48 protein-coding genes and 2 pseudogenes (1 of these 50 running past the window's edge) are annotated in these 57,671 nt (G+C 61.3%); 21 read left to right on the top strand and 29 right to left on the bottom strand.

The features are described from left to right. The 3 genes in view from DXT96_RS25470 to traA are tightly spaced (each overlapping or abutting the next) and all read right to left on the bottom strand, a layout consistent with a single transcriptional unit that may run on beyond the window. A protein-coding gene (locus DXT96_RS25470) for a conjugal transfer protein TraB (protein WP_153517027.1) crosses the window boundary here: on the bottom strand, positions 1-1,000 show its 5' portion. The gene continues 269 nt to the left of window position 1, outside the view; the window shows 1,000 of its 1,269 coding nt (coding positions 1-1,000); the start codon lies at positions 998-1,000; its stop codon lies off the left edge, out of view. After that, positions 921-1,451 carry a conjugative transfer signal peptidase TraF gene (traF, locus tag DXT96_RS25465; protein WP_153517026.1) on the bottom strand — a complete coding sequence of 177 codons (531 nt, stop codon included), beginning with the start codon at positions 1,449-1,451 and terminating at the stop codon, positions 921-923. The genes DXT96_RS25470 and traF overlap by 80 nt, the downstream gene beginning before the upstream one ends. After that, complete coding sequence (gene traA, locus DXT96_RS25460; RefSeq protein WP_174113225.1) at positions 1,448-4,750, bottom strand: Ti-type conjugative transfer relaxase TraA; 3,303 nt, start codon at positions 4,748-4,750, stop codon at positions 1,448-1,450. The genes traF and traA overlap by 4 nt, the downstream gene beginning before the upstream one ends. A 248-nt stretch (positions 4,751-4,998) precedes the next feature. On the opposite strand from traA, the gene traC reads away from it, so the two are divergent. The 6 genes from traC (at position 4,999) to DXT96_RS25430 (ending at position 9,035) form a co-directional block, all read left to right on the top strand. Beyond that, positions 4,999-5,295, top strand: coding sequence for a conjugal transfer protein TraC (traC, locus tag DXT96_RS25455; RefSeq protein WP_153517024.1), 297 nt, complete (start codon positions 4,999-5,001; stop codon positions 5,293-5,295). Between the two features lie 4 nt (positions 5,296-5,299). Then, a complete protein-coding gene (gene traD / locus DXT96_RS25450) occupies positions 5,300-5,515 on the top strand; it encodes a type IV conjugative transfer system coupling protein TraD (protein ID WP_174113224.1) in 216 nt (71 codons plus the stop codon). Beyond that, entirely contained in the window at positions 5,502-7,427 is a 1,926-nt protein-coding gene (gene traG, locus DXT96_RS25445) for a Ti-type conjugative transfer system protein TraG (RefSeq protein ID WP_153517022.1), read from the top strand. The genes traD and traG overlap by 14 nt, the downstream gene beginning before the upstream one ends. Before the next feature lie 218 nt (positions 7,428-7,645). Then, the gene (locus tag DXT96_RS25440) at positions 7,646-8,110 is read left to right on the top strand and encodes a thermonuclease family protein (protein ID WP_153517021.1); all 465 of its coding nucleotides are present in this window, start codon (positions 7,646-7,648) and stop codon (positions 8,108-8,110) included. Between the two features lie 250 nt (positions 8,111-8,360). Next, positions 8,361-8,618: a WGR domain-containing protein gene (locus DXT96_RS25435; RefSeq protein ID WP_153517020.1), complete on the top strand. Its 258-nt coding sequence runs from the start codon at positions 8,361-8,363 to the stop codon at positions 8,616-8,618. A 138-nt stretch (positions 8,619-8,756) separates the two neighbouring features. Further along, entirely contained in the window at positions 8,757-9,035 is a 279-nt protein-coding gene (locus tag DXT96_RS25430) for an HU family DNA-binding protein (protein WP_080868283.1), read from the top strand. Positions 9,036-9,076: 41 nt separating this feature from the next. On the opposite strand, the gene DXT96_RS27015 is transcribed toward DXT96_RS25430, so the two are convergent. From DXT96_RS27015 to DXT96_RS25365, 14 genes are all read right to left on the bottom strand, one after another. Further along, entirely contained in the window at positions 9,077-9,247 is a 171-nt protein-coding gene (locus DXT96_RS27015) for a hypothetical protein (protein WP_162996216.1), read from the bottom strand. Positions 9,248-9,566: 319 nt separating this feature from the next. Continuing rightward, entirely contained in the window at positions 9,567-9,884 is a 318-nt protein-coding gene (locus DXT96_RS25425; protein WP_153517019.1) for a DUF736 domain-containing protein, read from the bottom strand. Positions 9,885-10,630: 746 nt separating this feature from the next. After that, on the bottom strand, positions 10,631-11,035 hold the full coding sequence (locus tag DXT96_RS25420; protein ID WP_080868282.1) for a type II toxin-antitoxin system VapC family toxin: 405 nt from the start codon (positions 11,033-11,035) through the stop codon (positions 10,631-10,633). Beyond that, positions 11,035-11,277, bottom strand: a complete 243-nt coding sequence (locus DXT96_RS25415; protein ID WP_080868281.1) for a type II toxin-antitoxin system VapB family antitoxin — start codon at positions 11,275-11,277, stop codon at positions 11,035-11,037. The genes DXT96_RS25420 and DXT96_RS25415 overlap by 1 nt, the downstream gene beginning before the upstream one ends. A 101-nt stretch (positions 11,278-11,378) precedes the next feature. Beyond that, positions 11,379-12,320: a hypothetical protein gene (locus DXT96_RS25410; protein ID WP_080868280.1), complete on the bottom strand. Its 942-nt coding sequence runs from the start codon at positions 12,318-12,320 to the stop codon at positions 11,379-11,381. Continuing rightward, a complete protein-coding gene (locus DXT96_RS25405; RefSeq protein WP_153517018.1) occupies positions 12,320-13,246 on the bottom strand; it encodes an ArdC family protein in 927 nt (308 codons plus the stop codon). Before DXT96_RS25405 ends, DXT96_RS25410 begins: the two co-directional genes overlap by 1 nt. A 346-nt stretch (positions 13,247-13,592) precedes the next feature. After that, a complete protein-coding gene (locus tag DXT96_RS25400) occupies positions 13,593-14,180 on the bottom strand; it encodes a hypothetical protein (RefSeq protein ID WP_153517017.1) in 588 nt (195 codons plus the stop codon). Between the two features lie 461 nt (positions 14,181-14,641). Continuing rightward, the gene (locus tag DXT96_RS25395; RefSeq protein ID WP_080868274.1) at positions 14,642-14,971 is read right to left on the bottom strand and encodes a hypothetical protein; all 330 of its coding nucleotides are present in this window, start codon (positions 14,969-14,971) and stop codon (positions 14,642-14,644) included. Further along, a complete protein-coding gene (locus DXT96_RS25390; protein WP_080868273.1) occupies positions 14,968-15,855 on the bottom strand; it encodes a hypothetical protein in 888 nt (295 codons plus the stop codon). Before DXT96_RS25390 ends, DXT96_RS25395 begins: the two co-directional genes overlap by 4 nt. Continuing rightward, on the bottom strand, positions 15,852-16,328 hold the full coding sequence (locus DXT96_RS25385; RefSeq protein ID WP_153517016.1) for a hypothetical protein: 477 nt from the start codon (positions 16,326-16,328) through the stop codon (positions 15,852-15,854). Before DXT96_RS25385 ends, DXT96_RS25390 begins: the two co-directional genes overlap by 4 nt. Positions 16,329-16,423: 95 nt before the next feature. Further along, entirely contained in the window at positions 16,424-18,163 is a 1,740-nt protein-coding gene (locus DXT96_RS25380; protein ID WP_153517015.1) for a ParB N-terminal domain-containing protein, read from the bottom strand. A 365-nt stretch (positions 18,164-18,528) separates the two neighbouring features. Then, positions 18,529-23,625 (bottom strand): lactate dehydrogenase, encoded by a 5,097-nt coding sequence (locus tag DXT96_RS25375; RefSeq protein WP_153517014.1) that lies wholly within the window; start codon positions 23,623-23,625, stop codon positions 18,529-18,531. Between the two features lie 129 nt (positions 23,626-23,754). Then, positions 23,755-24,156 carry a DUF3085 domain-containing protein gene (locus tag DXT96_RS25370; RefSeq protein ID WP_045024671.1) on the bottom strand — a complete coding sequence of 134 codons (402 nt, stop codon included), beginning with the start codon at positions 24,154-24,156 and terminating at the stop codon, positions 23,755-23,757. Positions 24,157-24,167: 11 nt separating this feature from the next. Continuing rightward, positions 24,168-24,770 carry a DUF1419 domain-containing protein gene (locus DXT96_RS25365; protein ID WP_153517013.1) on the bottom strand — a complete coding sequence of 201 codons (603 nt, stop codon included), beginning with the start codon at positions 24,768-24,770 and terminating at the stop codon, positions 24,168-24,170. Between the two features lie 377 nt (positions 24,771-25,147). On the opposite strand from DXT96_RS25365, the gene DXT96_RS25360 reads away from it, so the two are divergent. Further along, positions 25,148-25,609 carry a mobile mystery protein A gene (locus tag DXT96_RS25360; RefSeq protein WP_153517012.1) on the top strand — a complete coding sequence of 154 codons (462 nt, stop codon included), beginning with the start codon at positions 25,148-25,150 and terminating at the stop codon, positions 25,607-25,609. Beyond that, entirely contained in the window at positions 25,606-26,202 is a 597-nt protein-coding gene (locus DXT96_RS25355) for a mobile mystery protein B (RefSeq protein ID WP_153517011.1), read from the top strand. The genes DXT96_RS25360 and DXT96_RS25355 overlap by 4 nt, the downstream gene beginning before the upstream one ends. Here DXT96_RS25355 and DXT96_RS25350 read toward each other — a convergent pair. Further along, on the bottom strand, positions 26,163-27,086 hold the full coding sequence (locus tag DXT96_RS25350) for a DUF3991 and toprim domain-containing protein (protein WP_153517010.1): 924 nt from the start codon (positions 27,084-27,086) through the stop codon (positions 26,163-26,165). The genes DXT96_RS25355 and DXT96_RS25350 overlap by 40 nt on opposite strands. A 218-nt stretch (positions 27,087-27,304) precedes the next feature. Further along, on the bottom strand, positions 27,305-27,487 hold the full coding sequence (locus DXT96_RS25345; protein WP_080868266.1) for a hypothetical protein: 183 nt from the start codon (positions 27,485-27,487) through the stop codon (positions 27,305-27,307). 433 nt (positions 27,488-27,920) lie between these two features. On the opposite strand from DXT96_RS25345, the gene DXT96_RS25340 reads away from it, so the two are divergent. Further along, positions 27,921-28,595 (top strand): hypothetical protein, encoded by a 675-nt coding sequence (locus tag DXT96_RS25340; protein WP_153517009.1) that lies wholly within the window; start codon positions 27,921-27,923, stop codon positions 28,593-28,595. A 749-nt stretch (positions 28,596-29,344) separates the two neighbouring features. Here DXT96_RS25340 and DXT96_RS25335 read toward each other — a convergent pair. From DXT96_RS25335 to DXT96_RS25325, 3 genes are read right to left on the bottom strand one after another with little or no spacing between them, the layout of a single operon-like run. Next, positions 29,345-32,602 carry an error-prone DNA polymerase gene (locus DXT96_RS25335; RefSeq protein ID WP_153517008.1) on the bottom strand — a complete coding sequence of 1,086 codons (3,258 nt, stop codon included), beginning with the start codon at positions 32,600-32,602 and terminating at the stop codon, positions 29,345-29,347. Beyond that, complete coding sequence (locus DXT96_RS25330; protein ID WP_174113222.1) at positions 32,599-34,110, bottom strand: DNA polymerase Y family protein; 1,512 nt, start codon at positions 34,108-34,110, stop codon at positions 32,599-32,601. Before DXT96_RS25330 ends, DXT96_RS25335 begins: the two co-directional genes overlap by 4 nt. Next, positions 34,031-34,783 carry an ImuA family protein gene (locus tag DXT96_RS25325; RefSeq protein WP_153517007.1) on the bottom strand — a complete coding sequence of 251 codons (753 nt, stop codon included), beginning with the start codon at positions 34,781-34,783 and terminating at the stop codon, positions 34,031-34,033. The genes DXT96_RS25330 and DXT96_RS25325 overlap by 80 nt, the downstream gene beginning before the upstream one ends. A gap of 282 nt (positions 34,784-35,065) precedes the next feature. Between DXT96_RS25325 and ligD the strand changes: the two genes are divergently transcribed. The 9 genes from ligD (at position 35,066) to DXT96_RS25280 (ending at position 47,022) form a co-directional block, all read left to right on the top strand. Continuing rightward, positions 35,066-36,127 (top strand): non-homologous end-joining DNA ligase, encoded by a 1,062-nt coding sequence (ligD, locus tag DXT96_RS25320; RefSeq protein WP_153517006.1) that lies wholly within the window; start codon positions 35,066-35,068, stop codon positions 36,125-36,127. Between the two features lie 56 nt (positions 36,128-36,183). Further along, the gene (locus DXT96_RS25315; protein WP_153517005.1) at positions 36,184-36,945 is read left to right on the top strand and encodes an SOS response-associated peptidase; all 762 of its coding nucleotides are present in this window, start codon (positions 36,184-36,186) and stop codon (positions 36,943-36,945) included. Further along, entirely contained in the window at positions 36,942-37,298 is a 357-nt protein-coding gene (locus DXT96_RS25310) for a hypothetical protein (RefSeq protein ID WP_153517004.1), read from the top strand. The genes DXT96_RS25315 and DXT96_RS25310 overlap by 4 nt, the downstream gene beginning before the upstream one ends. 99 nt (positions 37,299-37,397) lie before the next feature. After that, positions 37,398-38,240 carry a MurR/RpiR family transcriptional regulator gene (locus DXT96_RS25305; RefSeq protein WP_153517003.1) on the top strand — a complete coding sequence of 281 codons (843 nt, stop codon included), beginning with the start codon at positions 37,398-37,400 and terminating at the stop codon, positions 38,238-38,240. Positions 38,241-38,505: 265 nt separating this feature from the next. Further along, entirely contained in the window at positions 38,506-40,065 is a 1,560-nt protein-coding gene (locus tag DXT96_RS25300; RefSeq protein ID WP_153517002.1) for an ABC transporter substrate-binding protein, read from the top strand. A gap of 3 nt (positions 40,066-40,068) precedes the next feature. After that, complete coding sequence (locus DXT96_RS25295; RefSeq protein WP_153517001.1) at positions 40,069-41,031, top strand: ABC transporter permease; 963 nt, start codon at positions 40,069-40,071, stop codon at positions 41,029-41,031. Between the two features lie 89 nt (positions 41,032-41,120). Then, positions 41,121-41,885: an ABC transporter permease gene (locus tag DXT96_RS25290; RefSeq protein ID WP_246670659.1), complete on the top strand. Its 765-nt coding sequence runs from the start codon at positions 41,121-41,123 to the stop codon at positions 41,883-41,885. After that, positions 41,885-43,333, top strand: a complete 1,449-nt coding sequence (locus DXT96_RS25285; RefSeq protein ID WP_174113218.1) for an ABC transporter ATP-binding protein — start codon at positions 41,885-41,887, stop codon at positions 43,331-43,333. Before DXT96_RS25290 ends, DXT96_RS25285 begins: the two co-directional genes overlap by 1 nt. Positions 43,334-43,416: 83 nt before the next feature. Continuing rightward, on the top strand, positions 43,417-47,022 hold the full coding sequence (locus DXT96_RS25280; RefSeq protein WP_153516998.1) for an ABC transporter ATP-binding protein: 3,606 nt from the start codon (positions 43,417-43,419) through the stop codon (positions 47,020-47,022). Here DXT96_RS25280 and DXT96_RS25275 read toward each other — a convergent pair. The 4 genes and pseudogenes from DXT96_RS25275 to DXT96_RS25260 form a co-directional block, all read right to left on the bottom strand. Further along, positions 47,022-47,231, bottom strand: a pseudogene (locus DXT96_RS25275) (HU family DNA-binding protein); the annotation flags it as partial. The gene DXT96_RS25280 and the pseudogene DXT96_RS25275 sit on opposite strands and share 1 nt — an antisense overlap. Before the next feature lie 286 nt (positions 47,232-47,517). Further along, on the bottom strand, positions 47,518-50,028 hold the full coding sequence (locus tag DXT96_RS25270; protein WP_153516997.1) for a S8 family peptidase: 2,511 nt from the start codon (positions 50,026-50,028) through the stop codon (positions 47,518-47,520). A gap of 3 nt (positions 50,029-50,031) precedes the next feature. After that, the gene (locus DXT96_RS25265) at positions 50,032-51,018 is read right to left on the bottom strand and encodes an AAA family ATPase (protein ID WP_153516996.1); all 987 of its coding nucleotides are present in this window, start codon (positions 51,016-51,018) and stop codon (positions 50,032-50,034) included. A gap of 248 nt (positions 51,019-51,266) precedes the next feature. After that, positions 51,267-51,863: a DUF6088 family protein gene (locus DXT96_RS25260; RefSeq protein ID WP_153516995.1), complete on the bottom strand. Its 597-nt coding sequence runs from the start codon at positions 51,861-51,863 to the stop codon at positions 51,267-51,269. Between the two features lie 304 nt (positions 51,864-52,167). Here DXT96_RS25260 and DXT96_RS25255 point away from each other — a divergent pair. Next, a pseudogene (locus tag DXT96_RS25255) lies at positions 52,168-52,752 on the top strand (BID domain-containing protein); the annotation flags it as partial. Positions 52,753-52,779: 27 nt separating this feature from the next. Here the strand turns inward: DXT96_RS25255 and DXT96_RS25250 are convergent. The 3 genes from DXT96_RS25250 to DXT96_RS25240 are packed head-to-tail and all read right to left on the bottom strand — an operon-like array spanning position 52,780 to position 55,202. After that, on the bottom strand, positions 52,780-53,709 hold the full coding sequence (locus tag DXT96_RS25250) for a toll/interleukin-1 receptor domain-containing protein (protein ID WP_174113216.1): 930 nt from the start codon (positions 53,707-53,709) through the stop codon (positions 52,780-52,782). A gap of 41 nt (positions 53,710-53,750) precedes the next feature. Next, complete coding sequence (locus DXT96_RS25245; RefSeq protein WP_153516993.1) at positions 53,751-54,224, bottom strand: hypothetical protein; 474 nt, start codon at positions 54,222-54,224, stop codon at positions 53,751-53,753. Positions 54,225-54,239: 15 nt separating this feature from the next. After that, positions 54,240-55,202, bottom strand: coding sequence for a GNAT family N-acetyltransferase (locus tag DXT96_RS25240; RefSeq protein WP_153516992.1), 963 nt, complete (start codon positions 55,200-55,202; stop codon positions 54,240-54,242). Positions 55,203-55,341: 139 nt separating this feature from the next. Between DXT96_RS25240 and DXT96_RS25235 the strand changes: the two genes are divergently transcribed. Together DXT96_RS25235 and DXT96_RS25230 are read left to right on the top strand one after the other, a co-directional pair. After that, complete coding sequence (locus DXT96_RS25235; RefSeq protein WP_153516991.1) at positions 55,342-55,812, top strand: GNAT family N-acetyltransferase; 471 nt, start codon at positions 55,342-55,344, stop codon at positions 55,810-55,812. Positions 55,813-55,931: 119 nt separating this feature from the next. Next, positions 55,932-57,533, top strand: a complete 1,602-nt coding sequence (locus DXT96_RS25230; RefSeq protein ID WP_153516990.1) for a hypothetical protein — start codon at positions 55,932-55,934, stop codon at positions 57,531-57,533. Positions 57,534-57,671 lie beyond the last annotated feature (138 nt).

Below are 57,671 nucleotides of genomic sequence, written 5' to 3'. Positions count from 1 at the left end.
ACGTCCGCCACGGCTGCCACATCGAAACCGGAACCGGCATGCGCTCGCGATAGAGGACGCGGTCTCCACCAGCCGAGATCGCCACCATGACATTGTCATAACCGCTGGCATCGAGGACCGCCGCGCCGGTGATCACAGTGAGCTCCGAGCCTCGCAGACCTTGCTGCCAGAGCCGCGCGACGGTCGGCGTCCAGAAGCCCAGTGCACTTTCGGGAAGAACGATGAACCGTGTTTTCACTGATGCCGCCGCGAGCACCGTTGCGATCAGCTCACGGTGATAGTCCAGCGTGCTGTCTCGTCCGAGGCTCTCGCCCTGTTCGAGGTCGACGCCCTTCCAACCCTCGGGTAGATTCGGGGATGTCCACGTGGCAGTGGACCAGAACCAGAATCCTCCCAGGACAATGGCGGCAGCCGGCCAATATCGCGATGTCATCATCGCGAGGCCGGCTGTCATCGCGCCAAGCCCCCACCATCCCCATCCTGGAAAGAGCACACCCATAGCGGTGAGCGGATGCGCCCAGCCGGTTATGCCGAGGGGCGGCAGTCCCAAGAGCATCGCCGCCGCCAGATAGCGCGCCGCCCTGGCCATTCCCGGTCGACCTTTTCCAGATGGCTGCCCTTCCGGTCGCGCCTTCCAGAGCACCGCATGCACGCCGGCGAAGGAGAGCGAAGCAGCTGTCCAAAGCAGGAGCCCAGGCCAGAGATCGGCGGCATAGAAGTTGGCGACGCCCTGCGGCAGCCCACGCGAGGCAGCCAGAAAATATCCGGCCGACACGAGTACCGCCGTCAGCCGCGACGGCGACATCGCCCATAGCGCCGGAAACAACGCAGCGACAGGAAGGGCCAGCACATTGCCGCTCCAGGCAATCCAGCCGCAGGCGACAGATACGGCGATGAGCAGGCAGGATCGCCGCCAGTTATTATGGATCGAAGGTGAGGACCGGCCGCGCCAGGCCGAGAAGGCCCGTATCGGGAACCGGCCCGAAGTACCGAGAGTCATAGGAGCTCGCAAAGGATGAGTGAAGAAACAGATTTCTCAGTGGCACGATGCCGCCCGTGTACGGCGTGAGCGCCCTGCCCTCGCCATCGCTTTGTCGGATGATCGATGAAGGAAGAGGCGTGCCGTCGACAGTGACATTCGCGCCGATTTCAATGTGCTGTCCCGGAAGTGCCGCCACTGTCTTGATCAGCGGCGCAAAGCCACTGGGGCAGAGGCCACGGCGAAGATAACCGCGGCGACGTGCGTCCTCGAATGGCGCGGTCGCCGGCGGGCAGATGAACACGAGATTGCCGGCCTCGACCGGACGCTGGAGAGCCACGATACGCCAGAGTCCAAGCGGCTCGCTCGGCGTCAGGTTCAACCGATAGCCGCCCATAGATGCGATAGCTGTCAGACCGGCGATCACTCCGCCCGCGCCGGCCAGGAACAGGAATATTCCGCGGCGCGTCATTGCTTCATCACCGGAGACTGGCGCTGCGTCAGGCGCAGCTCCTCTGCCTGCTTCAGCGTCTGTGTCGTGCGCTCGTGAGCAGCAATCTGCTGCGCTGTCCGCATCACCGGCCAGGCTTCCTTCAGCTGTTCCTTTTGCGCCGGCCGCATCCCGTTGGAGAGTTTGTCGAAGAGCGGGCCAGACGGTTGACGCGCGGCATTGGTGAGCAGCGTGCGTTCGCCAAAGCGTTCGGTGACGGCCTTGCTGAAGCCGTCGATCTCCAGCTTGGTCTCGCGATTGCTCAGCACATATCCTAGAGCTGCGGGCAGATCGTTCCGGTCGATCGCGTCGCGCACACGCTCAAGCACCACGCGCGCCGCCGGTGACAGTGCCGGAATGTCGATCGACACACGCTGGCGCAGAGCCTGTTCATCCGTCTGCAGCCGCTGAGCTGCATTCTCGCGCATCCTCAGATATTGCTCGAGGTCGCGCTTCAGAGCGGGGACATTCAGTTCGGCGATGCGGCGGTCCTCGCGATCGGTCTTGCTGGCGAGAATACCGGTCTTGCCCTTCAATGGTCCGATGGACGCCGGCTCTGCTTCAAGCTTTTGAAGCACCTGGAGTGCGCTATCTTTGTCGGCCAACACTGCATCAAAGTTCATGGCGCGGAAGGCGGTTTCGGGATCAGCGAAGACGTAAGCGAAGCGCGTCGAGACCTCCTCCCATTGCCGCTTCAGGGCGGGATCGGTACCGAGCCTGTCACCTACTGTATCAGCAACAGAACCGGGGAATGTCTTGATGCCTGCAACCATGGGCGCGGCCTCCTTCATCGTTTGGGTTTTCGGGGGATGGTGCAGACCGAGACGCTCTGCAAAGACTGCAAGGCGCTGGCCAAGCTCGTCCAATCTCGTCTTCTGGCGCAGCGTCCAGTCGAGTTGGTCGCGTAGCAGCGTACGCGCTACCTGGACAATGTTGAGGCCACGGTTTTCTGCGTACCGCAGCGCCTCGCGGTAGAGCGATCCGCGCTCGTAATCGAGCGTGGTCTCCTTGGCATTTTTTCGGGAGAGAACTTTACTGAGCCCGCCGTTGAAGGCGAATGACCGGCGGCCGTAGTAAAGCTGCAAATCTTCGCGATGGCGGGTCATCGCCACATAGGTCAGATGCCGGTCGAGGGAGAGGCTTGCCAACACCTTCACGCGGTCGACGGTAGCCCCTTGCGATTTATGGATCGTGGTGGCGTAACCATGATCGAGATTGCTGTAGAAGCGTTGCTCGACGATGACCCGCCGCCGCTGGTCACCTTCTCCGATGACAGCAACGATCCTGTTCGGTGCGGCCTCAATGATATGAGCGATCATGCCGTTCTTGACGCCGAGCGATCCTTCGTTCTTCAGGAAGACGATCTGGTCGCCCGCGTCGAACTGGCGAATGCCGTCAGCCGTTTTGAAGACATGGCCCTCACCGACAATGCCGCGTTCGACGAGTTTTTCCCGGGCCATTTGGTTCAGCATGCGCACGTCACGACGTAGATGCGCGAGGATCAATGTTGTCTTGGTGTGATCGTAATCGTGGTTCCAGTCACCGATCAGCCGCTCGACCGCCTCGGCCTTGAGGCGCGTTCCCGTGATCCTGACATTGGCATCATAGGCAGTCAGCGCCTTTTCCACGTTGCCTCGGGCCAGATCGAGTGACGCCTTGCGCATCCAGTCCTCGCGCTGGCGATATATCGTCTCCAGTTCGGCGTAACCGATCCGGTCGACGATAGCGCGGAAGGCAGCGCCCGCCTCGATCGGCTGGAGCTGTTCGGGATCGCCGACGAGAACGATCTTCGCACCGGCCCTGACGACAGTATCGACGAAGCCGGCCATCTGTTTCGAGGCAACCATGCCCGCCTCGTCCATGACGAAGATGGTCTTGCTGTCCAGAACATCACGTCCCCGATTCCATCGCAGCTCCCATGACGCAAGGGTGCGGCTCTGGATCCCGGCTTCCTTTTCCAACCCCTCCGCCGCCTTGCCGGCCAGCGCGCCACCGACGACCCGATATCCGGCCAGTTCCCAGGCTTCACGGACCGCCTTCATCATCGTGGTCTTGCCCGCACCAGCACGTCCAACCACGGCGGCGATCCGGGCTGGACCGGCGATGCGCTCAATCGCGGTTTTCTGCTCTTCCGAGAGACGCTCATGCCGCCGGAGCGTCGCATCCAGCACCGCCGCCGAAACGGCGTGTGTGTCCTTACCTGACAGCCAGGTCGCCTGCCGCACCATCGTCGCTTCAAGGCGGATCATCGCCCGTGTCGAATAGCGGGCCGGTACCTTCTCCCCAGTGGAAAAATCGATCGTGTCGCGCTGCAGCCGAAGAACCTCGGGGTTCAGGATGATGCGGAGCATCAGCTGCTGGAAGACAGCCGGGTCATCGATGTAGCGATGCAGAACCTTGGCGACATCGCGTTCGTCGAAGACGCTCTTCTCCCGCATGATCAGGTCGAGCACGATCTCTGGACGACGAAGAATACGACGGGCGTTTTCGCCCCGGCGCTCTTCGTTTAACTCTAACCGCTCAAGTTCTGGACGAAAGCCCTGCTCCTGCGCCTTGCGTTCGATGGCCTTGGCGCCGACACCAAGATGGATGGCCGGTTCGAGGTCGATGCCCTGCTTCTCGTAAGAGCGGCCATCAATCCGAAGATCGATCCCGCCGAGCGCCAGATGATGGTTCAGCCGTTCGAACCATCCGTCGCGCAGCACGTTGAAATCGTCCGTCGAACCGGCCCAGAGTTCGTAGAGGATTTTGCCGGATTTCGTGCGAACCGGCTGGCCGTCCTTGGCCGTGACCGCCACCTTCTTGGCCCCGAACCCATCCTCGGTCAGCGGCCGCAATGTGGTCATCAGGTGGATGTGCGGATTGCCTGGATTGTTGTGGTAGACCCAATCGGCAACCATGCCCTTGGCGTGGATGTGTTTTTCCACAAAGTCGCGAACTAACGCGATGTTCTGCTCCGGGGTGAGCTCCAGCGGAAGAGCGATTGTAAGGTCCCGGGCAAGCTGCGCATCGGAGCGTTTTTCAAAATCCTCGACTTTGTTCCAGAAGGCCTCGACCGCTCCAGAGACCGAACGGTCAGCAATCATTGCTCGTGCCCATTTCGGGGCATCAATGGGGAGGACAAACTCCTCGTGCAGCAGGCCCTGCTTGCGCGTGTAATCGATGGTACGGGCCTCGCGCTCGTATTCCATCTTCGCGCAGTGCCGGTAGGCCGCAGACAGCACCACGCTGCGGCCGCCGCCGCGGCTGACGATGCTGGCAGAGAAATGGGCGATGGCCACGGCGATAAAGCTCCCGGTTAGAACCTCGTTCGGCGGGAGCGGTCGGCCCATCTTTGGGCCTGTGAGCAAGGCGTCGTGTCAGCGACGTATAATTGCGCCCTTGGAAGCCGCTCCTTCGGAACGGCCGGGATCATCCACCAAAGCGTGCGATCTGCCGATGTGCAGATCTGCACATTCCCTTTCATGACATCCGGAGGAATTCTGGCGTCGCGAGTGCAACGCCAGAATCTCAAGGAGAACCAACCGGAATGAAAAAACCGTCATCGAAGATCAGGGAAGAAATCGCCAGACTGCAGGACCAACTGAAACAGGCCGAGACACGCGAGGCCGAGCGCATCGGGCGGATCGCGCTAAAAGCCGGGCTTGGGGAAATCGAGATCGAGGAGGCCGAGCTTCAGGCAGCATTCGAGGACGTCGCCAAGCGGTTTCGCGCAGGTAAAGGAGGTACGACCGGGAAGAGACAAGCCGGAGACAGCCGGACCGGTATCGAGCCGTCCACGACGCTCGCGTCTGGCGCGAATGCGGGCAGCACTGGCGAGGCTTGACCGGATGGCAAAGTCGATGACGTCAGACGCACGCAAGAAGGACACCCGCGAAAAAATCGAACTCGGCGGGCTGATCGTGAAAGCCGGGCTGCGCTACGAAAAGCGGGCACTGCTGCTCGGGCTGTTGATCGACGGCGGCCGCCGGCTCAAGGGCGACGAAGAAGAGCGGTCACGTTTGACCGCCATCGGCGTGGAGGCGTTCGGCCATGACGGTGAATAGACTTTTGCTGTTGATCCTGCCGGCAATCATAATGCTCGCGGCGATGTTCGCGACATCCGGGACGGAGCAGCGACTGGCGGCATTCGGGACGTCCCCGCAGGCGAAGCTGATGCTGGGACGCGCCGGGCTCGCGCTCCCCTACATCGCTGCGGTGGCGATCGGCCTAATTGGCCTCTTCGCCGCGAACGGTTCGGCCAATATCAAGGCCGCCGGTCTGAGCGTGCTTGCCGGAAACGGCGTGGTCATCACCATCGCAACACTGCGCGAGGTAATTCGCCTGAATAGCATCACAAGCAGGGTGCCTGCCGAACAATCGGTTTTGGCCTATGCCGATCCGGTGACGATGATCGGCGTAGGCATTGCCTTCATCAGCGGAATGTTCGCGCTGCGTGTCGCGATCAAGGGCAATGCCGCGTTCGCAACAACAGCGCCCAAACGGATCGGCGGCAAGCGGGCTGTGCATGGCGAGGCCGACTGGATGAAGATCCAGGAGGCGGCAAAACTGTTTCCCGAACCGGGCGGCATCGTCATCGGCGAGCGCTATCGGGTTGATCGGGACAGTGTTGCTACCATGCCGTTTCGCGCTGACGATCGACAAAGCTGGGGCGCTGGCGGCAAGTCGCCGCTGCTCTGCTTCGACGGTTCCTTCGGATCATCGCATGGCATCGTCTTCGCTGGCTCCGGCGGTTTCAAGACGACATCAGTGACGATCCCGACCGCGCTCAAATGGGGCGGCGGGCTTGTCGTTCTGGACCCGTCAAGCGAGGTCGCGCCGATGGTCTACGAGCACCGGCGTCAGGCCGGCCGAAAGGTGATCGTGCTCGATCCGACAGCCGGCGGTGTCGGCTTCAACGCCCTCGACTGGATCGGCCGCCATGGCAGCACGAAGGAAGAGGATATCGTCGCCGTCGCCACATGGATCATGACCGACAATCCGCGGACGGCATCCGCCCGCGACGACTTCTTCAGGGCGTCGGCCATGCAGCTCCTGACGGCGCTGATCGCAGACGTCTGCCTGTCAGGGCACACGGAAGCGGAAGACCAGACGCTGCGCCGTGTCCGCGCCAACCTTTCCGAACCAGAACCCAAGCTGCGCGCGCGTCTGACGAAGATCTACGAAGGGTCTGAATCCGACTTCGTGAAGGAGAATGTGTCGGTCTTCGTCAACATGACACCGGAGACGTTTTCCGGTGTTTATGCCAATGCGGTGAAGGAAACCCATTGGCTGTCCTATCCCAACTATGCCGGACTTGTATCGGGCGACAGCTTTTCGACCGACGATCTCGCCGACGGCGGAACGGACATTTTCATCGCGCTCGACCTGAAGGTGCTGGAAGCCCATCCCGGCCTCGCGCGTGTCGTCATCGGATCGCTACTCAATGCCATTTATAATCGAAATGGCGATGTGAAAGGACGCACCCTCTTCCTGCTCGACGAGGTCGCCAGGCTCGGCTATCTGCGCATCCTCGAAACCGCGCGCGACGCCGGGCGCAAATATGGCACTACGCTGACGATGATCTTCCAGTCCATCGGCCAGATGCGCGAGGCCTATGGCGGGCGGGACGCGACTAGCAAATGGTTCGAATCCGCCTCATGGATCTCGTTTGCCGCGATCAATGATCCTGATACCGCAGACTATATCTCGAAGCGCTGCGGCGATACGACGGTCGAGGTCGACCAGACAAACCGCTCGTCAGGAATGAAGGGATCGTCGCGTTCGCGCTCCCGGCAACTCAGCCGCCGGCCGCTGATCCTGCCGCATGAGGTGCTGCGCATGCGCGCTGACGAGCAGATCGTCTTCACCTCGGGCAATCCGCCGCTGCGGTGCGGCCGCGCCATCTGGTTCCGGCGCGATGACATGAAAGCCTGTGTGGGAACAAACCGCTTCCACCGGGAAGAAAAAGCGCCATGAGGCTGCCCGTGAATATCGCAAAGCTCGAATGCGAACGATCCGGTCAATCACGATGAAACTAAACCTGGCTATCGTTCAAAGACCACCGGAGGAGAAATTTGAATAGAAACGCACCGGGACCTTACCGCAAGCGCGGTCAGTTCAGCCGCCAACGAGATCATGGTCCTGCGGTGAAAAATCGTTCACACCCTCGTCCTTCACCACGAAGAGGTATTCCGATGTTGCTGATGTGGGTCGCAGTGCTCACCGTCGGCGGCGGAATATATCTCGCGCGCACCGGCGGGTTGGACCGGATGGTTGCGCTTGCGTCCGCCCCTGCCGAGGATAGCCTGTCCGGATCGTTTTCGATCTGTGGTGATAGCCGTCGCGTGAACTGCGTCGTGGACGGCGATACATTCTGGTTCCAGAGTGAAAAGATCCGGGTCGCCGACATCGACACGCCTGAACTCAGCCCGCCACGATGCGCAGCTGAACGCATCAAGGGCGAAGCGGCCAAGGCGCGTCTTCGTGTCCTTCTCAGCGCCGGTCGATTTTCGATGAGCGCCGGATTGCGCGACGAGGACCAGTATGGCCGCAAGCTTCGAATCGTCACCCGTGGAGGGCAGTCGCTTGGCGACGTTCTGGTGGCAGAAGGGTTGGCCCGGCGATGGGACGGTGCGCGTCGAAGCTGGTGCGACGACTGACCGACACAAACGTAGCACAACCACCACCATCAGTGAGCGATGATCCGCTATAACTACCCCCCGCGAGATGGATCGTGACCCGGATGGGACGAAACCGCGTCGCGGGTTCGGTGCGCTCGCGCATAGAGCCAGTGCGGCCAAGCCGCCTCGCCCATTCCCGATCGAACTCATCACACAGATGAATCGCTACTACCGGATTGATTCAGAATAGTCGTTGGACGCGCCTTCCAAAGGAAGCGAGAATCCGGCCATGGAGAAAGAGGAAACGGGCCCGGTTCACCTTCACCGCATCGATACGACGCAGAACATGCGGCGCTTCTATATGCTTGCGATCCAGCCAACCCTCTTCGGCGGCGCCTCCGTCATTCGTAACTGGGGCCGGATCGGATCGAGCGGCCAGACAATGGTGGATACCTTCGATCGCGAAGAAGATGCGGATACGGCACTTGCACGCATCGAGCGCTCAAAGAAGCGACGGGGCTATATCAGCGTTCAGCGCAGCAAATAGCCGGCGCCCGACCCGCGGCCGAATGTTTCCTGTGGTTTTCGCAATTCTTGCAGCAAATCCTGCTTTCGTGCCCCTATCCACGCCACATCTTCATCGTCATACGGGAAGGCATCTTTTAACAGAGGAGACTATCCTTCCATGACCACCACCAACGAAATCGCCGACAAGATCGCGGTCGAACAGAACCTGACCAAGACGCAGGCCAAGACGATCGTCGAAAGTGTCTTCAAGCAGATCACGGATGCGGCGCTCGCTGGCGCAGAAACATCGATCCCGTCCTTTGGAAAGTTCAAGCTGAAGGACACTCCGGAGCGTGAAGGCCGCAATCCGGCAACCGGAGCGACGATCAAGATCGCAGCCTCCAAGAAGCTGACCTTTGCGCCTGGCAAAGCGGTTAAGGACGCGTTGAACGGCTGAAGCAATCACGCTGCCGGAAGCGGCAGCATGATGGAAGCCTCCTAGAAAGGAGGCTCCGCGCTGACGCGGCCGTCCTGCTCGGCCTCGATGGCTGCAAGCTCGGCCTGCACCATCTCCAGCTCCGCCGCGATCTGGCGGCGTTCGGCCGGATCGCAGGCATTCCTGAGTTCGGCCTTAAGCTCTTCGCGCTGAATTTCGAGAGAAATCGTCATCGTCGTCTCCTTGACGTTTGTGAAAGACGACGCCGCACGTCATGGCGAAGCGGAGGGGTCCAGCATCGCGGGACGCGACCGCCGGAGGCGGCGAGTGGAGGAGCCGATTTGCGGAAGCCGCCATCGGCGGAAGGAGCAAATTGGAGGCGCCGCTCGTGCTGGACGCCTCCGCTTCGCCATGGCACCCTTGGACGAACTGAGCAGTTCCCCACCTCCCGTATGCCACCAGAAAAGCCGGATGCGGGCTCGATGCCCGCCTCCGGCTTCATCGTGCGAGAAGAAGAAGAGCCCCGCCTCTCGGCGGAGCTCTTCGGGGTGATCAGGTCTCGCGCTTCGGGCGGTTCCAGATGAGGGCGAATTCCCCCTCTTTCTCGCTCGGCCAAAGCGCTGCGGTGATCGGGGCGTTGAAGCTCGGATCGTCGAGCTTGACCGAGATGAAGGGCTCGCCGTCGTTGGAGACCTTGTTCCAGCCCGCCCCGACCTCGACGCCGTTGCCGGCGGTGATGCGGAAGTCCGGAGCGTCGCGGGAGACGCGGTCGATGGGGTTCAGGCGGGCCCGCATGCTGACCGTGAGGGTGCGGACGTTGCCGACGATGGAGTTGTTGCCGTTGGTTGCGAATTCGCCGATGACTGCCATGATCTGTTCCTTTCGGTTTGCTCGGGCCGCGCCCACCGCGGCCTCGATGGCGGTGTAAGGACCGGGGGCGATCGACACCGCACCTGAAGGGCCGCAACGAAGTGTAGGGCGGCCGGAAGCGGCTATTTTGCCTCGCGATGCAAAGGCGGGACCTGGTCCCGCCGGCGGAAAATAGCCGGGACCGGCCGTTGCGGGATGGCGATCGAGACGCAGTCGTCCCGCGGTCACACCAGATCCATCGAGGCATGCGTGGGTACGCCCGTAGACAAGGCGGATGGAGCCTGATCTGGCCTTTGCTCATCGACGGCGTTCAACAGGATGCCAACGGCGACGGCATCGCCGGTCCCGATCATGACGATCCTTGCCGGCCCCGCCCGCCGATCCCTTCGGCGCTTCCGGGAACGCCCTGTCCGCCTCTTCCGGCCCGCGACGGCCGGGTTCGCCGTCGTGCGAATGATCTCCCCTGACGGCGCGAACTTATCCTCGCCTTTGCCGGCGACACGGCTCCAACGTCACACACGCGGCAACTGGCGATGCAGGACGGACGCGGCCCCGCCCCCCTCACGGCACTGCTGAAAGCTGAAGGCTTGTTCCTGCGCCAATGGGTCCATCGTCAGGGCGGGGTTACCCGTGCAACGCCGGAGGCGCCTGGCAGGCGCAGGCGCGCTTTCAGGACTTTTGGTTTGCCGGGAAGCTCCCAGGCATTCCGCAGCGTCGACCGGAACCCGCTGCTACGGGCGGTTGCGTCAGGGGATGGTGTCGATATCCGTCAGCCTGAACTCATCGGCCGTGGCCAGAATGGGCACTTCGTAATATCTGGCGCATGCGTAGTGCAGGCAATCGCCGAGGTTGAGGCCGCGGCGGCCTGAACGATAGCGATGCGCCGCCGACAAAGCGAGACGGGTCGTCTCTGTCGCAGGCGGAAGATCGCGAAGCGCGATGCCTCGTTCATCGAGAAACTCGATCACGATCGGCTCCACCTCCGCCACGGTGAGGTCGAACTTGTCGGCGCGGGCGAGACCAAGCACCGCTTCCAAAACGGCGACCGGGGACGTAAAAGCGCCCTTTGCGGACGCGATTGCAGTGGAGACGCGCTCTGCCTCCGGTTCATCGGAAAGGAGTGCAATGATCGCACAGGCGTCGATGAACATCATCCTTCCCACATCTCGTCGAAGGCCTCGCGCGGAAGCGGCTTCTTCGCCGCGGCGTCGAGTGAGACGCCATGTTTCTTGCGCAGACGCGCGGCGGTCTGGAGCGGGGTTTCGGCGTTCCGCCGGCGCTCGATCGCCTCCTTCATGGCGATGACGATCGCCTCGGTGATGCTGACGCCAGCTATATGCGCGAACTTCCGCGTCAGCGCATCCGCTTCGGGATTGTTGACATTGATGGGCATGATGCCTCCTTGTAGATAAGGTTCAACATTAATGTAGATGCCACGATCTACATTCGCAAGCCTCAATATAGGATTGAAGCGTCCCGCCCCGCCGCCCGACATCAGACGCCGCACATGCCTTCGCATTCGTTCGGCCAGAGGTCGAGCTGCCCCCGATCAGCCGCTGTCGTGAGGTCAGCCCGATCGAGGGGGACGCAGGACCGATGCAGGAACACCTCGCCGCGAATGCCGCGCAGGCCAGTGCGAAGCGTCCGGTCGACCGCGACGGCGTCCGCCCAGGCCTCGACGTCGTGATCGCGCATATGACGCCAACGGGCGTTGTCGTGGAAGGGGCAGCCGATGCACGCCGATTTCGGCGGCTCCGGGTAATCGTGCCGGCGCAGCCAGGCGAGGCAATCGCGCCGGCTCATCCGCCTCTCGATCAGCGGGAAGCGTTTGACCTGCCACGCCTCGAAGCTCGGCTTGGCGCGCACGATCTCGTCTGTCGAAATCCCTATCCAGCATTCGACGACGGGATAAGCCGGCGAGCGCTTTCGAGTGAGACCGGCAAGCGCGCGTACCTTCCGGCGGATCGGTACGATCTTGAAATCCGTCGTGCATTGCCGGCGGATCATGCCGATCGATACGGTCTCGGTCGTCGTCCGGCGTGCCGCGACTTCGACCAGTTCTCCGTCTTCATCCTCATCAAGGACCGGGACCCTCGCGCCGGCCGGGGTGACGGTCTTAGCAAAGGCGGGGATCGAGGCCCAGCGGTTCCCGTCACCGGCGGCCAGCAGCGCGTCGCGGATGTTGCCGGCCGAGACGATATGGACGGGAAACGGCAGCACGTTGCCGGACATCAGCCAATCCAGATGATCATAGACGGCGCGCGGCTCCCAGCCCGTGTCGGCGAATATGGCGCAGTCGGGCATCGGACCGATCTCGCCATGGGCGGCCAGAAGCGCCATCGTCGTGGATTGGACGCCGGCGCCGAGCGAAAGCGCGCGCAGGCGGATCGGGGAAGGCGGATCGCCTTCCCCTTGAACGAGCGGAGCGTGAAGCATCAGGCGGCCTCCCGCTCTGTCTGTGCGTTCGGCTGCAGATCATGCAGGTAAGTCACGGCGCGCTGCGCATGCGCGGCAGCCGAGAAGATCGCCCGCTTGTCGCCCTGGAGGACGCGCAACCACGACTCGACATAGCTGGCATGGTCGGGCCGCGGCTCCAGTTCGGGCACAATACCGAGATCCGCACAAACGAAACTTGCCCCTATGTCGGCGACCATCTCTTCGCGCGCGCGTTCGGTCAGATCCTTGTGGTAGCGGCTGAGGTCGCGGTTGAGCCGGTGGCTTGCGCCGACCCAATGGACACATTCATGTCCGAGGGTCGCATAATAACTCTCTGCGTCCCGGAAGCTCTCGAAAGGCGGCATCTGGATGGTATCACCGGATGGCGAAAAGAACGCCTTCGTCCCGCCATGCCGGACCACCGCGCCGGTGTTGACGAAGAAGCGCTCGGCATGCTCGATGCGGTCCACAGGATCGGCGACCGGCTCGGGCTGGCGATAGTAGTGATCCGGCAGACCATCGATCTGGTCGCAATTGAACACGGTGTAGGCCTTGAGGAACGGTATATCGCGTTCCACCTCGCCGCCGCCGGCGTCCGTCTCGGTCCTCGTGAAACGGCTGGCATAAACGACCGTCGCGCCGCTTTCCCCCTTGCGGATATGCGCCCCAAGCTCGTTCGCCTGCCGCAACGTCATCCATACGGTCGAGGCAAAACCCCGCACTAGGCTCTCCGACCAGAGGAGCAGGACGTTCATGCCTGTGTAAGGCTGGCCATTGAACCGTAGTGGCCTCGTGATGCGGCCTTTGACATTGCCCGCGTTCCAAGGCTGAACCCACGGGCGAACGCCCTTCTCAAGATCGGCGATAATCCGGTCAGTGATCCGCGCATAGACGTCCATGCGCGATCCGCTTTGCTTTGCTCTCATTTTCCTCAACCTCCATCTGGAGGCCGCGACCATCGCGGCCCCGTCACGGAGGTCCTTTTGCCGGGGCGATCAGGGGGCCTGCGCACCCGACCGGGGCCCCGCCGCGCCGGCGCGGCGGGGTGGTCATGGGCCGGAACGAAGAGGAGGACGGCAAAGCCGTTGCGCGGGCCGCCGGCCCCGGCAGGACCGCCATCCGGGACGGGACGCGAAGGCGGACAGCCACTACTCTTCCTCCCCTTCCCCAAACGCCGGTCGACGCGGCGACACCGGAAAAGGCCGGTCCCGTCCGGGACCGGCCTCAAGGATCTGGAATGGAAGGCGAGGCTGAAAGCCTCGCCAGGGCGGCTCAACCGAGAGCCGCCATCTGCAGATCGGCCGCCTTGCGGTCGAGTGTCTGGCTCGCGTTTTCGACGGGGCGTTCGAAGGGCTTCCAGCGCTCGCCGACGACTTGCTCATAGGCCGCAACGACGCCCTCGGCCGCCATGCGAAGCGCGTGGGACTGAACGCCCATATCGGCCGCGAACTCACGCTTGCGCTGGGCGGCGCTGTCGAAGCCGACCGAACCGTCGAGGTCCTCGTCGCGGATGTCGTTGGCGGCCTTGGCCGTCAGATCCCGCGCCTCCGTGACGGCCCGGCTGTAGAACTGGCCGGCTCCGTGGGCGGAACCGACAAAGGCTCCGACGATGCGCTGCAGATGGATTTGCATCGCCCGCTCGCCAAGCCCTTCGCTGAGTGCGTCGGCGGTCTCGACGATCAGCCTCTCGTGCAGGTCGCGAATGCCGTCGCTGTCGAGGACCGGGAGGCCGAAGCTCTCGGCGATGAGGGTGGCTTGCGCCGCATCCGGGCAGGCGAGCCGGACCATTTCGAGGGTGCTGCCCTTGCGAAGCGGGACGACGCGGGCGGTTTGCCGGGGAGAGCGAGCGGTTTTTGTCATGATGCATTCCTTTCCTTCGGTTTCCCGAGGCTCAGACCGGCTCCTGCCGGCCCTCCCTTCGGGCGCGGTCGAAAGAAACCGGCGAAAGACGGGCGCTTCAGGGTCCGGGGCGGCCGGATCGAGCAAAGCAGGTTTGCGGGCAAGCAGGGCTTTTGAGCCCTCGCGAAGCCCGCGGGCCTGCTTTGCCGAGATCGGCTGTTCCGGCCGCACCGCGGCGCGACACGCGGCCTTGAAGCGGACGGCCGCCGGTTTACGACCGCAACCTCAGCCGAAGGGAGGGTCGGCAGGAGTCGGTGCTTGGTACATCCCGGGAAGGAAAGAACCGTCATGACCATCCCCGCCGGTCCCGCACCTCCGTCGGCCCGATTCACGACAGCCCATAAGTACGCTCGTCGCTGCGGAGACCGCATCATCACCGCAATGCCGGTCGCCTCCCGGTCGACCACGTGCCTGACTGTCGATCAGGCGGCCTGGAGGGATTCGGTCGTCGGCCGCTCGCGAAATCCGGCGATCGCGCGATCCTGACGGGCGAGTTTGCGCGACAGCGCGTCGATCTCCGGCTGCCGTTCGGCCGTGATGGCGGCGAGGTTCGAACGATAGCGTTCGAGGAAAGCGCCAGGATCAGGGCTCTTGCCGCGCTGGTATCCCGTCCGGCGCGGTTGCAAGTGTGGGATCAGCGCCGTCATGCGGCGCCAGATCTGCCGGTCGATCAAGTCGAGCTGGCGCTGTGTCTGCCGGCGCGCCTCTTCCATGCGCAGTAGTTGCGCTTGACGTTCGGAAGAGCGGTTCATGACGCCTGCCTCCGCTGCCAGCCGATAAAGTCTGATGGTTCGCCGTAGACCCGATGGCGTTTCTCATTGATGACAAAGCCGAAACGGCCTACCTGATATTCTGCTGACGGGACGAGGAAACGGCGTTCTTCGGCCGCCGGCTCCCGCTTTCCGCCCCGCGTCGCAACGACTTCCACGAAACCTTCCGCGTGCTGCGACGTGATCGCCGAGATGACGATCCAGTCATCGGCATGCTCGCGCTCGAAAGCGCGTTGGTCCTTCGTGGTGGATTCACCCGGCTGAAGCACCGTCCCGAAGATCTTTTCCCAGGCATCCGGCCAGCTATCCTTGATGGTGCGTTCCGCGCAGCGCTGCTCAAAGGCGGTGAAGAGGTGGGGAAAAGTGATCGCGACAATCGCCCACGCTTCATCTTCCTCGTACCATCCCCCCGTGACACGCAGCATCGGATGGACCTTCGCGTTGCGAGCCGCCGAAATACGAAACCCGCCATGGCCGGCCGTGGAATGGAACACGACATCCTCGGCATGGAGGGTCGCGCCCTGCGACGGCCCCCACGGCGTGCTGGCCGACACGCGCGCCTCGCGCCGGCCGAGCGCCCGCTTCTCCCGTTGATGCTCGGCCCGTTCAAGGACGGCGGCGCGGAATGCCGCCTCATCGGCAAGCTCACCGTCATGGCCGTAGAAATCGTCGCGCCTCCATTCGTGGATCGGGCGACGGATACGCCATCCGGTCACGAGATAGAACCTGTCGTCTCGGGCGGGAGCCATTGCGAAGGCATGTTCGCCGACGAGCGCCACGGTCATGCCGTCGGCGCTACGGCCAAAGAAAACCCCCGGAATTTCGGAGGTTTCGTGATTGTGGACGTTGGAGGCGGGTGCGCTCATGCTGCGGCCCTCCCCTCGACAGCATCGGCCGCGACCTCGTCGGCCGTGACCTCGTGCAGAACGGCGTTCGGATAGCCGTGGCGGGTGAGCCATTCCTCCGCTGCCGGGCGGTTATCGGCAAGATGGACAAGCTCGCCATCATCGCCGGCGCGGTCGAGAACGAGAACCGCGCCGATAGCGGGTCGCGCCTTGACGGCGAACTTGAGGTCGCTGTTCACCGAAAACGTCCGGTAGACACGCAGAACGATTGTGCCCTGACTGCCATAATCGCCCTCGTGCACGGTGATGGAGGCGGGGATCGTCGTATTGCCGACGCGGGCTTCCGCCTGTTTTCGGATCAGGCGACCGCCGGAATTGCGACTCTCCCAAGCGGCCAGCTTCTTGCGATGCCTCTCGGGCGGGCGTGGGGTGCCGTCTGAATAAATCACGGTGGAACCCAGCGGGACGAGGTCATAGATCAGTTGAGCGGACATGGTTTTCTCCATGGTGTTGATGGTGGAAAAAGAACCGCCGCCGGTGACATGCCGGCGGCGGGGTGATTGTTCGGAGAAGGTGAGAGGAAGCCGCTCTACTCGGCGGCTACCTTGTAGGCTTCGCGCTGCTCGTCGGTGAGGTGCTCGTCCTGCGGGGCCGGATCCTCATCTGCGAAATCATGCAGCGGCTCGACGACCGCATCACCATCGAGCTCGTCCAGATCCACCGGCGTGCCGTCATCCTCGGACCGCTCGGCGGCCTCGTTCTTCTTCAGCCACGCGGCGAGCTTGTCGGTGCCTGGAGCGAACAGCGCCGACGGATGGACCAAACGGCCGTCCTTGAAGTGCTCGACAAGCGCCGCGCGCGTGTCCTTGACCTTTTGCCGGGGAAGGACCGGCGTGTCCGCGCATGACGCTTCCAGCGCCGGACGAGACAGGCACGAGAGGAAGTCTTCCGTGCCCATGTTCGGCAGGTAGCTGTCCGCGCCGATCACCACGCCCGCCACACGGGACACGACGCCGCTGTCCGAACGGTTTTCCCTGCACGACAGCACGTCGATCAGGAGCGAGCGCACGGCGACCCGAAGCGTGCCCATGTCGAAGTCGAGCTTGCCTTCCTGATCGAACAGGCGGGCGGCGTGTTCGCCAAGGCCGGCCGCCCCATAATAGGAGATGTCGCGCGTGCCGGACGCCACCGTCACGTTCTGCCCCGCGAATGCCAGGACCAGCAGCGCCATCAGGGTGTCGTCCTCGATCGGCGCCCGCGACAGCGCTTCATGCAGAGCATCGGTGCGCAGATCACCGATCATCTCGATGCCCGTGCGGGTGACATCGGGACGGGCCTTCACGACGATCGCAGCATCGTCACCCTCGCCCGCCGGCTGCTCGCCCTTCTTCGGCTTCTTCGCCTCCGGCATGCGGAAATGTGCCGTCTGCACCTTGCCCTCGCGATCGAGATAGAGCGCCGTGTGGTCGGACTTGCCCGGCTTGCCATAGACGCGTTCCGCCTTCTTCGGCAGTTCCGGCTGGCCCCAATTGTTGGTCTCGGTGATGACCCCCTTCTTGGGCAGGTTCTGCGTCATCCACTCCTGCTGCGCGCCAAGGAACGCCTCGACATCGGTGGTGTAACGGCTGTCCTGATCGGCCGGCGCGAACAGATCCTCGACCCAGGCAATGCCGTAGGCGTGCGCGAGTTCGTCGCCGAAACTCGCATCACGGGCATACATGCGCGTCTTCTGCAGCCCCTGCGCCACGCTCCACCAGGAGACTTGCGGGTCGGCCTTCGAGGGCTTGTGCTTCTTCCAGACCTCCTTCTGGTCATCGAGCGAGGCGGAAGCGATGGTGCGTAGCTGGCTCTCGTTAGGCATGTCACCCTTGGCCATGTGGTCGAGCATCGCCGGCAGCACATTGGCGAGAAGACGCAGTCTTCTGATCTGGCGGACCGACTGGGCGAGTGCAATGCCGATTGCCTCCTCGGTCCAGCCGAGTGCGACCAGGCGCTCGATGGCACGCCATAGATCGACGGGATTGAGGTGCTCGTGCGTTAGGGCGGTGGCCAGCGATCGCATGGCACCACCATCCTCGGCGCGCTCGACGACAAGCACCGCAATCTCCTCAAGCCCGGCAGCGATCGCCTGGTTCCTGCGGCGGTGCCCCTCATCGATGACGAAGCCGTTGCCGCCGTCTCTTTCCGGGGCGACGATTGGCGGCTGCACGATTCCGACGGCCTTGATCGTCGCCAGCAGTAGCGCATCGGCCTGCGGGGTGGACTTCGAACGGCGCGCCTTGTCGGGATTGTCCTTCAGCGAGCGCGGATCGACAAATTTCAGTTCCATGGAAATGCTCCTTACGGGGGTTGCCGGACACCGCCACTCGCGGGTCCCTTTCTCGTCTTCTTCCCGAAGACACCCCCCGGCCCGCGGAGCGGACGGGCCGGTGCAACTGCGGCCGAGCATTCCTGCCCTGCCGGCCAAGCGGGGCTCGTAAGCCCTGCGCAGGACGCGGGGCCGGGATCGCGAGCGGCGCGGTTGAGCGCCAGCGCCAGCGGCCCGCCCGATCTGCGAGAGCAATTCTTTTCTTTTTCTTTTTCTTTTTCTTTTTTCTTTTCTCTCCCACCGCCCCATTCAGGTGAACCATCCTTGATGGACGACACAAATAGAGCCGGCCGCGCCAAAAAAGCGCGACCGGCATGCAAGTTCGATCACGCGGCGATCGCCGCGACGTCACCAGCACCTTCGATGTCCTTCGCCAGCGCCTCTTCGACCTCGGCAAGCTGCCGACGCTTTTCAGCCAGTTCACCGGCGAAGGCGAAGTCGCCGCCTTCGCCGCGCGACTGGTATGATGCGAGTCTGCGGCGTGCATCGGCAAGGCGCTGGCGATTGCGCTCGCGTTCACCCTCGAAATCGTCAAGTGCGTGCTCAAGGCGGGAGACGGCCCCGAGCGGCGTCACCGTCACGGGCAGATCGATCTCGAAATCCGCGCCGGTGCGCATCAGCATGGTGGTGTAGCGATAATTGTCGCGGCCGAAGCGTTCCCCACCATATTCCAGGTCGAAGCCGCCGATCGAGGCGATGACCGCCTCGCCTTGCCTCTGGAGTTGCACCTGGGTCAGGATCTCTTTCATCAAGGCACGACCGGCCTCCTTGCGCTCGGCATGGACCTTGCCCGTGACGGTCATCGAGAAGGCGTCGCCAGCTGTCGGAACCAGGCGCTCGATATCCTGCCCGATCTCCGCGATCCGCCGCGTGGCAGACTCGATATCGCGTTCGGCATCGCGGATCTGCCGGCGAACCGCATGCTGGTCGTCGATATGGGCGGCACGCAGTCGCTCCAGCCGGGCGATATCGGCTTCAAGCCCCGCCTTCTGCATCAGCCGCTGGTCGCCCGATGCGATGGCCTTGGCCATTGCGAACTGGTTGGCCTGCCCCTCGCCGAGATCTTCGAGCCGCCGGATCGAGGTGTCACCGGAGAGCGCGGCGGCGATGAAGCGCGCCTTGCGCTCGTTGTTCTGCCACATGGTCGCGTCGAGCGAGCCCTCGGTGGCATAGGCGAAGATATCGACCTCGTCATGCTGGTTGCCCTGACGCACGATGCGGCCCTCGCGCTGCTCGATCTGGGACGGAAGCCAGGGGACGTCGAGGTGATGCAGCGCTTTCAGGCGGAGTTGGGCGTTGACCCCGGTTCCCATCGTCTCCGACGAGCCGATCAGGAACCGGACCTTTCCCGCACGGACGTCGCCAAACAGCCGCTGCTTCGCCTCCGATTTCTTGAAGTCCTGCATGAAGGCGATCTCCGATGCCGGCACGCCTAAGCGGATCAGTTCGTCACGAATCCAGCGATAGGCGGAAAAGCCCCTCGTCTTTTCGACGCTGATGGTGCCAAGGTCGGAAAAGATCATCTGTGCGGCGCCGGGCAGCTCGAACGGCTTGCCGTCATGGCGGAGATAGGTGCTGCCCTCGGTCGCCTTCCAGATATTGAAGGCATTCGAGATGAGACTGTTGAGCTTGTTGTCCGCCTCATTGTCATTGTCGGCATCCACGAGGCGCAGGTCGATCGCCGCATGCCGGCCATCGGTGATGACGGAAAGCAGGATGTCGTCGCCGGGTTCGGGCGGCCGGTCGCGCTCCTCGATCGCCTTGATGCGCTCGGCCAGTACCACCTGGTAGTGCTTGAACGCCTGTGTTGGCTTCGACGTGACGATCTGGCGCCTGCCGGTCGAGACCGCCGGCACCTTTACATATTCTCGCAAGTCCGCCGGCATCACAACATCCGCGAAGCTGCGGAACATCGCGATCAGTTCTGGCACGTTGACGAAGCTCGCGAAGCGGGAGACCGGCTTGTACTTGCCGGAAGGCTGAAGCTCCAGCTCGGTGGTGGTGTCGCCGAAGGTCGACGCCCAGGCGTCGAACTCGTGCAGGCCGCGCTCCATCAGCGCCGGGTGGCCCATCAACCGCTGGACAGAGAACATTTCGCCGAGCGTATTTGTGATCGGCGTGCCCGAAGCGAGGACAAGCGCCCGGCCGGGATTGATCGTCTCGATGAAACGGGATTTCACATAGAGATCCCAGGCCCGCTGCGAGCCGTTCGGATCGACGCCCTTCAACGTCGACATATTGGTTGCAAAGCTGAGCTTTCTGAACTCCTGCGCCTCGTCGACGATGATCTGATCGACGCCGATCTCGGCGATGGTGAGCAGGTCATCCTTGCGGGTTGAGAGCGCCTCCAGCCGCTCCTGCAGGCCCTCTTTCAGCCGCTCGAGCCGCTTGCGCGAGACCCGGTCGTCGCTCTCGACCTTGGTGAGTAGGGTTTCATATAGATCCAGTTCGTCATGGATCATCTGCTGCTCGAAGGCCGACGGCACGCCAATGAACCGGAACGCCGAATGCGTGATGATGATCGCGTCCCATGTGGCGGTCGCTGCCCGCGACAGGAACCGCGCCCGCTTGTCCTTGGTGAAATTGGTCTCGTCCGCCACGAGAATGCGCGCATTTGGATAGAGCGCCAGAAACTCCCGCGCGGCCTGCGCCAGGCAATGCCCGGGAACGACCTGCATCGCCTTGGCGATCAGACCGAGCCGGCGCTGTTCCATTATGGCGGCCGCCATGGTCATCGTCTTGCCGGCGCCGACGGCATGGGCGAGATAGGTTGAGCCTGCCGCGATGATGCGCCAGATACCGCGCATCTGATGCCCATAAAGAGTAAAGGCGCCCGAGGCGCCCGGAAGCTTGAGATGATCGCCGTTGAACTTTCGCGGGGCGATGTTATTGAACCGGTCATTATAGACCCGAGCCAGCCGGTCGGTGCGATCGGGATCGGACCATATCCAGCGCTGGAAGGCCTGCTTGATCTTGTGAAGCTTTTCCTTGGCCGCTTCGGTATCGACGACGTTGAGAACCCGCTTTTCGCTGTCGCCGTCCCTGATCGTATCGAAGATCTGCGGCACCCGGCTGTTCAGGGCATCGGACAGCAGTTCGCCGGCATGGCGGCGGTCCGTTCCCCATTCGGATGTTCCGGCGGCGAGGTAGGAAAGCTGGCGGGCGTCGACGGTCCATGACGCCAGTTCGGGCATGTGATGGATCCGGATATCGGTTCCCATCATCTCCTTGACAAAGGCGACGACGTCTCCAGCCGGTATCCACGGAGCGCCGAGGCGCGCGGTGATGTCCGAAGGTCGAAGATCGACCGGCTGGACGGCTGTGAGCGCCGAGACGTTGGGCTCATAGGCGGGATCGAGCCCTGCCGCAGCTTCCGCGACCTTGAGCTTCTCGCGGACATGACCGGACAGATAGGCGTCGGCCATCTGCCAGGAGCCGTCGGCGGGGTCGCGGAAGATCGCGCTGCCAAGCTCAGTGACGACGTCTTCGGGATCACGGTGCAGAAGTTCCGCGATATGATCAAGATCGACGTGCCCTCGTTCGTTGAGCACCACGGCGAGCGCATCCGCCGCACTGGTGATCACCGGTGGCGCGGGCGGCGAGATGACACGGTCCGTGAAGATCGGTCCGGGTCTCGCCGTATCGTTTTCGAGGTCGTAGTCCTCGATCGAGGCGACCAGCCAGCAATCGGGATCGTCTGCGAACGGCTGGAGGTTAGGCCGCCGATGGCTCTCCCGTGTCTCACCGGTCTCCGGGTCCTCGGTGATCGAGACCGTGGTGTGGTTGATCGGGCCGAAGTCGCGCACGAAGCTTGACCAGGCAATGCGCAGCTTGATCTGCAAATCCTTCCAGGGCCGGTCCAGCTCCTGGGCCTTCAGCACCTCACGCACCGCATCACGGACCGGGATCAGCTTCCTGATGATGCGGACATGCTTTTCCGGGATACCGTCGGCGCTGCGGCCCTTGCGGACTTTCACAGCAACGGGCTCGCCGTCGGTGACCTGCATGAGGCCTCGGGCGTTGTCGAAGAAGAAGCTGCCTTCGCGGACATGCTGGCCGGACGGAAGATCGCCAGGACTATCGTCGGTGGCGTCCTCCAGATCGAGATCGATCTCGGTGGGCTCGCCGTCATAGCGGCCTTCCGGAAAGAGATGGACGGCGGCCGACAGTGCGGCGTCGAGATCCTCACCATCGGGGGCAAGGCATGTATAGGTCTCACCGAAAGGACCGACGGTCAACGCGTGGGTGCCGAGCACAAATTCCGGATGCTGCGCGAACCATCGGTTCACCCGGAAGGCGCCCTCATCCTGCGCGGCGGGCCGGATTTCGTCCGTGTCGAGCCAGGAAAGATCGCCCTCGGGCTCGGCGACCTTGCGTTTGCGGAAGAAGAGGATGTCCACGACGACGTCGGTTCCCGCGTCGGCCCGGAAGCTGCCTTCCGGCAGGCGGATGGCGGCAATCAGGTCCGCCGTCCTGGCAATATGCTCGCGCGCCGAGGAATCCGCCTTGTCCATCGTGCCGGAGCTGGTGACAAAGGCTGCGAAAGCCCCGGGCTTCAACAGGTCGATCGACCGGGCAATGAAATAGTCGTGCAATCGCAGCCCGAGCGAGCGATAGGCGCGGTCGGAACGGACGGTCCGGTCCGAGAAAGGCGGGTTGCCGATGGCAAGGTCAAAGCTCGCCGGCAACTCCATGCGCGCAAAATCTCCGGTGAGGATCCGCGCCCGCGGCTGCAACAGCCGGACGATGCGCGCCGTTACGGGATCGAGCTCGACGCCGGTGACGTACGAAAGATCACGAAGCGCTTCCGGCATCAGCGCCGGAAACAGGCCCGTGCCGATCCCCGGCTCCAGCACCCGGCCGCCGCGCCATCCGAGACGCTGCAGGCCAGACCAGATCGCCCGGACGATGAACTCCGGGGTGAAATGGGCATACTGGATGCAGCGGGCAAGCGAGGCATAGTCGGTCTCGCCGACCGCATCCTCCAGATCGGAACCGATGTCGTCCCAGCCCTTGCGGAATTCGAGCTCGCCCGGACGGCGGAAGACGCCGTTGGCAAGATCGGACGCGCCGAAGCCGGTGAAGCGGATCAGCATCTCCTGTTCCTCGCGCGTCGCAGGACGTTCGTCCGCCTCGATCCTGGCAGCGAGCCGGATCGCGGCAATATTGTCGCGCGCACGGTCCTTCCAGCGGCGGGCAAGCCCGCGGTCATCGGCGAGATGGAAGTTCAGGCCACGGGCACGGTCCGCCGGAGACGACGGCCGCACGACCGCGGCGATCGGCAAGGCCGGCGCTGGAGTGGTAGGATCGGGATCGTCGTCGGGATCGAAGTCGCTGGCGAAGGCCGTCACGCCAAGGCCAAGGCCCGACGAAAGCGCGGTGTTGCCGAAAAGATCGATGGTGAAGGGATCGTCATGTGACATGCTGGAATCTCCTTGGGTGAAGGCGCGCGTCGCCACCCCCCTGGAAGGTTCCAGTCGGCTGACGACGTGCGGGGATGAAGAGAACTGGGTGGGCTGGACGGCCGCGGGACGGCGAGCGTCTGCGGATCGCTAGTCTCGCGCGATCACGGTGAGTTGCATCGAATCCCCGTGGAAGGCGATCCTCAGATGCGTGCAGGCGGGGCTGGCAGCGATTAGCTTCACGAGCATGGCACCGTCGAGAAACTCGATCCCGTCATCGCCGCCGAAATGCTGGCGCTTGTAGTGCCAGTAGTCGGGGTTCGACTTCGGATCGCACTCTTCGGCATAGACGACAAACGGACGTTGCCCCTCTGCGAGCTTGCCGTTGGACATGAGGTACACGCTCTCGTCGCCGACCAGCCAAAGACCGGGCTTCTCATCGCGGCCCGGAAACATGCCGTAGTGGGGATTGCGGAAGCCGCCATTGAGGTGCGCGTCGAGGCGTCCGCGCATCATGACGACGTGGATGTCCGTCACGGAAAAGGTGAACATCGCCGCCTCCCTTACGCCGCGATCGCGTCAGGGAGGTAGCGCAGATGCACCGGCAGCTTCGATGCGATCTGCGCATCCGTGAGGTCGTCGAGCAGCTTCAGGACGGTGCCCTGGCGTCCGCCGTAGAACAGCACGGTCCGCTTGCCGTGGTCGTGTTCCGGCCAGCGCTCGCCGGCATAGCCGCGATAGTCATCATGGGTGCTCGACCAGATGTGGTCCAGGCGTTCCTCGCGCGTCATTGCCCGAACGGGCCGGGTTTCGCGCTCGATGATCGCATCGCGCATCCGCTCGGGCGAGCCCTTGTCAGCGAGGTCGCAATAGGCATGGAAATACCGCATCCGGTCATCGATCTTCAGCGTGAAAAAGATGCTGGTGATGCTGTCGGTAAGGAACTCGCGCATGGCGAACATGTCGCCCCGCATGAACAGCGGTGGCAGGATCTCGAACATGTAATCGTGTTGCGCCTGGGCGACTTCGAACCATTCGCCTCGATAGAGCGCGCTGTCGTCACCCTCCCAACGGTTCGGGCGTTGCGCGTGGCGGTCGAACATGCGGAACATCTGCCGGCGATCGGCAATGCCTTCAAAGACTTTTCGGATCGGAGAGACAGTCATGGGCGGGCTCCTTTCAGCCTCGTCGGGAAAGACACGCGGCTCATCCTCGCGATGTCGCCATCTTCTTCAGCCCTTCCTGACCCCTCCTTGGCGCCGCCTCTCCGTCCGGACGGGTCAAGGGCCGCGCAGCGGGCGAAGCTTTACCCTTGACGCGGCTGGCGGGCATGCGGCAACCGGCCTTCCCCTTCCCCTTCCCCTCTTTCCTTCTCCTCCCTGCTATTTCATTGAGATGAAATCAGCTTACAGTCTGGTTTGATCGCTTGTACGATCATACTTTGGACTGATCAAATGGAATTGATAATCAGGTCACAACCTGATACGTTGAGCGCAACAATCAGCCTGTTGTCTGATGACGAGCGGCGGAGGAAAGATAAACGATGAAGGACGATGCAAGGAAACGAGCACGCAAGAGGCTTGACGAGCGTCTTCGCGGACTGCAGCCGGCGGAAGGCTTCAGGGCACCTCCGAAAGGATGGGTCCGGGCGTTGCGCGATGCGCTCGGCATGACGGGGTCGCAGCTCGGCTCGCGGATGGGAATTCGGCCGCAGACCGTCGAAGCGATCGAGAAGTCAGAGGCGTCCGGAACGATCCAGCTCAGTACGTTGCGGCGTGCGGCAGAGGCGCTCGACTGCACGCTGGTCTACGCATTGGTCCCGAATACGTCGCTCGAGGCCACCGTCGATGAGCGAGCGCGCAAGATCGCAATGCGCGAACTCCAGCGGGTCGCGCATACGATGCGTCTGGAGGCACAGGGAACGGACGATGGCGATCTCGAGGCCCGCGTCCAGACCTATATTCGCGACCAGCTTTCCGAGCGCGATCTCTGGTCAGAAAAATGACCGACCTTTTCCAGGAACCAGAGGATGCAACACCGCTCGAGCCGCAGGAGCGCGAGGGCCTGCTTCAAAGCTGGATCACCCACAGGCAGGATCTCAACGAGGCAGAACAGGAAAACATCGTCGCGGGCGCAGCCTGGGCTCGCGGACGACGCCGTATGCCGGTCGACAGGATGCTGACCGAAAACTTCATGCGTACATTGCACCGACGCATGTTCGGCGAGGTCTGGCAATGGGCAGGCAGCTTCCGAACGACGGAGCGCAATATCGGCATCCAGGCTTACCGGATCCCGGTCGAACTTGCGGCTTTGCTGGATGACGTGCGGTATTGGGTCGAGCATGAGACCTTCGCAGCCGACGAGATCGCAATACGTTTCCACCATCGCCTGGTCGCCATCCATCCGTTTCCGAACGGCAATGGACGTCACGCTCGGCTTGCCGCCGATCTGCTCGTGGAAAAACTGGGCGCCGAGCCCTTCAGCTGGGGTAGCGGAAGCCTGGGCGACGTGGGAGATCTGCGCACGCGGTACGTCGCGGCACTGCAGGCCGCGGATAATCACGACATCGCGCCTCTCCTCGAATTCGCGCGCAGCTGAGCGCAAAGGTCCTCGTTCCAGTCCTCGTGGTGGGGACGAAGGCGCTCAAAGCCGCAGTCGGCGTCCCGGGCAATTGCGTCCAACCGATCAGCGTAGATATCGCCCTGCGCGTTATTGTCAGTGGCGGCGACCACCGATATACCCTTCCGCGCGGCCAACAGACGGATCGCCGCATCGGTGGCAGGAGCCCAGCCGCCCCCGGTACTGACATAGAGGCTATCGCGCCGATTGCTCTCCAGCGCGGCAAGGCTCATGGCGTCGATCGCAGCTTCCGTCACGCAAAGGCGCGGCGCATGGATCGCGCCGAACCTGAACAACACCTTCGCGCCTCCCGTCGAAAAGCCGCGCCATTCCGGCCCGCGTTCCTCCCAGCCGGTGACGGCGCCCTCGCTGTCACGGTGGCAAGCCCACATACTGCCGCGCGGACCCTCGCGCACGAGATCATGCCGGATCGCTGCGCGGATGATCGCTACTGGAAGATGGCGCTCATCGCGGAGATAACGCCAGGTCATCGAACCCGGCCACGGCTTGCGGCGCTTCGTCCATCGTTCGGGAATGGCGGCCACCGGCTCTGTCTCGCGTGTAACGCGGGTCCAGACCGGCTCCGTCGGAACGAAGCCGACCAGTGCGGCTACCCGATCCAGAGCCTCGACGAAGGACACTCCATCGAGATGCTCGACAAGGCTGAACACGTCACCCTTGGCGTCGGACAACGGATCGAACCATCCCCTTCCCTCGTGGATTACGATGATGATGCCGCCGCCGCCGCGGTATTTGACCGCCCTGCGTGTGCTTTCCTTCAGGTCGATGGCAAACCCTGCCTGCTCCAGCACCGCGGCGCATTGCACGCGGTCCCGCAGTTCTTCCAGTTCGTTCTTTTCCATTTTTCTTCCCGACGCACCCTTGCGCCCGCCTTTCCTTCTGTTTCTTTTCCCCACACCTTGCGGGGCCTGCTCCGGACGCCGCGAAGAGCAAAGGAGGCAAGGGCGCGGCTGGCAAGATGACAATCTGCACCTTGCGCCGCCGCCGGGGTGCCAGCAGCGGCGCAGCTTCCCTTGCCGCCTGCGGCTCGCAAGCGGCATCTCCGGAAGGAGAAGCCGGCTCAATGAGCCGGCCCGTGCTCGAAAGGATCGTATTCGGCGAGGGTCTCGACCTCGTCGTCTTCCAGATCGGCGCTCGGCATGACGCCGAATTCGTCGCCCGACCGGAAGAGCGTGACCGGGACCATCAGGGTGCGGGCGAGCTGGAATGCGTGGTTCTGGGCGAGGGAAAGATCTTGCTTCATCTGAAGGCTCCATCTTCGGAGCGGGCCAATCCCGCTCGATGGCTCCGTCAGTGTCCAACCCTGGTCGCGATCACCGCGAAGGGCATCGCCCAAGCGGCCGCAGCTTGCTAGCGGACCCCTTGAGGGTTGATCGTGGAAGATCCAGGGATGGACCAGGAAGCCATTGCATGAGAGCGGGATTGGTCTGCTTCGGCGTTGGTGCGGTATCGTAACAGACGCCCATCCATTCGCTGCCGTCACCTGCGGCTCGCCTCGAGCACTTGGGAAGTAACCGCTTCGGCTCGCAGCGACACGTGACCGCATGCCTTTGCGCCATTAGAACCAGGATGCTGGAGTGAGACTGAAGCGTCTGTGAAACCTTTGGACCATGCAAATCTTGTGCTGCTAAAAACATAGTGTAGATTCTACCTCTATCGTCCGGAGGCCATTGAGAATGTCAGCAACAACAACGTTCCCAGAACCATCCGCGTCGCAATTGCGTCGAGTGGAGCTTCTCATCTTTCCGCTGCGGACTTTTGTCGTGATCGCAGCGCTTTGGCTGGTTCACTGGATGTGGGCAAATTTCTCGCTGAGCGACGTGACCGTCCTGTACCAGGTTGCGATCTGGCTCAGCATCATCCTTGCCACGCTGAGCGTCATCCGCACCGCCATAACGATGCGGGCCGAGCCTGGACACGTGCTGTTGCGCGACGCAAAGCGATCGCTGAATGCCTGGGCGACGCTGCGCAGCGGACAATGGAGGGCACTTGTGAGGGACGAACAACGACCGGGCCTGCGGGCTGCGGCGTTGACAAACAGGCAGTCCGAACCGGCGCCCCTCTCAAAAGTCTCGATCCTGCGCCTGATCGAACTCCTCGTCTTCATGCCCATCAGGTTCGGATTGGTTCTTGCCGTATATTCCGGATATCGCAAAGGGATGGAAATCCTCGATCCTCATGGCAGCTTGGTCCCTGTCGAGCATCAGCTCTGGCCCGCGGCGGTCGTGATCGCGGTCGTCCTGTTCTTCCTCGGCAATCGGATGATCTCGGTCCTGCTGGCGGATGAAAGCAGCCGCCATCTGCGATTGGCGCGTCGCGTCTACACGCTCATCGCACCAAGCCGGGATTGATCAATCCCCGCCGCATTGAGTATCGACCGGAAGCCACAGCTTAAATCGGAAGTGAGACGCCATCCTCTCTGTTCTTGCATGGCTGCACTGCACAAAATTTGTTTGCCCATCGCACAAAATTTAGTCATTAAGCCTGCAGCTGATGTACACGATGGTCTCCTCCCAGTTTCCATCGCACCAGCTGTTCCCCTCTGGAGGTTTTGACCTTCACACCTTAATGGGCCTCGGTTTTCCGATGGCCCTTTTTTTTGCGATGCCGCTGTGGCCGGCCCACTTGCCCTCGCGCAGCACGGCCACCCTAAGCGTTTTTCTGCCGGAAAAATCCATTCGCGGACAGGCTCGATCGTATGGGCGATCCGCCATGTGTTCCTGTGGTCGAGGAACAGACAGCCGCCAGCCACAGCCTCGCGCGGGAAGCAGCGGCGCTGTTCGAATTGCTTGAACAGTTCACGTTCGATGACGTGAGCCGTACGCCTCTCCCTTCAAGCCGGGTTGTCAGGCAGCCCGTCCCCGCCACCCCGATGCGGGCCTGCTCGGGATCGGGGGCGTATGCCACCCGCGGATCGGCCGCGCTTGCGACGAAAGAAGCCCATTGGGAAGAACTCAAGGGGGTAGGCGGACCGAAACATCTCTTTCTTGGGGGCGAGGGGCAAGCTTAAGGAGCGAGATCCCGACATTGCCGTCCGGGCGCTTTTCGTTGGTTCGCCCCGGAGGATTCCTCGCCGCTCAGCATTTCGGCTTGAGGGGGCTTAGTGAAAATTCCGCGCCTTCACCTTCAGCGTGTCAATATGAATGTCTTGGGTGAACATGTCCCGCGGGCGAGCGAGCGGCTTCGGCTTGTCGCGCCGATCCGGCCCGCCGCCATGGGCGAACTCATCGCCTTTGCCCGCCGGTAGCTTGAACTCAGCATCACGGTCCGCCAGTGCGGATAGATCGCCCGACAAATCGAACAGCTGCTGCGCGACGAGATGCACCACCTCGCCTTCGCGCTGGATCCGACCATTGATCGCCATCATACTTGATCCAAGCACAACACGCCTGCGTTTCTCGAACAGCGATGGCCAGACGACGATATTGGCAGGGCCAGTCTCGTCCTCGATAGTGATGAACATCACCCCTTTGGCAGATCCCGGTTTCTGGCGAACGAGAACGAGGCCGGCGGTAAAAACCGAACGGCCGTCACGGCTGCTCATTGCCTCCTCACAGGTAATGATGTTGCGTGTCGCGAGATCTTTCCGCAGAAAGGCGATCGGATGCTGCCGCAGCGTCAATCCGGTATGGCTATAGTCCTCGATGACGTTATGCCCGTCGGTCATATGGCGCAGCACGACCTCCGGCTCCTGCTGTTCGGCAATCGTCGCCATCTCGCGCTCGGCCGCGGCAGCAAACAAGGGCAGAGGTTCATTGCGCAGCGCCCTGATGGCCCAGAGCGCATCACGCCGTTCAAGCTTCAGGGACGGCCGGTAGGCATCGGCCTTGGCGAGCTGGACGAGCGCTTCGGTCGGAACACCGGACCGGCGCCACATGTCGTCGACAGATTGGAAATCGCTATTCATCCGGGCGGCAACGATCCGGGCCGCATCCGCGATGGCCAACCCCTTCACTCGCCGGAAACCGAGGCGCACCGCGTGCCGATCGGTATTGCCGATGCGTTCAAGCGTGCAGTCCCACCGGGATCTATTGATGCAAACCGGCCGCACCTCGACGCCGTGGGCTCTCGCGTCGCCGACAATCTGCGCCGGCGCGTAAAAACCCATCGGCTGCGAATTGATGAGCGCCGCGCAAAAGGCTTCCGGATAATGGCATTTGATGTAGCTCGAGGCATAGGCGATCAGCGCGAACGAAGCCGCATGGCTCTCCGGGAAACCATAGGAGCCAAAGCCTTCGAGCTGGGAAAAGGTCTTTTCGGCGAATTCCGGCGCGTAGCCGTTCCTCACCATGCCGGACACGAGTTTGTCCTTGAACTGCGAGACGCCGCCGGTGAACTTGAAAGTCGCCATTGACTTGCGCAGCTGGTCGGCTTCGCCACCGGTAAAGCCGGCGCACACCATCGCCACCCGCATCGCCGACTCTTGAAACAGCGGCACGCCGAGCGTCTTGCCGAGCACCGCTTTCAGCTCCGGCGTCGGATATTCGACTGCCTCCTTGCCTTCGCGCCGGCGCAGATAGGGATGCACCATGTCCCCCTGGATCGGACCGGGCCGAACAATTGCGACTTGTACCACAAGGTCGTAGAAGGTCCGGGGTTTCAACCGCGGCAGCATCGCCATCTGCGCGCGGCTTTCTATCTGGAACGTGCCGAGCGTATCGGCCTTGCGGATCATCGCATAGGTCGCAGAATCCTCCTGCTCGATTTTCGAGAGATCAAGATCGCGGTCCTTGTGCTCGCGGATCAGATCGAAGGCCTTGGCCATGCAGGTCAGCATTCCAAGCGCCAGGATGTCCACCTTCATGAATTTGAGGGCTTCGACGTCGTCCTTGTCCCACTCGATGATCTGGCGGTCCTTCATCGTCGCCGGTTCGATCGGCACGAGATCGTCGAGCCGATCATGAGTGAGGACAAAACCGCCGGGGTGTTGGCCGAGATGGCGCGGGGCGCCCATCAGTTGCTGTGCGAGCTTCAAAGTCAGCACAAGACGCCGGTCGTCTGGATTGAGATTGAGCTCGCGGACATTGCGATCGCAGACCTCTTCCGACCAGGACCACATGCCGGATGACAGCGCCTTGATCACGTCCTCCGGCAGGCCGAGCGCCTTGCCGACATCGCGGATCGCGCCGCGCGCCCGGTAGCGCGTCACGGTGGCGCAGAGCGCTGCCTTTTCTCTGGTATAGGTTCGATAGATCCACTGGATCACCTCCTCGCGCCGCTCGTGCTCGAAATCGACATCAATGTCCGGCGGCTCGGCGCGCTCCTGGGATACAAAACGCTCGAACAGAAGGTCGTTGGTCGAGGGATCGATGCTGGTAATGCCGAGGATGTAGCAGACGGCACTGTTGGCGGCGGAGCCCCTCCCCTGGCAGAGAATGCCTTGAGACCGGGCATAACGCACGATCGAAAAGACGGTCAGAAAATACGGGGCGTATTTCATGGTACGGATGAGATCGAGCTCGTGCCGCACGACCTTCAACACGTCGGGCGGTAGTCCCTCCGGATAGCGGTCGGGCACGCATTGCCAGACATAGTGCTCCAGCGAAGCCTGGGCATCCTTGCCCGGTACGATCGCCTCCTCCGGATATTGGTAGGTGAGTTCCTCGAGAGAGAACGTGCAGCGACGGACGATCTCCATCGTTCGCGCGAGAGCTTGCCGGTATCGCGGAAACAACCGCTCCATTTCTTCCGGCGGCTTCAGATAGCGGTCGGCGTGGCGCTCACGCTCGAAGCCCACCTCGTCAATCGTGGTGCGGGTGCGAATGCAGGTAACGATGTCCTGCAACTGCCGACGGCCTGGCTCATGGAAGAGGACATCATTGGTGACGACCGTCCGCACCTTGTACCGCGCCGCAAGATTGGAAATCTCATGCAGGCGCAGCTGGTCGTTCTGCCGACGCCGCAGACAAAGCGACACATAGGCGCGATCACCAAACACCTCGGCCATCTTGCGCAGCTGGATCCCGCAGGTGTCATCCGGCAGGTCCGGCACAAGAATGCCAATCATGCCGTCATTGTATGCGACGACGTCGTCCCAGTGCAGGATACAGTTGTTCTTGCCGCCGCGCGACTTGCCAAGCGTGATCAGGCGGGTCAGCCGGGAATAGGCAGCCCGGTCGGTCGGGTAGACCAGCACCGACATGCCGTCGGCCAGATCGAGCCGGCAACCGACAACGAGGCGTAATCCCGTGGCGCGCGATGCTTCCAGCGCCCGGACGATTCCGGCAAGCGAATTGCGGTCGACAACGCCGAGGGCTTCGATGCCAAGAGCCTTGGCGGTTTCGAACAGTTCCTGCGCCGAGCTTGCACCGCGCAGGAAGGAAAAATGGGTCGTGACCTGCAGCTCGGCATAGCTCATGCGAAGATCCCGTGCACGAACCAGCGGTGACTTCCGGTTTCAGGATCGATGCCATCACCGGAGCGAAACACCCAAAGTCGCTCGCCGGCCTCGTCTTCGATGACGAAATAGTCCCGCACCGCCTCCATCTCGGCGTCACGCTGCCACCACTCGCCGAAAATCCGCTCAGGCCCGTCGGCCCGCTTGACCTTCCGCCGCTTGCCGCGCCAGGTAATCGAGACCGGCGGCCGGTCCGGCAGCAAGGCGATCGCCTCGATCAGCTCGGGACGGGCCAGCAGCCGGACCGGCCGGCGCCAATGACTGAACCAGGTGACCTCGACCGGATCGGCAGCAGGACTGATGCGCTGGACGGAGCGCTCGGGCACGTCGGAGGCAACGGGTGCCACCCGATACACACGCTGGCCGCGGTTGCCGTAAATATCGATCAGCGGCGTCACGTCCTTCACTTCCTCCTCGACCAGCGGGGAGGATTTCTGGCGCTCCTCCAGGGGCTCAGCCATCACCGCGACCAGGATGAGCTTCTCGATCCCGAAGCCGGGTTCGATCTTTTCCGTCCGGTCGCGAAACAGCTTCGTCAGCCAGGCCACATCGCGCACCGGCTTCACCGTTCCGGCGCGGATTGCCTGCCGTGTGCCATCGACCTTCTCGACAATCAGGTCGGCGCGCCGGACACCAAGGCCGCGCCTTTGCAGCTCCCCGATCAGTTGCACGACCAGCCGGCCGACATATTTGTTGATGGTTTCGGCAGCACCGATCGGTTCGGCGAAGGCGCGGCTTACCTCGATGAGCTCGGCGGTGCGGATCGGATCGATTGGTTCGGGAACCCGGCCGAACATCTGGTCGAGCCGCCGGCCGATCTCCGGACCGAAGCGTAGCGTCAGCGGCGCGCGCGGCGTGTTGGCCAATTCGCCGACGGTCTGGAAGCCAAGCGTGCGCAGATCGCTGACGACTTTCCCGGGAAGGCGCAGCAACGATATCGGCAGCTTCTCGACGGCGCGAACGGTCTCACGGGTCGGCACTATGACCGTTTCGCGGCTGATGGCACGGGCGCAGGCGTGTGCTGCACCCCAGGTGTCGGCGATCGCGACCCGGGGAGTGAGTTTCCTTGCCAGGAACTGATTGGCGATCTTCGTCACCATCGGCAGCTCTCCGCCCTGCAAGTGATCGGCACCCTCTGTGTCCATGACGATGCCGTCGATCCCATCGACCGCGACGATCGGGGAATAAAGCGTCAGCGCCCAGAGGGTGATGCGTTCGAGTGCTGCGGCATCCATAGCAGGATCCGCATCGACCAGCATCAGGCCGCGAAACAGCGCCTGTGCTTTCGCAGCCGGCATGCCGACATGAACGCCGGCTTGTCTGGCGGCTGCGTCGGCCGCCGATACCCAGCGTTTCGAGCCGCTCCTGGCGATCACCGCGATCGCCTGTTCAGGCGGAATGGATGGATCGGCGCGACGAATGCGATCCGTCGGCAGATCCGGAAGATAGATCGAGACAACCCTTGTCATCGCACGCCCTCACGAGAAACTCAGCACATTCACCCGCTTTCACGCGCATCAATTCCAGCAACCATTGGGCTCTTCCGACACCCGGCACTGGCAAATCCTCCGACGGCATCACGCTCACCCGCCACCGCGTGGTTGACGCCGTCGGCTGCCCGAAATCATTGGCCTCTGTCTGCCGCCTCCAACGACGCACAGCCAATGCCATTGTCCCCGTGCGCTCGGCCGCCAGCTGCAGCCGGCGCGAGCTGACCATCGGCAGGCGAACGAGTTCACCGACGACGGCGCCGAGCCCACCAAAGGACAGCCCCTCCTCCATATTGGCGAGCACGTCTTCCTCCTTGTCGGACTCGACGAAGATTATCCGGTCGTGATGCAGTCCGACCTGCACAAGCGCGGGGAAAAACAGATCTGGTCGCGTCAGACACCACACGATCGGCCCCTTCGTCCGTGCCGCTATGCCGGCTGCAAAAAGAGCAGCGGCCGCACCATCGACGGTGCCCGATCCACCACCGGCAAACTCGTGAAGCGCGCCATGAGCAAGGCCGCCGCCAGGCAGAACCGCATCCATCTCCGGCACGCCAAATGGCAACCAACCGGCTTTTTTCGCCGTGCTGGTTTCGAGCGATGCAATACGCTCCCGCAGATCGCAGATTACCCTTTCGCGGGCAGCAGTCATTGTTCACGGCTCCCTTCAAGGTCGTGTTGGCAGGGCGACTTCATGTCGTGCAAATGTCTATGTTCTATTTTTGTTCCCATCTGGGAAAGGAGTCAAGGCGGCAAAAACGTACGAGTATTGTTCCGAACATTAGAAGTTCGAGATTCTTCATGAGAATCAGGTGAATAGCTGCGACCAAGAAATTTCGCTCGCTTCTACAGTCTTATGTCCTGATCGGTGAATAGCGGGGACAATATAGGGATCGTCACAGTATTATTAAGGTTTTTCTGATGAACTGGCCGGATGACGAGGCCTCCGAGATCAAAACCCCTCCTTCGCGACACCGAGCCGCCGATCCGCTCAAAGCCGCGCAGGAAGCGTAATCCAGCTCAACCACAGCTCCTCTTCGATCCCAAACCTGATCGCGTCGAGCCGGCGCTGGCCCTATTGAAGGCTAAACCTCCCACCGGAAACGAATGGAGTTGGGAGCTGAAATGGGATGGCTATCGCCTTGCGGTCCATATCGAGCCCCAGCGGATCCGGATCCTCACCCGCGGCGGCCACGACTGGACCCATCGGTTTCCGGCCATAGAGCAGGCCGCCCGAGCGCTGGGGCCGGCGACGATGATCATCGATGGGGAAGCGGTCGTGCTCGACGATGAGGGGCGGCCGGATTTCGGGCTGCTGCAGCAATCGATGGGTGCATCCGGCAAACAAGCTGGCAGGCGCGCCTCCCACGCCGTTCTTTACGCTTTCGATCTTGTTTATCTGGATGGGCACGATCTGCGCGGTGTTGAATACCGTTCGCGCCGACACCTTCTCGAGGACACGATAAACGGCCCAACGAATGAAGCCAGCGCCATTCGGATATCAGAAACACTCGATGCCGAGCCAGCTGTCCTGCTTGAGCATGTCTGCCGCCTCGGCCTGGAAGGCATCGTCGGCAAGCGCCTCGATCAGCCCTATCGTTCGGGCAGGACCGGGGATTGGGTGAAAGTCAAATGCGTACAGAGCGAAGCGTTCTTCATCGTCGGCTATGAGAGGTCGACGGCATCCCCTGCCGGCTTCGGCTCGTTAGCGCTTGCCGCCTACCGCGATGGCGATCTCGTCCACGTCGGAAGCGTCGGCACGGGCTTCAAGGGAGCCGAGATCATCCGGTTGCGGAAGATGCTGGACACGCTGCGATGGAAGCGAAAGCAGCCGCCCCTGCCCCATTCCGGAACTGCCGACATTGTCTGGGCCCAGCCTACCCTGATCGCCGAGATCGAGTTTCGCGCCTGGACATCGGACGGGAAACTCCGTCATCCGTCGTACAAGGGCCTGCGGGAACGGCAAGACAATGCCGACGTTTACCAGCTCGACTAGCGAAACAAGCGACATGCGCTAGAGTAGCCGTATTTGGTCGAAGCGGAGGGGGTCGCATGTGTAATCTCTATCGGATGGAGGACAAGGACTGGGTTTCAAAATGGGCTCAGGACGCCGAGAGCCTCATCAACCTCATGCCAGCCTATCAAATGAACCCCGATCAGATGGGACCGATTGTCCGCAACACCGCTGATGGAAGGAGACAATTGGCACATGCGCGTTGGGGTCTTCCCTCGCCGCGGTTCACCTTGGAAAAGGCCGCCAAAGCCAAGGCCGAAAAACTGAAAGCCAAAGGGAAGCCCGCCGATCTTGAAGAGCTCATCCGCATGGAGGCGGACCGCGGCACGACCAACGTCCGCAAGCTCACCTTCCCACACTGGAAACGATGGTTTGGTGTTGAGCACCGATGCCTCGTCCCGGTCACCAGCTTCGCCGAACCCGATCCCGCCAGCCAGCAATCCGGGGGGAACGTGCCGAACGCCTGGTTTGCACGGGACGAGGAAAAGTCGCTGATGTTCTTCGCCGGCATCCATGTCCCGCAATGGCAGAGCGTCCGCAAGGTGAAGGATGGGCCGACGACCGACGACCTCTATGGGTTTTTGACCACAGATCCCAACAATCTCGTGAAGCCGATCCATGAGAAGGCAATGCCTGTTCTTCTGCTGACAGAAGAGGAGACCAAGGTATGGATGCAGGCGCCATGGGACGAAGCCAAAGAACTGGCACGACCTTTGCCAGATGATGCGTTGATCATTTTGTCGCGCGAACCGTACGGATCCACGATCGTGTCCAAATCCGGAGAGCCCATTGGGAAATGATCGCGCCAGGATCATGCTCCGTGGTGGAACAGTACGGAGATCGTCTTATCACGACGCATATCAACGACAATTTTGGCGCAACCGATGATCATCTTCTGCCCTTCGATGGGCGGATCGACTGGGAAGCCGTTACACGCGCAATCGCGGCAACAAAATACGAAGCACCGCTCAATCTGAAAACCCACATAGACCGATATGGCATGGTCGAGGGGCATTTTATCAGCGAGCGCACAAAGTTGCCGTTCGACTTGAAGAACAGATTTCGGCCCATCGAGGCATCCCTCGCAATGATCGACAAGCTGGGCAAGTCCGCGGTGTCTTGTGACGCTGTCCTCCGGCGAACGGCATCGTGAGGGATGCGAAACATTCCTGCTGCTGGAATTCGTTGCCCGTTCGGGCTAGTTATGGCGCTCAGCCTCTCGAGGGAACCTCAGAACGGATAGTGGAATCATATGCTTGAAGTGCAGCAGAGACAAAATCTCAGTGCCGCGGCTAGCCGGCTTCTCGATTACATCGAACGACACCCCAACGCCGTGCTTGTCAGTTCCGCACTCGAGCTTGCTGCGAAAATCGACGCTTCCGATGCAACCGTTATCCGGTCGATCCAGACGCTGGGCTTTGATGGACTGCCTCACCTTAAGACCGTGATCGCGGAGAAACTCGACGAGGGTGCCCGTACGCCGGTAGAAAAGGTGGGCGTGACCGTGAGTGAGTTGACACAGGATGGAAGCCGGCCTCCGCTCCAGATGGTGGTCGAGGCCTATGCCAGGACACTGGAGAGACTGTCGCGACCGGCATTGCCAGAGCAGTTTCAGTCTGCGGCGCACCTCCTGAACGATGCCAGCCGGATCGGCCTCCATGGCGGCGGGCCGCTTTCCCGTCTGGCGCAGCAGACCGCAACGCATCTTGGCCGAATAGGCCGTGCGAATTTCGTGATGGAGGGTACCGGCCACGCCTTCGCCGACGCACTGCTCGGCCTGCAGCCAGGCGATGCGGTAGTCCTCCTCGCCTACGGGAAGGTGCACAAGGAAAGCCTCCTCATCAAGGAGGAGCTTCAGCGTATCGGTGGAATACTCGTCGTCATTACCGACAACCCGACCGGTCGCCTCGCGGTTGGTGCTCAGGCCGTTCTGGAAGTGCCACGAACCGAGGTCGGCAATATGACGTTCTATGGAACGATCCTGCTCGCGCTTGAGACCCTTGTCCTGTCTCTTACCCAGCTTGGCCCGGATCAGGCCATGGAGACGGCGCGCCGACTTCGCGATTTTCGCAGTGAACTGAATCGCAGAACCTGAAAGCCGGACACTGCGTCGTCAACACTACGCCAATGATGAACGGGGATGACGAAGAATGGGGCCAATGGCTGGAAAGCCGACGGGTCGAGCAATTCTGGCGATATTTAAACTTGATCGTCATTATCATGAATGGTAACAGCTACTACGCTGCGTAGTGGCTGGGCTCCGGAACACGACGCCATTCCACGGGCAGCGACGCGCCGGACAGGCTGGGGCTTCGTTCGGGCATGGTCGTCATGTCGAGTTTAACCCGAGGAGCCTATTCATGATTTCCCGAAGAGCGGTGCTTGCCGCGTCCGTGGCGCTCGGCGCCGTATCGACCGTATTCGGCCGCAGCGCGTGGGCGACGGAAGAACGTGTCCTTCAGATCACTTCGCCTCGCGAGATCACCAGCCTCGAACTGGCTGACACCAGTTATCATTTCCGCCGGCTGCGGGTCGCCGAAACGCTGGTGACAATCGATCCGGACGGCAAGCTCGCTCCGGAACTCGCCAAAAGCTGGTCCCTCAGCGACGACGGCCTCAACTGGACCTTCGTCATTCGCGAAGGCGTGCGCTTCCATGATGGTAGTGCGTTGACCCCGGAACTGGTTCGCGACGCGATCGAAGTCATGCGCAAGTCGCGCAACAATACCGAAATGGTGCCGCAACTGCCGATTTCGTCCGTGAGCGTTGCCGGTCAGTCAGTGGTTGTCTCTCTGACGAAACCGTTCAGCCTCGTGGCGGACTTCTTCACCGATGGCCCGGCCGTTATTCTGGCAAAATCCTCTTTTGCGCCTGACGGAACCGTCAAGCAAATCATTGGCACCGGCCCGTACAAGATCACCCGGATAGAGGGAAAAACCTCGGTGGATCTGGAAGCCTTCTCCGATTATTGGGGAACGCCAGCGCATATCTCCAAAGTTCATTTCACTGGCGCCACCTCGCCGGATACAATTGCAAACATGGCAGAGGCCGGCCAGGTAGATCTGGTTCTCGGCCTGCCGCAGGCGCTGCGCGACCGGGTCGAAGGCAGCGGAAAGGTCAAGGTCAAGCAGGTCCAGACGGCCCGGATCAACGGCGTATTCGTCAATGCAGGGGACGTGCGTTTCGATGACCCTGTCGAGCGTCGGGCGATCTCCCTGGCCGTCGATCGGCGAGGGATTGCACAGGCACTGTTCGACAATCCAAAAGCCGCCGCCAACCAGCTCTTCTCTGCTGCCTTTCCCGACTGGTACGATCCCGATCTGCCGCAGAACGAACGCGACGTGAAAGAAGCCGAGCGGCTACTGGCCGGGGCTGGCTGGACCAAAGGCCCGGACGGCGTCCTGACCCGCGACGGAACGCGCTTCTCGTTCACGATGATTGTCGGCAAGCAGCCGGAAGTCAAATCTTTGGCGGAAGCGATCCAGGCGCAGCTCGCCGACGTCGGCATCGAGGTCAAGCTCGAAAACGGCAACCAGGGACAAGTTCTGGAGGCCGTCGCCAAGGGCAGCTTCCTCTTCGGCCTCACGCGACGAAACTATGGTGCCGTGCCTGATCCCGTCGCCACTCTTGTGCTGGATTATGCCGAAAGCAATGCGGCGAACGCGGTGTGGAGCGGTGTGAATTACCGCAATCCGGACATGGAACAAGCCCTCAGCGACTATCTTGCCGCTCGCAACGAGGACCAGCGCGTAGCGGCTCGAAAGAAGATCCGTGCGCTCGTCAATGCCGATCTGCCGGTCATTCCGGTGGTCTGGTACGACTACAATGTCTCGATTTCGGACCGGATCGCTTTCGACAGCGTGCCAATCGATGCCCTCGAGGTCAGCTTCTGGATCGACCGCGTCAAATGGGCTAGCTGAGGCATGCCTGCCATGCGCGGCATTGCCGGAGCGGTTATCGGTCACCTGCTGGCTGCGGCAGGCGTTGCGTTTGCCGTTGCGAGTCTCGCGTTTGTCGCTGTGCAGATGGCCCCGGGCGATATTGCGTTTCGGGTTGCGGAAGCTCGTTACGGCGAGCGGATTTCCCTGCAGACCGTGGATCAGGCGCGCCAGATGACGGGGCTGGATCAGCCCGTCATTCTGCAATATGGCCGGTGGGTCGGGTCCGTATTCACCGGCCAGCTGGGACGCTCCATGATCAGTGGCCGCGAGGTCACGCCGGAAGTGTGGCAGAGTTTTCAGACGACGATGAGCATTGCGATCATCGGTGTCAGCGTCGCTCTTGTCCTCAGCCTGATGGTAGGTTTTGCAGCCGGGATGCGGCGAGACAGCGTTGTCGATCGAGGGTTTCTCGCTGTTTCCGCGGTCCTGTCATCAGTGCCGTCGTTCCTGCTCGGTATCACTCTGATTACAATATTTGCCATTGGTATGCGCTGGCTGCCGGCGGCCGGTAATAACCTGCCTGGCTACGCGATCCTTCCCTCCTGCACGCTTGCGCTTGCGCTGCTTCCGGAGATTTCGCGCGTGGTCCGTAATGCCGTGGTCGCAACGATGCAGGACTTCTATCCGACCTATGGGCGGATCAAGGGCCAGAGCTGGTTGCGGATTATCTTTACACATGCGCTGCGGCCGACACTCGTTCCGGTGATTGCCTATTTCGGGCCGCTGGTTGCCCATACGATCGGCGGTCTTGTCGTCATCGACGTACTGTTCAACCTTGACGGTCTCGGAACGCGGCTGATCGACAGCGTTCTGGCGGCCGACATACCGATGGCGATGGGTGCGGGATTGCTGATTGGCATCTCCGTGGTCGCAATCAATGGTATCAGCGACGTCACGGTAAGGCTGCTCGATCCGCGGCTGTTTGTGGCGGGCCTCCAGCCATGACGTTTTCACCGCTCGATCGAGTTACCATGAGGCCCCGGCGCATGCCGCCACTGTCGATCGTGCTCTTTGGATTCATGCCTTTGGCTGTGATGCTACTGGTGGGATTGTTCGGGCCGCTCCTGCTGACGGTCGACCCCAACCGGCAGGATCTCGGTGCAGCCTATGCTTCTCCGTCTGCCGAATACCTTCTGGGCGCAGACAATCTTGGTCGATCAATTGCAGCCCGGCTGATTGCGGGCACACGCGTATCGCTGGGGATTGCCTTTGCCGGCGTGGTCGCCTCGCTGGCCACCGGCCTTGCGCTCGGATTTCTGGCCGCGTTCCGCACCGGCTGGACGCGGCAGGTCATCATGCGGCTGTCCGATGTGATCATCGCCTGCCCCAGTCTCCTGTTCGTGATCCTGGTCTCGGGTCTGCTGGGCGGCGGTGTCGGTCCGATCCTTTTTGGCTTGTGGATGTCGCAGTGGCCAGGCTTTGCCCGCCTTACCGCTGCGATTACCGCGCGTGAACTGGCCACCGATCATGTCGAAGCCTCCCGCCTGCTCGGATTCGGTTCGGCCTACATCTTCCGCACCCACGTGTTGCCGGCGATTGCCCCTTATCTTACGTCCTTGGGAGCCCTGACCGTCGGCGCCAATGTCCTTACGATCTCTTCGGTCGGCTTCCTCGGTCTAGGCCTTCGTCCGCCGGATGCCGAATGGGGCGGGATGATCGCCAGCACGATGACCTTCTTCCGCACCTATCCCCACATGGTGCTGGCTCCGGCTGGCGCCATTCTGATCTGCACGCTCTCGGCAACGCTGATCGGCGAATATTACAGCGCCCGTCGCCAGGGTATCGAGGAGGTCGTCTAGTGAGCACCCTTGCTGTCGAACGACTGACGATCGCAACACCTGATCGTGTCATCGTGGAAAACATCTCGCTCAGCGTCGCCGCTGGCGAGATACTTGCTATCCTCGGGGAGACAGGCAGTGGCAAAAGCCTGATCGGCAGTGCCATCATGGGTCTTATTCCGAGCGGCGTTTCGGTCTCCGGCCGCATCATCGTTAACGGCCGCATCTATGACGCCGCCGACCGCACTGCACTTCGATCTCTATGGGCGAAAGATCTGTTCCTGCTACCGCAGGAGCCGCTCAACGCGCTGGCGCCTCTGCTCAGCGCAAAGTCTCAGGTCGGCGAGCAAATTCGCTCTGCACGACGATCACATGAGGCCAGCGCAGCACTTTCGGCTATGCAACTCGATGCTGAACATCATGACAAGCGTCCGTTCGAACTGTCCGGTGGCATGGCCCAGCGTGTGATGGCGGCGATCGCCTCCGTGACCAGCGCCGGTATCATCCTCGCGGACGAACCGACCAAGGGGCTGGATGCAGACCGGCGCGATATCGTGGCGCAGGTGTTCAGCGCGTTGCGGGAGAGCGGTCGCGCGATCCTCCTCATCACCCACGATATCGCGCTCGTCCGGTCACTGGCCGATCAGATCGCATTTCTCGATGACCGCTCGATCATCGAATCCGGTCCTGCGAAAGAGATCCTGAGCCGTCCCCGCACAGATTATGCGCGTCGTTACATCGCCAGCGACCCCGCAACCTGGGAACCCCGCCCCTATGCCCGGTCAACCACTGCGAAAGTGATCGAGACCGATCACCTGCGCATCGGTATTGGCAAACGAGTTCTGGCGGACGACGTGAATTTTCATTGCCATGCCGGGCACATTTCGGCGCTCCTGGGCAAGAGCGGTATCGGAAAGACAACTCTTGGCCGAACGCTTCTTGGTCAAACCTCTCCACTTGGGGGGATCATCCGGCGGCCGACGGCCGAACGCGGCGGCTCCCTTCAAAAACTTCATCAGGATCCGACGCGGGTGTTTGCGCCATGGCAATCCCTCGGGCGGAGCCTCGAAGACCTGCGCCGCCTGCCAGACGGCGACCGTGGGTTCAACGAGGTCAACGGATTGATGCAGCGTTTTGGCCTGCGTCACGACTTGCTTCATCGCCGCCCGCATCAGATCAGCGGTGGTGAAGCACAGCGCCTGGCACTTGTTCGCATCCTTGCGATGAGGCCGACGATGCTGATTGCCGACGAACCCACCTCGCGCCTCGATCCTCCGGTGCAGGAGCAGGTTATACGGCACCTGCGCAAGGTCGCCGACGAGGATGAGTTGGCCATCCTGCTCATCACCCATGATCAGGACCTGAGCACGGCGATCGCGGACCGCCGTATGCTGATGGTGGCGGATGACAACGCCCCGGCGACGTTGATCGATGTCACGAGATCGAGACCGAGCACTCTTCCCACCTGACGTAATGGACATTACCTAACCAGTAGTGTAGATTGTAAACGTAGTTGTCACTACGACCACAAACGCCTCGTTAGGACATAAACATGCATTTTGACGCGCAACTCTGGGCGGCGACGAAGGGCTTCCGGGCCCGTATCGCCGCTGCCATCGCCCTCGGATTTGTTTCGCTGGTGCTTGGCATCGCAAGGTTCATCATCCTCGGCTGGCTGATCGCGCGTCTGTTCGAAGGCGCCCCACTGGCCGACCAGTTGGTTGCCATTGTCGTGCTCGTCGCTGTCATCCTGTCGCGCATGGGTCTTGAATACTGGCGCGCGATGGTGGCGCACCGTACAGCAGCCCTTATTCAGGACCGGGTACGGCTCAGCCTCTTCGACCAGATCGTTCGTCTGGGACCAGCCTGGCTCGCCGAGCGCCGGACGGGTAGCATCGCCCTTTCGACAATCGATGGCGTCGAACAACTCCAAGCGTTTTTCGGCCAGTTTATCCCACAAGTCGCCATCGCCTTTCTGGCGCCCGTGCTGCTGTTTGCGGTCCTGTCGTTCTGGGATGTCCCCGTCGCTGCCGTCATCTCGGTGGCCGCTATTCTCGCCTTGATCTTTCCGGTGATCCTGAAGCGTATCGGCGAACAGTCGACACTGCGACGCGTGCGTTCTTTCAAAGCTTTCGGCGCGGATTTTCTCGATGCCGTGCAAGGCTTGCCAACGCTCAAAGCGTTTGGCCAGAGCGCCGCGTTCGGCGAGCGGCTTGCCCTGAAAGCCAACCAGTTGGCCGACAGCACACTGTTCGTACTGCAAGCCGCCCTTATGAGCCGGGCATTCACGGACCTTGCCATCGCCGGTGGCGCTGCGGCTGCCATCGCGCTTGGCGCATGGCGCGTCAGCCACGGAGACATGAGTATCGAGGCCTTGCTCATCGTTCTGATGGCAGGGACGGAGGTGTTCCGGCCCTTGCGCGATCTGCGCTCCCTCCTCCATCGGGGCATGATGGCCAACGCAGCCGCTGTTGGGATCAAGGCACTGCTGCAGGCGACACCACCGCGCCCGCCACGCGAGACCTCTGCCACTCCGGATATCGAGCCGTCTATATCGTTCGAGAATGTGCGGTTCAGCTATTCGGACGAACGCGGTGCAGCCCTCAAAGGCGTATCTCTCGACGTCAAGGCCGGCGAGCGCATCGGCATTGTCGGCTACAGTGGCTCGGGCAAATCGACCATCGTCAAGCTTCTGCTACGGTTCTACGACGCAGATGCCGGCACGATCCGGATTGGTGGGCACGATGTCACAACGCTTGCTGCCGATCACATTCGCGATCAGATCGCCGTGGTGCAACAGGATACCTATCTTTTTTACGGATCGGTCGAAGACAATATCCGCATCGCCCGTCCCGACGCGACACCGCAACAGGTGGAAGCGGCTGCGCAGGCAGCCAACGCCCACCAGTTCATTGCTTCACTGCCCCAAGGCTATCGAACGCTTATTGGGGAACGCGGCCTCCGCTTATCCGGTGGCCAACGACAGCGAATAGCGATTGCCCGTGCCGTCTTGCGAGACGCTCCCATCCTCGTTCTCGATGAGGCACTTTCATCGGTCGACGCCGAGAATGAAAGCATTATCCAGGAGGCTCTCGATGATCTCTCAAAGGAGAGGACAACCATTGTGCTCGCGCATCGACTGTCGAGCGTGATCGATGCTGACCGTATCCTGGTGGTGTCCGATGGGCTCATTGCCGATAGCGGCACACATGCCGAACTGATCGCGCGTGACGGCCCGTACCGCAAGCTCATGGCCGAACAGATCGAGCTCAACCAGAGTGACGCTCTGCTCGACTTCGGCAAAGCCGTCACACCGCAGCAACAACGCGCGACAACCATCGTGACGACATCCTCGGCAAAACCTCAGCTGACCGAAGGGGAAAGAATTGCCGCAGGCCTGACCTCATTTCAGACACTGGGAACGCTGTTCAAACTGATCGGCCCGTGGCGCACGCAATTGATCCTGACCGTTACCTCCGGCGTGGGACGCGTCTATGCCTTGATCGGCGTCAGCACGCTGAGCGCTTTGACGGTGGCGGCAATCAAGACGGGCACCCCATTCGGGTGGTATCTTATCTGGATGGCGGCGCTGGTGCCTTTGGCAGCGTTCCTGCAATGGAATGAATCGTGGCGCTCTCACGACATGGCCTACAGACTGCTCGCCCAGATGCGTGTCGATCTCTACTATGCACTGGAAAAGCTTGCGCCCGCCTATCTCCTGAAGCGGCGCTCCGGCGATCTCGTTTCGCTCGGGACGCAGGACGTCGAGACGGTCGAATACTTCTTTGCTCACGTCGTGGCGCCGACGATGGTGGCGCTCCTTATACCACTAACCGTTCTGATCGCTCTCGCCTTCATTGCCTGGCCAACGGCGCTCGTGCTGTTGCCATTCCTGATCTATGCGGCCCTCGCACCGGTGTTCGAGCGCCGCAAAGTGGATGCTCTTGGCGGCCAGGCTCGCGCCGAACTGGGCGGACTCAACGCCTTCGTCGTCGACACCGTGCAAGGCATGGGCGAACTCATTGCGTTTCGCGCAGTTACTGCGCGCCGGAAGGCGTTTCACGACCAGACTGCGGAGTATCAGCGCACGAGGGTGGCGCTCAATGCGGACCTTTCGTTCCAGACCGCCAAGCAAGAGGTGGTTTCCGCTCTCGGATCAGCGGCAGTGCTCGTCACTGCGGCCTTCATGATCCATAGCCATGCGTTCGAGCCAACGCTTCTGCCGCTCGTCGCCCTGCTGTCTTCTGCAGCCTTCCTGCCCGTATCGGAACTGGCACAGGCCGCGCGACAGCTCGCAGACTCCATCGCATCGACGCGCCGCGTCCATGCCGTCCATGTCGAACCCATTCCGGTTGTCGATGGTCCGAAGCTCCTGCCGGATTCTACCGGCGGATCGGAACTTGAATTTTCGAACGTCTCCTTCTCCTACGACAATGCGGGATCGACCGTGCTCGAGGAGATTGACTTCAAGGTTCCGGCCGGCGCGCGGATCGCACTCGTCGGCTCGTCGGGAGCTGGCAAGACGACGATCGCAAACCTGGTGCTCCGCTTTTGGGATCCTCAGCAGGGACGCATTACAATCGACGGTCATAACCTGCGCGAAATCACGCTCGACAGTCTCCGCGAACATATCGCGCTCGTCGCCCAGGACACATACCTCTTCAATGCGACGTTAGCTGAAAACATTCGGCTCGCTCGTCCAGATGCCACTCAGGACGACCTGGACCTCGCCATCCAGCGGGCAGCTCTCACGGATTTTGTTGCGTCACTGCCAGCTGGCCTCGAAACGCCTGTTGGAGAGCGGGGCGTCCAGCTATCCGGGGGACAAAGACAGCGGATATCCATCGCCCGGGCATTCCTCAAGAATGCGCCCGTTCTGATCCTCGATGAGGCGACTTCCCACCTTGACGCTGCGAGCGAAGCTCATGTTCGAGCCGCGCTCGATGAGCTTATGGTCGATCGGACAACACTTATCATAGCCCACCGGCTATCGACGATCCGGGCAGCCGACCAAATCCTGGTGATGCGTGATGGCCGGATCGTCGAGCGGGGACAACACCGAGACCTGATGAACCTTGGCGGCTTCTATGCTGAGTTAATCGACCATCAGTCCGTTGGATTGGCTCAGGTCGAATACGCAGCGCTTGCGGGTCAGTGAATGGTCGCTCCGGTTGCCGGATTGCGGCCTTCACGCTCCGGAGTGTCCTTCAGCTTGAACTTTCCAAACGACGGGATCGACGTTTCAGCGCCAGCAAGCGCCGCGTCGGTGATCTGTTTAAAGACGCTTTCGACGATCGTCTTGGCCTGCGCCTTGGTGAGGTTTTGTTCGGCTGCGATCTTGTCGGCGATTTCATTGGTGGTGGTCATATGGGGACATCCTCATGGCACTTTCGCCAGTCTGGGAAGGTTTCAGTGCGTCGTGTGCGGCCGTACCGGTGTCATCGAACAAGGCCGGATCAGCCGCCTCCACTGGCCCGGAGCCGTCGATATCTGACGTGCACACGCGTGCCCGATCAGTTGGGGAAAGCCACACATCTCTCCTTCAAGGCGGTGGGGCCGGAACCCGCCCATATGAGCTGCCGAGTCGGTTGACTGACCGGAAGGCCACCTCGTCTGGGACGTACACGGTCCAATGCCCCCCATGCGGGAGGGTCTAAGTCTCAATCAGAATTTCGGGCGCCACCTCTGGAAGGATGGGGGTGCTGATCGGGGTGTAGAGATCGACATCAGCCGCAGTTCGTAACGTTGCGACAAGCGCGTAACGAACCGCTGTATTACCCCTTCTCTGACCGGTATTCTCCCGCCACCATCCGCCAGTCGGATAGATGGCGATAGCGTCACGCTGGGAGAGCTCGACGGCGTTTCCCTCCCAGATATCCCCATGCAGCGATCCCCGATTGCGAAGAACGGGACCAAGCGTCCAGCCTGCGTCTCCCGCCGCCCTTGCCGGCGGCCTGGCCCCGGCCGCGGCATTGATGCGACGCAAGAAGACATCGGGGCGCTCGTCGCCCGGTTTCAACGCAAACCGCAATCCATGCGAAGCGTAGCTGTGACGGCGTGTTTGGCCACGCTCCCCAGGATTGGGCTCAATGAAATAGCTGAGCGTGATCCGCAACTGGACCTGGGTTTCACCAAGAGCCTCGAGTTCCTCTGTTGGCCAGGGAAGCGCGTGCAGGACCATGTCCTTGGTCTCGATCTTGCTGCCCACGGTCTTGAATGGTTGCATCTCGTTCTCGATGACCATGGTGACATCGTTATCGAGACTTCCAAGGGCGCGCACCAGTGATGGAACCCCGAAACCGTAACGCCGCATCAAGGCATTCTTGTTGATCCCGCCCAGATGGGCTTTCATCGTCGGTGTCCATTCGGCCGAATGGACGATCAGCGCCCTGACCGTTTCAGGCCACAGAGTGCGACGCTGAGCCAGGATCTGCGCGCCCATCCTTGCCGCGAGCGCAGTTGCTGCGCTGGTCTCGCCGGTCGTCGTGAACGCCCGGTGCTCAGGCGTCCGATAGGTCGTCAGCAGCGCGAGATCGTCAAGGTGATCACCAATGAGCGTCGCCGGATCTACGCCCAGATTGCCACCCTCGAAGACGACATCGGGTTTGAGGGGCCAATCGTGGTTCCAAGTGACGGAGGTACGGCTACGTGGCATGAGATCGCCGACCTGGGCCATGACACCCCATCCGTTGAAGACAGGGTCGGTGATTGTCGTCTTCTCGGTAAATGCTCCGACCGTCAGCACATTCCACGCCTGGGCAGGGCTTTCGATCGGCGTGATATCGTTGCGGACGAGATAATCGTTCTGATGGATATCCTCACGAATGTTGCCGGCGGAGACTGCAATCAGGCGCCGCGCATTGTCGGCGCCATAGGCGAGTGCGTCGAGAGCTGCAGACCATGACGACGGACGGCCGCGCCAGTGATCGCCATCGCTGGTCAGGGCAAGGCAGATGGCGCGAGGCCGGTTCGGTGCGACGATTTCGGCACGGGCGATTGATTGGGCGGTGATGGCGCCGAAGAGATCGGGGTCATTTGCACCATGGTCGGGCAGAATCTTTACCGACTCCAGCCGGTGCGTCAGGATGATCTGCCCGGCTCCGGCGAGAACATCGCTCAGGTCACCATAAATGGCAACGCCGGAAAGCTGGGTCCCATGGCCGCCGTGCCCCTGATTGCTCGTGTCTTCGACGTTCCAGCCGGGATCGAATGCCTGCTGATCCACTGCTGAGAGCGCCGGGAGGATCAAAGGGTGACGTCGGGTAGAGCCTGAATCGAGAAGGCAGACGGCGGGTCCGTCGCCATTGTTGGCTACGATGCGATCTGCCGTCTCCGCGGCCCAGGCGCGTTGCTCGGCGCCGTCCATTTCCATAAAGAAGGCGGGTGTATCACGAGCGGTTCTGAGCTCTGCGATCGTGTCGGTGTGCGCAATGATCCGCCCGAGGGTTTCGGCGCTCGCGTGGACGATCAACACCTCCCGCTCCGGAAACTGCAGGGCGTGTTCACGCACCGGCAGCTCCAGTCGCTCAGCCGCAGCCGCAAAGGTGTCTCTGGTCCCGAGACGCAGCCAGACCTCCCACCAGACGGCCGTACCGGGCACCGGAAAGAACGCCTCGTCATCCGTATAGAGGGATCTGGCCACGGCAAGGCGCGCGGTCTCAAGCGAGGCTACGAGCACTTCATTCTTGGGTCCGTTGTTTTTTTCGACGATCTCACCGTCGACCTCGATCCGTTGGATCCGGTCCTGGTCGCGATATTCGGCCACCTTCTTGAGGTAATAATCGCGCTGGCGTTCGGGGACGAAGACAGTGGCGGCGATTGAGTTCCCTCCCTCTCCTAACGGGCGAACGCTAACAAGTTCGATCGGAAACTTGCCCTGCCGGTTTTCGAGCTTATCGACGATCTCGCTCTGGGATGAAGGGAGTTCGAACTCAAGATAGAAACCTGGCGTTCCACCCGCAAGGTCGGGCTCGCGAGCTCTCAATTGCGCTTCCGCGTCTGCCACCGCGCGGGTAAGGGCTTCTGTCAGCTTTACAGCATGCTGAGCCCTATCGCGCGCCGGAACGGTTGTGCCGCCACCTCCGCCTCTGGCGGTGTAGTCCTGGATGTTCCCGTGACCGGGCAAATAAACGTGTGGGAGTGGACGCGGTGGTTCTTCTGCCATCGATTATTGCGACGCCGCTCCTTTGCGTTCGGCTATCGCGAGGGACAGATCGTTCTGGGTGATGCGGTCCCGGTCGGACAGGACGACGAGTTTCGCGGCGTCGGCCGCAGCGCGGGCAATCTCGGCCTGGCTCAAACCCGCAGCATCTGTAACCGCTTTTGTCCAGTTGATATCCCGGGTGTCGAAGCTGGAAAGGCGCGCCTGCAAAATCCCGGTCGCGACCTCAACGCTCGGCAATGCATACTCGATGACGTCATCGAACCGCCGAAAGAGCGCTGGATCGAGCAATTCCGGGTGATTGGTCGCCGCCACCACCAGACCGTCACTCTCATCCTCTTCCAGGAACTGAAGGAATGAATTGAGGACACGCCGGATCTCGCCCACGTCATTGCGTTCCGCGCGCTTCGCGCCGATGGCATCGAACTCGTCGAAGAAGTAGACGCCTTTGGTTTCAGCCATGGCGGAGAACACAAGCCGCAACTTCGAGGCGGTCTCCCCCATGAACTTCGTCATCAAACCATCGAGTTGCACAGTGAACAACGGCGTATGGAGTTCACCGGCGAGCGCAGCCGCGGTCATTGTCTTTCCGGATCCGGGGGGACCGATGAGCAACAATTTGCGCCGTGGGGCGAGCCCATGGCTGCGAAGCTTATGTTGTTGTCGCTGCTCGAGAATAACGCGCTTCAAACGAGCTTCGAGCTCTTCTGGAAGGATCATGCTCGACAACCGAACGTCAGTGTAGCGGACCGCAACCAGGTTCGCGAGGTCACCGCGTGGCTGCGCAATAGGAACAGGGGCTTTCTTGCGCCCAGAGGTACGGTCTTTGTTGGCGCGCGCTGCATCGACAAGCTCGCGCAGTTGCACAGCCACCTTTCCATGGCCTCTGCGAGCCTCACTCGCAGCAGCCTGCAATGCAATCGTCAGGAACTGCTCATCGTCGCCTTCGACGTGGCTCTTCAGAAGCGAGATCAACTGCTGCGCCGTGGTCATGACGACTGAGCTCGGTTCATGGGTCGAGCTCCTACTGATTGAAGGGTCCACATTTGCGTCATCGTGATCCTCTCGCGGCGACTTTTAGGCACTTTCGAGAGATACACGCCTCTCCCCAAGAACTGGTTAAAATCGAGTTTATTGATCGCCATAGCGAAAAGCAATTTAAACGAAGCAACAGTTCCCAACATTTGAGACTGTAACGAGAGTAACCTCTCCGCATATGCTTAATGGTCATCTTCACACGGTTATCCATCGATCTCAGCCTCTGCTGCTGCGTTGGCGATCGAGACCAGCGTCGAACGCATCCAAGCGGGAGCCCGAACCGTATTGGATGCTAGCGTCTTCTTGTCGCTGGCCGACAGTCGACGCGAGGCGATCTGCGCAACGTCGGCGGCACGCATCGCCCCGACGTGACGAAGGGCCTGGATAACTGTGCCGGCAGCACTGCCCGGAGCAATAAGATGCTTGGGCGAAGCGTGGCGCAGATCAACGACGCGCTTATCGAGCACAACACGGCGCGACGGGCCATCAGTCAGATAGATGCTCTGCGCCGGGACCTGTGTTGACAGGCCAAGGGCGTTCGCTGCGCGGGCACCGGCGATCTGTACCTGGGATCCTGTCTCCCGCGCCAACGCTTGCGCGACATCGTCAGGGGTCGGCGACAGCGGGCCAAGTTGCGGATGGACCTTCGGGAAGTCGTACAAGCCTCGCGTCAGGCGCCGAAGCTTTCCACTCTTTGCCAACCGGGAAAGGGCTTGGTCGACGGCCGACCGCGCGGCCACGTCCAGGAAATCACTGGGCGTGAAAACGCCGCCGCGTCCGCCGGCACGGGCACGCTTCATAATCTGATTAGAAACTGATGTCGCAGCACTTTTCATCTGTCAGAAAATAGCGTATCTTTTTCTGACATGCAAGCTCCCTGTTCAACGGCTGCAACGGAGCGGACCCCTGCCACACTGACATTCGGAAACATAGGACATTGGTGAATATCAATCCCCCACGTTGGAACCAACTCAGGAAGACCCGTCGCGCACTCCAGGCAGGCCCTGTCGGCTCGAAGCTGATGAGGTGGAACGGCCCTTCTCAAACGGCATCAAGTGCCTAACGTGGTCGTGTTGAAACGCCACAAAGAAGAAGGACCGCTCCATGGAGAAGGAAGGCAATGGCAAGGTGATAGCGAAGACCATGGCCGAGCAGCCTGAGCGGTTCGGAGACCTTCGCGGCAAGTCTGGCCTGTTTGGTGATAACAAGGAGCGGCAGGCCGCCCTGCATTATGCAAAAGCGGTTGCCACGCATATCGGTAGTTCTGCTGAAGGGTGGGAGTGGCGCCTAGGAGAGGAGCGGAAATCCGAGCAGTGGCAGCGCGAAAAACGCGATGTTGTCGAGGTTCCCGGCCTCTCGCCGCGTAGCGCCGAAATCATCGCTCAGATGGATAAGACCCCGGTCGAGAAACGCGGTCAGTTTATCGAGGCGCTGCGATCGTCTCCCGATGGCCAGACCGCGCTCGAGGACGCCAAACTGGTCGCCAATGCGCTCACGCGCCGGTTCGGTCATTCAGACCCTCGTAACTTCGCCAAGGAACTGGAGCAGCGTCCGGAGCTGGCGAAGCAGGCCGAGCAGATCAAGACCATTGCCCGCATGGTGGAACGCACGCGCATGGCCGAGCTGACCCATGACCATGTGCTCAAACAGCAGCTCACCCGGTCACAGGGGCTTGGACTGAGCCGATAGCAGGGATCATGGCCACCAACACCGCCATCAGCCGCCAAGGCTAAACAATCTATCGTTCCATTCGCGGTTGTTGATCTTGCCAGCGCGATATTCGTAGTTCAGTTCCAGTCTGTGGCGGGCCTCGTCTTGCGTTTTTCCCCAAGAGCTTTGGATCGCCACCTTCCTGGCCATCTCAGTCCTTGGTCGAGCGTGGCACTGCCATTGATCCCGCTCCGTCTGTGGCGCAGAACAGATTATTTCGTAATCCCCAAATTTGGGAAATCGTGGGTCCTTGGTGCATAGGCTCTCAACGGTTCCGCCGAAGCGTTGAAATCCGCACTCAAACGTTTCCCTCATGTCCCAATGTTTTTCTTCGGGGTCGGCCGGGGCTTGAATTCTGTCCGACAGACCAGACCCACAATACGGGCATTGGTATTCTTCGATTTGTTCCTGCAAGTCCTCCATTTGATCACGCAGCTCTTCAATCTCATCCTGGAGTTTTTGGAGCGTCACACCACTCGCCATTTCTTCGAGTTCGGCACGGGGATGCAGGCTGTAAAGATCAGGCCTAACGAGGCGAAGAATTTGTATCGCTGCCTCGTCGGCGTCGATGTGCTGAGTGTCGATTGCCATCTTGTCTGCCAGAGATGGCCTGATCGCAGCCACGTCAGCTCTGGTCACACCTAGCCAAATCGGCACAATTTTTCGGTCTTCCTCCACGTTGAGTCCAATTAGCGCGTGTAGTTCGTGCTGCGTCCATTTCCGATCGACGAATGAAGGACTGATGACCACGATACCAAAGGCAGACTGAGCCATACCCTTGTCGATCGCCCCGGCTATGCTGTCACCAAGGCCAATAGAGAACTCGTCGTACCAGACGTTGACTCCTAGTCGGCGCAAAGCCTCAGCAAAGGGTCGAACAAAGCTGTCTTTGTCGGGCGAGGCGTGACTGATAAATACGTCGTATTTTTTCGCCATGCCCATCTCCTTCCAAGGCCAGTGTGATATCCGAGCGAAATCTACAGGAAGAACTGCCCCTCCGCTTCATAGCCTTCGGGTTTTGGATCGGGAACTGCACAAAGCTTTTCCTTCATGTCAGCCCGAAGATAGGTGTCGAATACATTGTGCTTGCCATGTCCCTGAAGGTGCTTCCCGGTTTTCCGCTCAAGCCAGGCGCTGGCGGTCGCGCCTACAAATTTCGGGTAATGGGCTCGCTTCGCTAGCGGCTTGCTGAGACTGAACGTCTCGCGAGCATTCCCTAAGGATTCTGCCTGAGGATGTTTCGAATGGTCGTAGTTCCACCAGACCGAAACGCGCAGCTCTCCCACGCTGATACTATTCCAGAGTACCACGGACGGAAATCCGGCAAGACCGGCAAACAGGTGACCATCCTCGTCGGTCGGAGCATCACCAAGCGGCGCCTCAAGGGATATTCTGCCCTGCTTAACTGCCTCATTTACGCCTAAGACGAGCAATTTCCGGTAGTCATCCATATACCCCTCCTCTGATTATCGGACATACAATGTGAGCGTTTCACCCTTGTCGTTTTCATATTCGTGGCCGCTTTTCACAAAGCCAACTCGTGGCAATACCTTGTGCATGGCCGCGCTTGAGGTGGTTGCAAACAAGCGCTCGCCAGCTGCTAAAGCAACAACTGCGTTCACCAGTTTCGAGGACAAGTTCTGACCCTGAGTTGACGCATCCACGACGACGTAGCCCAGCTCGTAAGGATAATCTTTTTCAGGGATCGGAAACCCGGCGCTTTCACCTATCCGCGCTCTGTAGCTTTCGACAGGGATTTTCAGAGCTGCAATGCCAACAATCGTTCCACCACGCTGTAGGTAGACAAGAGCCTTTGCATTCAGGAGGCGCTTTTCGACTTTGGCCGGATCAGCAGGAATAGCGCCGCCTCCACGGATCAGTTCCACAAATCTTGCGAGGCTATCTTTCGGCAGTTCACCGGGCGCGCACGTGGCGAGGGCATCATCCTGCATGCCTACACTTCCCTTTTGTTTGAAGGCATCAAGCAGGTCAGGTCGCGTTGCCAGCAAGAGTTCGACGTTGATAGCCATCGCTTGCGCGCGGGCCTGATCGCCGTCACGTTCATAATCCGCTTGGCGATTTATCATGGTGTGGAAAGCATTCCTCAGGAATATATCTGAGCCACGGCGTGGGGGTAACACGGCTTGAAACATGGCGGGCAGGATAATCGCCGCTGCCAGAGCACCGACGCCTTGTTGCCAGCCATTCAAATACCAAACCCACGCTGCATCAGCGAACAACGCAACCCATACAGCGATGGTGAAATTCGTGAGCCAAGGTGGCGTCAGCGTATTCTGGTACTGGATCGGTTGTACACGTAGCCCATGCTTTTCGGCCATGAGTGCGCCTGCTTCTTGCAGCGTCGCCGAGTAAGAAAGGGCCTTACCTGCGCCAGCCGCAATGACAATTAATATGACCCATTGAAGCATCCCGCGCCCTCAAATCTTTGCAGCATCACCGCTGCATTCCCGCCTCTTGCCGTTGTATACTTGGGATGCTTCATCGCATAGTGGCAGTGCTAAATAATAGCCCATGATCCGACGCAGCAGAGGATTGCCCGTGCCCCAAATGACTGATCCCTCGGATGTCCTAAAATCGTTCCAGACCGCGCTTTCAAGCGGTGAAATACGATTGCAACGCTGCGAGCTGAATCCAGAGATGTATGTGCTGCTCGATCATCCCAACGGCGAGCCTCGGTTCACATATGTCACGCTTGCCGGCCGGACGGTGACCGCGCTCGCGATGTTTGTGGTTTCCAGCCCAATAGAAGGGGTTCCATGTTTTCACATGGGTTATGCCGTACCCGAAGCCTACAGAAATCAAGGACGTGCAAAACGTATCGTTGAGGCCGCAATAGCTGAGCTGAAAAACGGATTTTCCCGGGCGAATATCAGAAAGTTCCACGTCGAAGCGGTAATCGGGGAGGACAATCACGCGTCGCGGCACGTGGCTGAGGTTGCGATCTCAAAGACACCGATCGCAATAACTGATGAGGTGTCGGGACTTCCTGCATTTCACTATGTTCGTAAGGTTGATTAAGGGAATAGGCCCGGCGCAGGTCGAGCTTGCGCAGCAGGCGTTCCCGAGTTCTCACCTGATCGACAAATCCGAGGGCGTGGTGCAAAATTCGGTCCTGAACTGATGCGGAAATCGAACGCATGAACTTGAAACCGCCTCCGGTCGACAAGGGACAAGCCGGCCTCGACGAATTCCGCGAGAAAGCGAAACTCCACGAGCTTTCGCTCACAAACCGAATGAGCCGAGAGTTTTATCGGGCGGACCTATCTAAGTGGCAGAAGCTCTACGCAACCTTGGCGGCAAAGCGAGAGCCGGGAAGCAACGCCGCGTCCCACTTCGCCTCACTGTCGATGCTCTGCGGAGAACTTCTGGATAAATACGGTTTCGAGCCGCCGTCAAAGAAGCGGACGCTGAAGGAATTTACCTCCGTCCGGCTTGTATACCCAAGGTTTCCCGATGATGTCACTCACAGGCTCCATTTCCTTGAGGGACCTGGCGCGCGACGCCGTCGCGCCATCGATTTAGCTTCGCACGCTACCTTCCTTTCACAACAGATTTCCGGAGCCGGCCACGTTCTCGTCTCGGTTGGGACTCGGCCCGATGATGTCAGGTTATTCGAACGGCTGGTCGAGACGATCGGAGAAGGTCTGTTCGGCGATCCGGCAAAGTCTGGCTTCGATGCGGAGCGCAAAAGCGCCCAGTGGCCCAGCGGTACGGACACCCCCTTGGAAAGGATCTGGCGGGACAATAACCGGGCGCGCGGATATAGCTGGCAGGCACGGGCTTTGGGCGATCAGTTCCAGGGTGTCGACGGCAAAGGGCTTCCGAAAGACCTTCCGGACGTGAAGTCCGCGCCCCCTTGGGATCCAGACCCCAGGTGGCAACAAGTTCTGAACTTAACGGAAGCGAACCGGCTCTCTGAGGCGATGGATCTTGTCGACGCCATCCCGGGGCGTGACCGCGAAGCGCTTTTGGACGAGGTCATATATCTGAAATTTCTGACGGACCGCGAGATCCGGGCCGACGATGTCAGGCTGATCGCTCGCAAGCATGCGGCGGCATCGCTGATCTCTGGCCGCCTGCTCGACGAGTTCGACACATTCATCGTCTACTTTGATCAGGAACTGCAGGACGACCCGCCTGTCCTTTCGAAACTAATTCGATTTGATCGGGACTACGGCCAAGGAATGATCCCGGTGCCGCCTCCCGCGTCGGACTGGCCGGTATACCGAGCATATCAGGCTCAGTTCACCAACTCTTCCGCACCTCGCGGCCGGATCTTCGCGGTAAACATCGATGTCGGCTTCAATAACGTTGAGAGCCTGCTCGCTGGGCATATGGCGTTGGCAGAGGACGCGTTCCGCCGTGATCGATCTATACCGGAGATCGGTGCGAGCGGACGGATTTCCGAAATCGCCCTCCTCGACCTCCTTCGGAAGCTTTGGCCAAACGCCAAGCACCAATGGCGTCCGTTGTTCCTCGGCAGGCAGTCGATCGACATATACATTCCGGAGATAAACTTGGCGATCGAGTATCAGGGTCATCAGCATTACGAGCCGGTCGCACTGTTCGGTGGCGAGGAAGGCTTCAAAAATGCGCAACTTCGAGATGAACGAAAGCGACTGCTCTTGGGAGCGAACAACGTGCGCCTGTTGGAGTGGCGATATGATGCACCGATAACGCGGGAGGCACTGGTGTTGAAGCTCGCCAATATGGGAATACCTTTGCCACTTGGCAAATGAAGAAAGCCTTCTTGAGCGGGGCTGCTCTATCGGGAGGAGTTCAAAGAGTGAAACTGACTTTCGTTCCCGGTAGGGACGCCCATTTCTGAGCGCCCCCCGGACAGATCCGAGCGAGCCCAATTCGGGCACTCGGCTCCT

Source organism: Agrobacterium sp. ICMP 6402 (assembly GCF_009498615.1).
GTDB lineage: Bacteria > Pseudomonadota > Alphaproteobacteria > Rhizobiales > Rhizobiaceae > Agrobacterium > Agrobacterium burrii.
The sequence above is the reverse complement of the archived record's forward strand: the minus strand, read 5'-3'. Positions and strand labels throughout refer to the sequence as shown.

What these genes read in the sequence shown, in the direction of transcription:
- traF (WP_153517026.1), bottom strand. Translation starts at nt 1,451, where the DNA reads ATGACGCGCCGCGGAATATTCCTGTTCCTGGCCGGCGCGGGCGGAGTG.
- traC (WP_153517024.1), top strand. Translation starts at nt 4,999, where the DNA reads ATGAAAAAACCGTCATCGAAGATCAGGGAAGAAATCGCCAGACTGCAG.
- traD (WP_174113224.1), top strand. Translation starts at nt 5,300, where the DNA reads ATGGCAAAGTCGATGACGTCAGACGCACGCAAGAAGGACACCCGCGAA.
- traG (WP_153517022.1), top strand. Translation starts at nt 5,502, where the DNA reads ATGACGGTGAATAGACTTTTGCTGTTGATCCTGCCGGCAATCATAATG.
- DXT96_RS25440 (WP_153517021.1), top strand. Translation starts at nt 7,646, where the DNA reads ATGTTGCTGATGTGGGTCGCAGTGCTCACCGTCGGCGGCGGAATATAT.
- DXT96_RS25435 (WP_153517020.1), top strand. Translation starts at nt 8,361, where the DNA reads ATGGAGAAAGAGGAAACGGGCCCGGTTCACCTTCACCGCATCGATACG.
- DXT96_RS25430 (WP_080868283.1), top strand. Translation starts at nt 8,757, where the DNA reads ATGACCACCACCAACGAAATCGCCGACAAGATCGCGGTCGAACAGAAC.
- DXT96_RS27015 (WP_162996216.1), bottom strand. Translation starts at nt 9,247, where the DNA reads ATGACGATTTCTCTCGAAATTCAGCGCGAAGAGCTTAAGGCCGAACTC.
- DXT96_RS25425 (WP_153517019.1), bottom strand. Translation starts at nt 9,884, where the DNA reads ATGGCAGTCATCGGCGAATTCGCAACCAACGGCAACAACTCCATCGTC.
- DXT96_RS25420 (WP_080868282.1), bottom strand. Translation starts at nt 11,035, where the DNA reads ATGTTCATCGACGCCTGTGCGATCATTGCACTCCTTTCCGATGAACCG.
- DXT96_RS25415 (WP_080868281.1), bottom strand. Translation starts at nt 11,277, where the DNA reads ATGCCCATCAATGTCAACAATCCCGAAGCGGATGCGCTGACGCGGAAG.
- DXT96_RS25410 (WP_080868280.1), bottom strand. Translation starts at nt 12,320, where the DNA reads ATGCTTCACGCTCCGCTCGTTCAAGGGGAAGGCGATCCGCCTTCCCCG.
- DXT96_RS25405 (WP_153517018.1), bottom strand. Translation starts at nt 13,246, where the DNA reads ATGAGAGCAAAGCAAAGCGGATCGCGCATGGACGTCTATGCGCGGATC.
- DXT96_RS25400 (WP_153517017.1), bottom strand. Translation starts at nt 14,180, where the DNA reads ATGACAAAAACCGCTCGCTCTCCCCGGCAAACCGCCCGCGTCGTCCCG.
- DXT96_RS25395 (WP_080868274.1), bottom strand. Translation starts at nt 14,971, where the DNA reads ATGAACCGCTCTTCCGAACGTCAAGCGCAACTACTGCGCATGGAAGAG.
- DXT96_RS25390 (WP_080868273.1), bottom strand. Translation starts at nt 15,855, where the DNA reads ATGAGCGCACCCGCCTCCAACGTCCACAATCACGAAACCTCCGAAATT.
- DXT96_RS25385 (WP_153517016.1), bottom strand. Translation starts at nt 16,328, where the DNA reads ATGTCCGCTCAACTGATCTATGACCTCGTCCCGCTGGGTTCCACCGTG.
- DXT96_RS25380 (WP_153517015.1), bottom strand. Translation starts at nt 18,163, where the DNA reads ATGGAACTGAAATTTGTCGATCCGCGCTCGCTGAAGGACAATCCCGAC.
- DXT96_RS25375 (WP_153517014.1), bottom strand. Translation starts at nt 23,625, where the DNA reads ATGTCACATGACGATCCCTTCACCATCGATCTTTTCGGCAACACCGCG.
- DXT96_RS25370 (WP_045024671.1), bottom strand. Translation starts at nt 24,156, where the DNA reads ATGTTCACCTTTTCCGTGACGGACATCCACGTCGTCATGATGCGCGGA.
- DXT96_RS25365 (WP_153517013.1), bottom strand. Translation starts at nt 24,770, where the DNA reads ATGACTGTCTCTCCGATCCGAAAAGTCTTTGAAGGCATTGCCGATCGC.
- DXT96_RS25360 (WP_153517012.1), top strand. Translation starts at nt 25,148, where the DNA reads ATGAAGGACGATGCAAGGAAACGAGCACGCAAGAGGCTTGACGAGCGT.
- DXT96_RS25355 (WP_153517011.1), top strand. Translation starts at nt 25,606, where the DNA reads ATGACCGACCTTTTCCAGGAACCAGAGGATGCAACACCGCTCGAGCCG.
- DXT96_RS25350 (WP_153517010.1), bottom strand. Translation starts at nt 27,086, where the DNA reads ATGGAAAAGAACGAACTGGAAGAACTGCGGGACCGCGTGCAATGCGCC.
- DXT96_RS25345 (WP_080868266.1), bottom strand. Translation starts at nt 27,487, where the DNA reads ATGAAGCAAGATCTTTCCCTCGCCCAGAACCACGCATTCCAGCTCGCC.
- DXT96_RS25340 (WP_153517009.1), top strand. Translation starts at nt 27,921, where the DNA reads ATGTCAGCAACAACAACGTTCCCAGAACCATCCGCGTCGCAATTGCGT.
- DXT96_RS25335 (WP_153517008.1), bottom strand. Translation starts at nt 32,602, where the DNA reads ATGAGCTATGCCGAGCTGCAGGTCACGACCCATTTTTCCTTCCTGCGC.
- DXT96_RS25330 (WP_174113222.1), bottom strand. Translation starts at nt 34,110, where the DNA reads ATGACAAGGGTTGTCTCGATCTATCTTCCGGATCTGCCGACGGATCGC.
- DXT96_RS25325 (WP_153517007.1), bottom strand. Translation starts at nt 34,783, where the DNA reads ATGACTGCTGCCCGCGAAAGGGTAATCTGCGATCTGCGGGAGCGTATT.
- ligD (WP_153517006.1), top strand. Translation starts at nt 35,066, where the DNA reads ATGACGAGGCCTCCGAGATCAAAACCCCTCCTTCGCGACACCGAGCCG.
- DXT96_RS25315 (WP_153517005.1), top strand. Translation starts at nt 36,184, where the DNA reads ATGTGTAATCTCTATCGGATGGAGGACAAGGACTGGGTTTCAAAATGG.
- DXT96_RS25310 (WP_153517004.1), top strand. Translation starts at nt 36,942, where the DNA reads ATGATCGCGCCAGGATCATGCTCCGTGGTGGAACAGTACGGAGATCGT.
- DXT96_RS25305 (WP_153517003.1), top strand. Translation starts at nt 37,398, where the DNA reads ATGCTTGAAGTGCAGCAGAGACAAAATCTCAGTGCCGCGGCTAGCCGG.
- DXT96_RS25300 (WP_153517002.1), top strand. Translation starts at nt 38,506, where the DNA reads ATGATTTCCCGAAGAGCGGTGCTTGCCGCGTCCGTGGCGCTCGGCGCC.
- DXT96_RS25295 (WP_153517001.1), top strand. Translation starts at nt 40,069, where the DNA reads ATGCCTGCCATGCGCGGCATTGCCGGAGCGGTTATCGGTCACCTGCTG.
- DXT96_RS25290 (WP_246670659.1), top strand. Translation starts at nt 41,121, where the DNA reads ATGCTACTGGTGGGATTGTTCGGGCCGCTCCTGCTGACGGTCGACCCC.
- DXT96_RS25280 (WP_153516998.1), top strand. Translation starts at nt 43,417, where the DNA reads ATGCATTTTGACGCGCAACTCTGGGCGGCGACGAAGGGCTTCCGGGCC.
- DXT96_RS25270 (WP_153516997.1), bottom strand. Translation starts at nt 50,028, where the DNA reads ATGGCAGAAGAACCACCGCGTCCACTCCCACACGTTTATTTGCCCGGT.
- DXT96_RS25265 (WP_153516996.1), bottom strand. Translation starts at nt 51,018, where the DNA reads ATGACCACGGCGCAGCAGTTGATCTCGCTTCTGAAGAGCCACGTCGAA.
- DXT96_RS25260 (WP_153516995.1), bottom strand. Translation starts at nt 51,863, where the DNA reads ATGAAGCGTGCCCGTGCCGGCGGACGCGGCGGCGTTTTCACGCCCAGT.
- DXT96_RS25250 (WP_174113216.1), bottom strand. Translation starts at nt 53,709, where the DNA reads ATGGCGAAAAAATACGACGTATTTATCAGTCACGCCTCGCCCGACAAA.
- DXT96_RS25245 (WP_153516993.1), bottom strand. Translation starts at nt 54,224, where the DNA reads ATGGATGACTACCGGAAATTGCTCGTCTTAGGCGTAAATGAGGCAGTT.
- DXT96_RS25240 (WP_153516992.1), bottom strand. Translation starts at nt 55,202, where the DNA reads ATGCTTCAATGGGTCATATTAATTGTCATTGCGGCTGGCGCAGGTAAG.
- DXT96_RS25235 (WP_153516991.1), top strand. Translation starts at nt 55,342, where the DNA reads ATGACTGATCCCTCGGATGTCCTAAAATCGTTCCAGACCGCGCTTTCA.
- DXT96_RS25230 (WP_153516990.1), top strand. Translation starts at nt 55,932, where the DNA reads ATGAACTTGAAACCGCCTCCGGTCGACAAGGGACAAGCCGGCCTCGAC.